38 protein-coding genes (1 of these 38 running past the window's edge) are annotated in these 57,671 nt (G+C 40.8%); 31 read left to right on the top strand and 7 right to left on the bottom strand.

The features are described from left to right. Positions 1–131: 131 nt before the first annotated feature. From LKD48_RS08860 to LKD48_RS08900, 9 genes are all read left to right on the top strand, one after another. A complete protein-coding gene (locus LKD48_RS08860) occupies positions 132–1,526 on the top strand; it encodes an MATE family efflux transporter (RefSeq protein WP_308731807.1) in 1,395 nt (464 codons plus the stop codon). A gap of 65 nt (positions 1,527–1,591) precedes the next feature. Beyond that, positions 1,592–2,653, top strand: a complete 1,062-nt coding sequence (locus LKD48_RS08865) for a LacI family DNA-binding transcriptional regulator (protein WP_308731808.1) — start codon at positions 1,592–1,594, stop codon at positions 2,651–2,653. Positions 2,654–2,981: 328 nt separating this feature from the next. Then, the gene (locus LKD48_RS08870; RefSeq protein ID WP_262536363.1) at positions 2,982–3,890 is read left to right on the top strand and encodes an ABC transporter permease; all 909 of its coding nucleotides are present in this window, start codon (positions 2,982–2,984) and stop codon (positions 3,888–3,890) included. A gap of 22 nt (positions 3,891–3,912) precedes the next feature. Continuing rightward, complete coding sequence (locus LKD48_RS08875) at positions 3,913–4,845, top strand: carbohydrate ABC transporter permease (RefSeq protein WP_262536293.1); 933 nt, start codon at positions 3,913–3,915, stop codon at positions 4,843–4,845. A gap of 85 nt (positions 4,846–4,930) precedes the next feature. After that, positions 4,931–6,634, top strand: coding sequence for an extracellular solute-binding protein (locus tag LKD48_RS08880; RefSeq protein WP_308731809.1), 1,704 nt, complete (start codon positions 4,931–4,933; stop codon positions 6,632–6,634). A 157-nt stretch (positions 6,635–6,791) separates the two neighbouring features. Then, positions 6,792–8,291 carry an alpha-N-arabinofuranosidase gene (locus tag LKD48_RS08885; RefSeq protein ID WP_308731810.1) on the top strand — a complete coding sequence of 500 codons (1,500 nt, stop codon included), beginning with the start codon at positions 6,792–6,794 and terminating at the stop codon, positions 8,289–8,291. A 50-nt stretch (positions 8,292–8,341) separates the two neighbouring features. Continuing rightward, positions 8,342–9,739 (top strand): family 43 glycosylhydrolase, encoded by a 1,398-nt coding sequence (locus LKD48_RS08890; protein WP_308731811.1) that lies wholly within the window; start codon positions 8,342–8,344, stop codon positions 9,737–9,739. A 56-nt stretch (positions 9,740–9,795) separates the two neighbouring features. After that, positions 9,796–11,295 carry a carboxylesterase/lipase family protein gene (locus LKD48_RS08895; protein WP_308731812.1) on the top strand — a complete coding sequence of 500 codons (1,500 nt, stop codon included), beginning with the start codon at positions 9,796–9,798 and terminating at the stop codon, positions 11,293–11,295. A 292-nt stretch (positions 11,296–11,587) separates the two neighbouring features. Then, positions 11,588–13,978, top strand: a complete 2,391-nt coding sequence (locus tag LKD48_RS08900; RefSeq protein WP_308731813.1) for a glycoside hydrolase family 31 protein — start codon at positions 11,588–11,590, stop codon at positions 13,976–13,978. Positions 13,979–14,082: 104 nt separating this feature from the next. On the opposite strand, the gene LKD48_RS08905 is transcribed toward LKD48_RS08900, so the two are convergent. Beyond that, entirely contained in the window at positions 14,083–15,534 is a 1,452-nt protein-coding gene (locus LKD48_RS08905; protein WP_308731814.1) for a response regulator transcription factor, read from the bottom strand. A gap of 54 nt (positions 15,535–15,588) precedes the next feature. After that, the gene (locus LKD48_RS08910) at positions 15,589–17,304 is read right to left on the bottom strand and encodes a sensor histidine kinase (protein ID WP_308731815.1); all 1,716 of its coding nucleotides are present in this window, start codon (positions 17,302–17,304) and stop codon (positions 15,589–15,591) included. A gap of 323 nt (positions 17,305–17,627) precedes the next feature. Between LKD48_RS08910 and LKD48_RS08915 the strand changes: the two genes are divergently transcribed. The 7 genes from LKD48_RS08915 (at position 17,628) to LKD48_RS08945 (ending at position 25,117) form a co-directional block, all read left to right on the top strand. Beyond that, a complete protein-coding gene (locus tag LKD48_RS08915; RefSeq protein WP_118616007.1) occupies positions 17,628–18,581 on the top strand; it encodes an ABC transporter permease in 954 nt (317 codons plus the stop codon). A gap of 16 nt (positions 18,582–18,597) precedes the next feature. Then, positions 18,598–19,482: a carbohydrate ABC transporter permease gene (locus tag LKD48_RS08920; RefSeq protein ID WP_308731816.1), complete on the top strand. Its 885-nt coding sequence runs from the start codon at positions 18,598–18,600 to the stop codon at positions 19,480–19,482. Between the two features lie 27 nt (positions 19,483–19,509). Continuing rightward, entirely contained in the window at positions 19,510–21,030 is a 1,521-nt protein-coding gene (locus LKD48_RS08925; RefSeq protein WP_308731817.1) for an extracellular solute-binding protein, read from the top strand. Between the two features lie 256 nt (positions 21,031–21,286). Further along, on the top strand, positions 21,287–21,628 hold the full coding sequence (locus tag LKD48_RS08930) for a glutathione S-transferase C-terminal domain-containing protein (protein WP_308731818.1): 342 nt from the start codon (positions 21,287–21,289) through the stop codon (positions 21,626–21,628). Between the two features lie 176 nt (positions 21,629–21,804). Continuing rightward, entirely contained in the window at positions 21,805–22,758 is a 954-nt protein-coding gene (locus LKD48_RS08935) for a mechanosensitive ion channel family protein (protein WP_227101723.1), read from the top strand. 101 nt (positions 22,759–22,859) lie between these two features. Beyond that, entirely contained in the window at positions 22,860–23,195 is a 336-nt protein-coding gene (locus LKD48_RS08940) for a PadR family transcriptional regulator (protein WP_066563810.1), read from the top strand. A gap of 74 nt (positions 23,196–23,269) precedes the next feature. Then, the gene (locus LKD48_RS08945; protein ID WP_308731819.1) at positions 23,270–25,117 is read left to right on the top strand and encodes a permease prefix domain 1-containing protein; all 1,848 of its coding nucleotides are present in this window, start codon (positions 23,270–23,272) and stop codon (positions 25,115–25,117) included. Positions 25,118–25,202: 85 nt separating this feature from the next. Here LKD48_RS08945 and pdxT read toward each other — a convergent pair whose 3' ends face one another. Both pdxT and pdxS read right to left on the bottom strand, forming a co-directional pair. Beyond that, the gene (gene pdxT / locus LKD48_RS08950; RefSeq protein WP_308731820.1) at positions 25,203–25,811 is read right to left on the bottom strand and encodes a pyridoxal 5'-phosphate synthase glutaminase subunit PdxT; all 609 of its coding nucleotides are present in this window, start codon (positions 25,809–25,811) and stop codon (positions 25,203–25,205) included. Then, a complete protein-coding gene (gene pdxS / locus LKD48_RS08955; protein ID WP_308731821.1) occupies positions 25,811–26,710 on the bottom strand; it encodes a pyridoxal 5'-phosphate synthase lyase subunit PdxS in 900 nt (299 codons plus the stop codon). Before pdxS ends, pdxT begins: the two co-directional genes overlap by 1 nt. A gap of 124 nt (positions 26,711–26,834) precedes the next feature. On the opposite strand from pdxS, the gene pdxR reads away from it, so the two are divergent. After that, entirely contained in the window at positions 26,835–28,319 is a 1,485-nt protein-coding gene (pdxR, locus tag LKD48_RS08960; RefSeq protein ID WP_308731834.1) for a MocR-like pyridoxine biosynthesis transcription factor PdxR, read from the top strand. A 110-nt stretch (positions 28,320–28,429) separates the two neighbouring features. Here pdxR and LKD48_RS08965 read toward each other — a convergent pair whose 3' ends face one another. Continuing rightward, positions 28,430–30,877 carry an alpha-L-arabinofuranosidase family protein gene (locus tag LKD48_RS08965; RefSeq protein WP_308731822.1) on the bottom strand — a complete coding sequence of 816 codons (2,448 nt, stop codon included), beginning with the start codon at positions 30,875–30,877 and terminating at the stop codon, positions 28,430–28,432. Between the two features lie 180 nt (positions 30,878–31,057). Between LKD48_RS08965 and LKD48_RS08970 the strand changes: the two genes are divergently transcribed. From LKD48_RS08970 to LKD48_RS09000, 7 genes are all read left to right on the top strand, one after another. Further along, the gene (locus LKD48_RS08970) at positions 31,058–33,016 is read left to right on the top strand and encodes a right-handed parallel beta-helix repeat-containing protein (RefSeq protein ID WP_308731823.1); all 1,959 of its coding nucleotides are present in this window, start codon (positions 31,058–31,060) and stop codon (positions 33,014–33,016) included. 112 nt (positions 33,017–33,128) lie between these two features. Next, a complete protein-coding gene (gene feoB, locus LKD48_RS08975; RefSeq protein ID WP_308731824.1) occupies positions 33,129–35,501 on the top strand; it encodes a ferrous iron transport protein B in 2,373 nt (790 codons plus the stop codon). Positions 35,502–35,628: 127 nt separating this feature from the next. After that, positions 35,629–36,033 (top strand): hypothetical protein, encoded by a 405-nt coding sequence (locus LKD48_RS08980; protein WP_066563832.1) that lies wholly within the window; start codon positions 35,629–35,631, stop codon positions 36,031–36,033. Beyond that, positions 35,996–36,169, top strand: a complete 174-nt coding sequence (locus LKD48_RS08985; RefSeq protein WP_156501023.1) for a diguanylate cyclase — start codon at positions 35,996–35,998, stop codon at positions 36,167–36,169. Before LKD48_RS08980 ends, LKD48_RS08985 begins: the two co-directional genes overlap by 38 nt. A gap of 156 nt (positions 36,170–36,325) precedes the next feature. Further along, on the top strand, positions 36,326–38,461 hold the full coding sequence (locus LKD48_RS08990; protein WP_066563834.1) for a TIM-barrel domain-containing protein: 2,136 nt from the start codon (positions 36,326–36,328) through the stop codon (positions 38,459–38,461). A 162-nt stretch (positions 38,462–38,623) separates the two neighbouring features. After that, entirely contained in the window at positions 38,624–39,589 is a 966-nt protein-coding gene (locus LKD48_RS08995; RefSeq protein ID WP_066563836.1) for an ABC transporter permease, read from the top strand. 18 nt (positions 39,590–39,607) lie between these two features. Continuing rightward, positions 39,608–40,543, top strand: coding sequence for a carbohydrate ABC transporter permease (locus tag LKD48_RS09000; RefSeq protein ID WP_066563839.1), 936 nt, complete (start codon positions 39,608–39,610; stop codon positions 40,541–40,543). Positions 40,544–40,674: 131 nt separating this feature from the next. Here LKD48_RS09000 and LKD48_RS09005 read toward each other — a convergent pair whose 3' ends face one another. Then, positions 40,675–42,978: a helix-turn-helix domain-containing protein gene (locus LKD48_RS09005; protein WP_066563842.1), complete on the bottom strand. Its 2,304-nt coding sequence runs from the start codon at positions 42,976–42,978 to the stop codon at positions 40,675–40,677. 356 nt (positions 42,979–43,334) lie between these two features. On the opposite strand from LKD48_RS09005, the gene LKD48_RS09010 reads away from it, so the two are divergent. The 6 genes from LKD48_RS09010 to LKD48_RS09035 all read left to right on the top strand — a co-directional run bounded on the left by LKD48_RS09010 (position 43,335) and on the right by LKD48_RS09035 (position 56,075). Next, positions 43,335–44,963, top strand: a complete 1,629-nt coding sequence (locus LKD48_RS09010; protein WP_308731825.1) for an extracellular solute-binding protein — start codon at positions 43,335–43,337, stop codon at positions 44,961–44,963. 90 nt (positions 44,964–45,053) lie between these two features. Then, a complete protein-coding gene (locus tag LKD48_RS09015) occupies positions 45,054–48,650 on the top strand; it encodes a COG1470 family protein (protein WP_308731826.1) in 3,597 nt (1,198 codons plus the stop codon). Further along, positions 48,647–50,296 carry a glycoside hydrolase family 43 protein gene (locus LKD48_RS09020; RefSeq protein WP_066563856.1) on the top strand — a complete coding sequence of 550 codons (1,650 nt, stop codon included), beginning with the start codon at positions 48,647–48,649 and terminating at the stop codon, positions 50,294–50,296. Before LKD48_RS09015 ends, LKD48_RS09020 begins: the two co-directional genes overlap by 4 nt. A gap of 80 nt (positions 50,297–50,376) precedes the next feature. Beyond that, entirely contained in the window at positions 50,377–51,702 is a 1,326-nt protein-coding gene (locus tag LKD48_RS09025) for a glycoside hydrolase family 28 protein (protein ID WP_308731827.1), read from the top strand. 16 nt (positions 51,703–51,718) lie between these two features. After that, a complete protein-coding gene (locus LKD48_RS09030) occupies positions 51,719–54,769 on the top strand; it encodes a heparinase II/III family protein (RefSeq protein WP_308731828.1) in 3,051 nt (1,016 codons plus the stop codon). Positions 54,770–54,857: 88 nt separating this feature from the next. Next, on the top strand, positions 54,858–56,075 hold the full coding sequence (locus LKD48_RS09035; protein ID WP_331466829.1) for a glycoside hydrolase family 88 protein: 1,218 nt from the start codon (positions 54,858–54,860) through the stop codon (positions 56,073–56,075). A 131-nt stretch (positions 56,076–56,206) separates the two neighbouring features. Here LKD48_RS09035 and LKD48_RS09040 read toward each other — a convergent pair whose 3' ends face one another. Next, positions 56,207–56,866, bottom strand: coding sequence for a YesL family protein (locus LKD48_RS09040; RefSeq protein ID WP_227102277.1), 660 nt, complete (start codon positions 56,864–56,866; stop codon positions 56,207–56,209). 256 nt (positions 56,867–57,122) lie between these two features. On the opposite strand from LKD48_RS09040, the gene LKD48_RS09045 reads away from it, so the two are divergent. Further along, positions 57,123–57,671: the 5' portion of a carbon-nitrogen hydrolase family protein gene (locus LKD48_RS09045; protein ID WP_308731829.1), read on the top strand. 309 nt of this gene lie beyond the right edge of the window; the window shows 549 of its 858 coding nt (coding positions 1–549); its start codon is at positions 57,123–57,125; the stop codon falls past the right edge of the window.

The raw sequence follows: 57,671 nt of genomic DNA on the forward strand, positions 1-57,671 counted from the left end.
TATGGCGAGGTAACCACATGAGCAAAATAGAAGCATCGAAGATGCGATTTTGCGAATGGGGTTCTGAATAGTTACAAAAAATGTTAAAAAGAAAAAGCGACAGTTTGGGGAAGAAAAAAAGGAGAAAAATTATGGAAGAGAAAACAAAACCACAGGCAAGAACGCGGGATTTGGGAAAGGGAAGCATACCAAAACTTCTTGCACAGCTTGCGATTCCGGTTGTTGTCGCACAGATTGTCAATTTGCTTTACAACATTGTAGACAGAATTTATATCGGACATATTCCGGGAATAGGTGCGGCAGCGCTTACTGGTGTTGGCTTGTTTGCACCAATTTTAATGCTGATAAACGCGTTTGCTATGCTGTCTGGTTCAGGCGGAGCACCAAGAGCAGCAATATTCATGGGAAAGAAGGACAATGAAACGGCAGAGAAGATCATGGCAAACTGCTTTTCATTGATTTTAATTTTTGCAGTTGGACTTACCATTTTATTTTCTATTTTTGCACCAAAGCTTCTTATTTTATTTGGAGCTAGTGATGCGACGCTGCCGTATGCAGTTGAGTACGCGCGAATTTATATTTTTGGAAGTATTTTTGTGCTGATTGTTCTTGGAATGAATCTTTTTATCACAACACAGGGCTTTTCTAAAATCAGCATGATGACTACTTTGATTGGTGCAGTCATTAACGTTATACTTGACCCGATTTTTATTTTTGTGTTTGATATGGGGGTGCGCGGTGCAGCAATAGCAACTGTTTTAAGTCAGGCAGTTGGTGCCATCTGGGTGCTTCGTTTTTTGACAGGAGAGAAGACAATCCTGAAATTAAAGCTGTCTAATATGAAGCTAGACCCGAAGGTGTTTGGACCGTGTCTTGCACTTGGTATTTCAAGCTTTGTAATGATTTCCACAGAGAGCCTTTTGTCGATCAGTTTTACATCAAGTCTTGCTCGTTATGGCGGTGATGTGGCAGTTGGTGCGATGACTATTATCACAAGTGTGAATCAGCTTATTACGATGCCTCTTCAGGGTATCTGTCAGGGAGGTCAGCCAATCATAAGCTATAATTTCGGAGCCGGAAACAAGGATCGCGTAAAGAAGGCCTTCTTTACTCAGTTTTTTGTGTGCGCTGCATTTACTATTGCCGGATGGCTAGTCATGATGATTGTACCACAGCTGTTTGCAGGTTTATTTACATCAGATACGAACCTAGTAGATTACACTTCATGGGCACTTCACATTTATATGGCGGGTATATTCTCAATTGGTTTTCAAGTGAGTTGTCAGCAAAGCTTTATGGCACTTGGCCAGGCGAAGGTAAGTCTGCTTTTGGCCTGCTTAAGAAAAATTGTGCTGTTGATTCCGCTTATATTTATTTTGCCGTGCTTCTTGGCAGACAAGGTATTTGCTGTCTTTTTAGCAGAGCCAATCAGCGATATTTTGGCAGCAACTGTAACGACAATTACATTCTTAACACGCTTTGATAAGATTCTTGAAGTAGGTGTGCAGGTAAAAAAAGGTGATTGATAAAATTTCGCTCCTGTGTTAACATAAAGAAACAACAGGGAAAACAAAAGCGGGAGGAAATCGTAATGGTTACTTTAAAGGAAATTGCGCAGCACTGCGGTGTTTCAGTTACAACGGTGTCAAATATTGTAAATAATAGTCCCAAAAAGGTCAGGGATGAGACACGTAAAAAAGTAATGGAAGCGATCGAGGAACTTGGGTATCATCCAAATTACTTCGCGCAGGGGCTGCGCAGACAGCGCACTCAGACAATTGGTGTTATCACTGAGGATCTCGCGCAGTTTACGACGCCGGAGATTGTCGAAGGCATTATGAAATATTGTGAGGAAAAAAAGTATCGTGTCCTTCTGCAGAATCTTAGGCTGTATTCAAGATGGCAAGATAAATGGTACAATGATGAAACGTTAATCCATAGTGTATTAGATCCAGCTATGAAGGAGCTTGTAAGCATTAAGGCAGATGGACTGATATATATAGCAGGTCATGAGCGAGAGATACATCTGTTTGAAGAAAAAACAGACATGCCGCTTGTACTAGCTTATTGCTGCTCAGATGAAAGTATGACTTCTGTTGAGATCGACGATGAGGAAGGCGGCTATCAGATGGTGAGCTACATTTTAGCACAAGGATACAGAAAGCTTGGAGTGATAAGCGGACGTGCTGACAATATTCATGCAAAACGCCGTTTGCTTGGCTGTCAGCGAGCACTGTTTGAAGCAGGTATTCCGTATAATCCGTCATGGGTTCTTGATGCAAATTGGGAGCCTGAAAAGGCATATACGATGACAGCTAAGTTAGTGAATGCTGGGGTAGATGCGATTTTTTGTATGTCAGACTGGATGGCAGGCGGTGTGTATAACTGTATTCATGATATGGGACTTGAAGTGGGAAAGGATATTGCTGTTACTGGATTTGATAATGAGAAGGTTGCAAATTGGTACATTCCCAAGATGACAAGCAGCCGCCTTCCTCTTCTTGAGGTTGGAACAGAATCGGCAAGACTGTTGTTTGAAAAGATAGAAAAGCAGGACAGTGATGATAATGGAGCTGATAGTGATACGGTAAAGCACATTAAAATTCCATGTGAGATAAAAATACGCGAGTCAGTTCCAAAGCGAAATGAGTAAGAATAAAAACGGTAAACAAATTAGAGGAGCAGTCGGTAAGGCTGCTTCTTTTTTTTGCATGATTTTGTAAATTGGGATCGGAATAGTTAGTATTTTGCAAAATGTAAAAGAGTAACGTTAAACAAACAGTAGAATGGTAAAGCAACACAAAAAAACAGGCTGAATACATAAAAAATATAAAAATAAATATGCAAAATAGACAAATATAAAAATAAAATCAAATTAGGTATTGACAAAATGCCTGCAAAGTGACATAATGAGATTAACAAAAGAAAAACGTTACACCAAATAAAAAAGAAAGGTAGTGGAGCAGTTGGAAAAGAAAAAGATGACGAAAAAAAAATGGAAGTCCATACGGTTGTTTTTGTATGTAGCACCTTTCATTGCATTGGTAATTATATTTAGTTACTATCCGTTATACGGATGGATTTACGCATTTTATGATTATCGTCCGCCAAAGCCATTTTCTGAGGCGCAGTTTGTTGGCTTAAAATGGTTTAAGTCACTGGTTGAGAACGATGTTAAGATCAAGCAGATTGTTCAGGTATTAAAAAATACATTTGCGATGAGTGCGTTAACACTTGGTACATCATGGCTTCCAATGCTGTTTGCTGTATTTTTAAATGAGATTCGATGCGTGAAGTTTCGTAAGTTTGTCCAGACTGTTACAACGCTTCCAAACTTCGTCAGCTGGGTTCTTGTATATTCAGTTGCATTCAGCTTGTTTAACAGTACAGGTATGGCAAATACACTGTTAATGAAGCTTGGATTTACAACAGAGCCAATTTTGTTTTTACAGTCCACAAAGCATGTTTGGTTTACTCAGTGGCTGTGGCTGACTTGGAAGAATCTTGGCTGGGCGGCAATTATGTACATAGCAGCAATTTCTGGTATTGATGATGAGCTGTTTCAGGCAGCAAAGGTTGACGGTGCAAACCGTATGCAACTGATTCGTCATATTACAATTCCAAGTTTGATTCCGACTTATTTTGTTTTGCTGATGATTAACATTGCAAACTTCTTAAACAACGGAATGGAGCAGTATTACGTATTTCAGAACGCATTTAACAAACAGTACATTCAGGTACTTGATCTTTACGTATATAATACCGCAATGGGAAGCGGAAGCTATTCCGTATCTGTTGCAATTAGTATGTTAAAGAGTGTAGTCAGTGTAATTCTTCTTGTAGGTGCAAATACCTTCTCGAAGAAGGTACGTGGCGAGAGCTTTATCTAACTTGGATCGGAGGGCAGCTTAGATGAAAAAGGAACAAGTTCATCAACATAAGACAAAGATGAAGGAAAGCTTCGGCGACCGTATGGTCGGTGTTATCTGTTACATCATATTCAGCCTGTGCGCGCTAGTCTGTATATATCCGTTTTACTACATCTTTATCAATACAATCAGTGCAAATGATTTAAGCGCCAGAGGCGTGATTCTTTTCTGGCCGAGAGGAATTCATTTTCAGAATTATGTGAGCGCACTAAAGATTGACGGTTTATTTCAGGCAGCAAAAATTTCTCTTGGAAGAACAGTAATCGGAACATTTTGTACTGTAGGTGCATCAGCATTCTTAGGTTATATGTTTACTCAGGAAGATATGTGGCACAAAAAGTTCTGGTACAGACTTTTAGTTGCAACGATGTACTTTAATGCAGGAATTATCCCATGGTTTTTGACAATGAAAAATATGCATCTTACAAATAACTTCCTTGGTTATATTTTGCCGGCAATTGTTTCTCCATTTAACATTATCCTGACAAAGACGTTTGTGGAGTCTGTTCCAAAGGAACTTCAGGAGGCAGCAGAGATTGATGGTGCAGGAACTATAAAAGTATTTTTGAAGATTATGATTCCTGTTATTAAGCCGATTATGGCAACAGTTGCTATTTTCTCAGCAGTTAATCAGTGGAATGCATTTCAGGATACACTTCTTTTAATGACAGATACGAAGCTGTATCCGCTGCAGTTTATTTTGTATCAGTATTTGAATCAGGCAAGTTCCTTAAAGGCACTGGCAAACAGTTCTGCAAGCTCAGGCGCTATGGCAGCTGCTTCCGCAACAGCACAGACAGCGACGAGTGTGCGTATGACTGTTACGATTTTGGTTGTTGCACCAATCATGTTTGTATACCCGATTTTCCAGCGATATTTTGTAAAGGGTATTATGGTAGGAGCAGTTAAGGGCTAAAGGGTCAAAAGGAAAAATTAAAGTAATAGGAAATAAAGAAAGATTAAAGTAAAAATCAAAGAAAATCAAAAAGGAGGATTTTACTATGAAAAAGAAAAATGTAGCAAGCATGGCAATGGCAGCGATGATGGCAGCAGGCGCACTTCCAATGAATGCGTGGGCAGCACCAGAAGTGAATCATGATGAACCCCTGACAATCGAAGTTTACGATGTGGCAGCAAACTATCAGGGTATGCAGACTGGATGGTACGCAAAGGAAATCAAGGATCGTTTCAACATCGAGTTAAACATCGTTGCGCCGCAGGTATCTGGTGATGCAGCATCTCTTTACCAGACACGATGTGCATCTGGTGATCTGGGTGATATTATTATTCTGGATAATGCAGATATGCAGGATTGTGTTGATGTAGGTCTGATCGCAGATATCAGCGAGGATCTTCCAAATTATGAGAATCTCATGAAATATGAAGAGCAGATTAGTCTGTTTAATGATTCGATAAATGAAGTAATCGGAACGGAAGGCGTTTATGCAATTCCGGCAGAGATGAACTCCAATGGACCGACTGAGTACAAGGAAGATACTGTAGCTGTAATGCCAAGACTTGAGTGGGATCATTATGTAGAAGTTGGCGCACCAGAGATGAAAAATCTTGACGATCTGTTAGATACCTTAAAGAAGATTCAGGATGCTTATCCGACAAATGAGGCTGGAGATAAGACATATGCACTGAGCTTATGGCCAGATTGGGATGGCACAAGTATTGAGAATGTAAATCAGCTTACAAAGTGGTATGGTCAGGAAGTAAATGGTTCTATTTTACTGGGAACAGATAATTCCATCACACCATTAACTGATAAAGACGGCGCTTACTATAAGATGTTAAAGTTCTTATATAAGGCAAATCAGATGGGACTGGTTGACCCAGATTCCGCTACACAGGACTGGAATGCAGCATGTGACAAGATGCGTCAGGGAAGAGTTCATCTGTTCTGGTACAACTGGCAGTATGGTTTCTGGAATTCACCAGCTAAGGGCGAGGCTCGTCAGAATTATCGTGGTATTCCGCTAGAAGATCTGAATATTTATCAGGCATCAGATACCTACTATGGCGATGGCCGTGCATGGGCAGTTGGTTCTAACGTGTCAGATGAAGATAAGGCGCGTATCCTTGAATTTATGGATTGGCTTTGCTCACCAGAAGGTCTGACTATGCAGCATATTGGTCAGGAAGGCTTTATTTATACTGTAAATGATGATGGTACATATACACTGACAGATGCTGGTATGACAAGATTTGCAGATGATCCTCAGGTACCAGAAGAACTTGGCGGCGGTTCCTGGACTGATGGAAATAACCAGATAAATCAGTGGCTTGTTGCAAGTATTGAGATGAATCCAGAAACAGGAGAGACATTTGGAAGTGATTACTGGGCATCCTTCCTTGAAAAAAATAACACAGCAACAAACAAAGAGTGGAGTGAGAAGTTTGGTTCTGAAACTGAAGTTTCATATCTGGAGGAAAATGGAATGCTTAATATTGTTCCGAATGTAAACCTTGTACTTCCAATTGATACAACCGATATCGCGCTGATCAGAAGTCAGTGTGGCGATCAGGTCAAGGCAACATCCTGGCAGGCAATCTTTGCATCAGATGATGCTGAATTTGATCAGATGTGGGATGAAATGTGTGTTACACTTGAAGGTCTTGGATGGGACCAGCTTGTTGAGTTTGATACAGATAAGTATCAGGCAGTAGTAGATGCAAGAGAGGCAGCAGTAGCAGAGTAAATGAAAATGAGTTGTTCTGGGCTGCATATATAAAGTGATCTGAGGTCAAAGGGGAAAAAGAAAAAAGGAAAAGACAGACACAGCATGGATGATCTGGCGGGGAAAGGCAAAACTGCTATTCTCCGCCATTTCTATAAGAAAAGGAGAAAAAAATAATATGAAGCTTTATATTAACGAAAAAAATAGAAAAGGTCATATTGAGCCGGAGATTTACGGGCATTTCAGTGAGCATTTAGGCCGCTGTATTTATGAGGGAATTTATGTGGGAGAGGATTCGCCAATTCCAAATAAAAATGGTATGAGAACAGATGTGGTTGAGGCTTTAAAGAAAATTAAGGTTCCTGTACTTCGCTGGCCGGGCGGCTGTTTTGCTGATGAGTATCATTGGATGGATGGTGTTGGTCCTAAGGAAAGCAGAAAGCAAATGATCAATACCAACTGGGGCGGTGTGACTGAGGATAATAGCTTTGGAACACATGAATATTTTGAACTGTGCGATCAGCTTGGCTGCAAAACATATGTCAACGGAAATGTTGGAAGCGGCAGTGTGCGTGAGATGAGCGAGTGGGTTGAATATATGACATTAGATGGTGTGTCACCGATGGCAGATCTCAGAAAGAAAAATGGCAGAGAAAAGCCGTGGAGAGTGGACTATTTTGGTGTTGGAAATGAAAACTGGGGATGCGGCGGAAATATGACACCTGCTTACTATGCTGATCTTTATCGCCGTTATCAGACATATGTGAGAACATATGACAGCAATGCACCGATCTTTCGTATCTGTGGCGGTGCGAATGCTGATGATTATAAGTGGACAGAGGTGGTGCTTCGCGAATGTTTTGCAGAGCCGGCACCAAAAGAAGTACATGGCATGATGGATGGTCTGTCTGTTCATTATTATTGCGGCGCAGAAAAGGGACCACATAAGGGAAGTGCGACAGACTTTTCAGAAGATGATTACTGGTACACAATGAATCGTGCGCTCGGCATGGATGAGTTGATTTACAGACATGGTGCAATTATGGATCAGTATGACCCAGATAAAAAAATCGGTATGATGGTGGATGAATGGGGCTGCTGGCATGATGTAGAGCCGGGAACAAATCCGGGATTTTTGTTCCAACAAAGCACAATGAGAGATGCACTTGTAGCAGGAGCTACATTTAATATTTTCAATCGCCATTGTGATCGTGTGAAGATGGGATGTATCGCACAGATTGTAAACGTGCTTCAGTCAGTTATTTTAACAGATGGACCAGAAATGATTCTTACACCGACCTACCATGTGTTCCATATGTATCGTTTCCATCAGGGAGCCGAGCTTCTTGAGAGTTGCCTGTCTGAGACAAAGAAGGTAGGAAATGATAAGTATCAGATGGATAACATTCAGCAGTCAGTATCACAGGATAAAGATGGCGTAATTACTATAACACTTGTCAATACATCACTTGATGGTGAGGAGACTATCGAAGCTGTTTTGATGGAGGAGACACCTAAAAAGGCAGAGGGCTTTATTCTTCACGGCGGATTAAATGATTACAACGAGTTTGGAAAAGAACCGGTTTTATATGAGAAGCCGCTTGATGTGCAGCTGACACAGCGCGGTGTGAAGTTTGTGGTACCGGCATGCTCAGTAGTGACGGTGCGTGTATATTAAGATAACGCCAATTTGCAAGAAATAAAATTAAGAAAGGTTGGTATTACAGTATGAAAAAACAGGCATTTAATCCGTATCTTCCGTCATGGGAATATATTCCAGATGGAGAACCTTATGTATTTAATGGACGTGTGTATGTTTACGGATCGCACGATTTTTACAATGGATATGTATTTTGTATGGGTGATTATGTATGCTGGTCTGCTCCAGTAGATGATTTGGGAAATTGGCGATATGAGGGCGTGATTTATAAAAAGACACAGGATCCGGAAAATCCAGATGGAACGATGTGTCTATACGCACCTGATGTCACAGTTGGACCAGATGGAAGATATTATTTATTCTACGTGCTTGATAAGCTTCCGGTTGTATCAGTTGCAGTTTGTGATACACCAGCAGGAAAATATGAATTTTTAGGATATGTTCATTATTCAGATGGCACGCGTCTTGGTGAAAAAGAAACGGATGAGCCACAGTTTGATCCAGGTGTAATCACAGAGAAAGATCAGACTTATCTGTACACAGGTTTTTGCGGAATTGGGGATAAGTCGAGAAGCGGCGCGATGGTGACAATCCTTGATAAAGATATGCTGACTGTGAAGACAGCACCGAAAATTATTGTGCCGGGAAGTGAGTACAGCAAGGATACGCCATATGAGGGTCACGCATTTTTTGAGGCTCCGTCTATTAGAAAGAGAGGCGACACATATTACTTTATTTATTCGTCTGAGGTTATGCATGAGCTTTGCTATGCGACGAGCAAGGAGCCTACGGGCGGCTTTAAGTATGGCGGCGTGATTGTAAGTAACTGTGACCTTCATATTGATACATATAAGCCGGCAGATATGCCAACTGCATATGGTGCAAACAATCATGGAAGTATGGTCCAGATTGGAGATGACTGGTATATTTTCTATCACAGACATACAAATGGTACGTGGTACAGCAGACAGGGATGCGCAGAGCGCCTGACATTTGGTGAAGATGGCAGTATTTTCCAGGCAGAGATTACTTCATGTGGATTAAATGGCGGACCACTAGTTGGAGAGGGTTATTATCCAGCGTATTTGGCATGCAATTTATTTACAAATGAGCCTTCTATTTATGTAGATGAACGTTTTCCTAAGATCATGCAGGATGGAAGAGATGGTGATGAGGATCCGGCATATCTTGGTGCAATTGTGGATGGTACAACAGTTGGCTTCAAATATTTTGATATGAAGAACATTCATCAAATTTCGATTGATGTTCGTGGTTATATAAAGGGAAGCTTTGAAGTAAAAACTGCATGGGATGGCAAAGTGCTAGCACAGATTCCAGTAGAGTACACGAATGTATGGAAACATTATAGTACACCAGTTGAAATGCCAGATGGTGTGCAGGCACTTTATTTTACATTTAAGGGAGAAGGAAAGGGTTCACTGAAGGGCTTTTATCTGGAGCACTAGTACTTTCTGTGAAAGAGCGTTATAATCATCATAGCGTTTTAGAGAGGAGAAGATCAATGATTCGACAAACAAAAACAGAAAATGGTCTGGTGCGCGGTATTGAGGCAACCGATCCGCGTATCACAGCTTTTCGCGGTGTTCCGTTTGCTGCACCGCCTACAGGGAAGAATCGCTGGCGCGCACCTCAGCCGTGTGAGAATTGGGAAGGAATAAAGGATTGTGCACGCTTTGCACCGATTTCTGTGCAGGATACGCCAGGCATAGGTGATTCTCTATACAATAGAGAGTGGCATGTTGACCAGGATGTGCCTATGGATGAGGATTGTCTGTATCTAAATATCTGGACAGGAGCAAAAAGCGTGGATGATAGACGTCCAGTTCTTGTTTGGTATTTTGGAGGCGGCTATCAATGGGGCTATACAAGGGAGATGGAGTTTGACGGGGAGCGCCTTGCAAGACAGGGAGTTGTTGTTGTCACCGTCAATTATCGTGTGAATGTATTTGGCTTTTTGTCACATCCTCAGTTGACAAAAGAGCAGCCAGAAGCACCGTCCAATTTCGGAAGCCTTGATCAGAAGGCAGGTCTTGAGTGGGTTGTCAGAAATATTGCTAATTTCGGAGGTGATCCAAATAAGATTACAATTGCCGGGCAGTCGGCAGGCGGTGCAAGTGTAATGTCGCAGCTCGCATGTGAAGAAAATGAAGGAAAAATTTCCGGTGCGCTTGTGATGAGCGGTATGATTGGAAGTCCTTATGAAAAGACACGTTTTGGCACACCGACACCTTTAGCTACGGCAGAGCAGATTGGAAAAGACTTTTTTGAATTTCTTGGCGTAAAAACCTTGGAGGAAGCAAGAGCACTTGATGCATTTGAGATTCGTGATAAGTATTCTGATTTTGCTAAGGATCATCCGCGTATGTATACTGTGCGTGACGGTGTATTCTGCAAGGAAGACCCATACAAAAAGATGCTTGAAGGAAGAAGCCTTTTAGTGCCTCTTATGGCAGGAAACACATCAGATGAGTTCTTAAATCATATTGAAGCTAAGGACGACGAACAGCTTTTGAAAAAGGTAGAAGAACTTTTTAAAGATAAGGCAGATCAGTTTTTGTCATTTGAAGAAAATAAAAAGCAGACACCAGAGGGATTTTCGCCTGTCAGTGGAATTGAGTACAGCGTAAAGCGAGCATTTTTATCAAGAAAAGCTACAGGCTGTAATCAAAACAGCTATTATTATCGTTTTGATGCTGATATTCCAGGATGGGACAATGCAGGCACATTCCACTCGTGTGATTTATGGTTCTTCTTTGAGACACTTGCCAAATGTTGGCGACCATTTGACGGTCATCACTATGATCTGGCGCGTCAGATCAGCAGCTATTTTGTCAACTTTATAAAAACTGGCAATCCAAATGGAAATGATTATAATGAAAATAAGCTTCCAGAGTGGAAGCCATACTGTGATTCAGATCGCTATGAAATGAATTTTACAAAAGATGGCGCAGCAGGTGGAAGTACAGAGACTGAAAGAATGCGCTTTTTGCTAGAGAGATAAGCCAAATTTTAAGTCGCATAGGTTCCATTTTGGGTGCGAACATGGATCGTATTTTTCTCAATTGGGGAGCGGCTGCTGATTTCAATTATAACAGAAGTTTGCTCTCCAAATCCATATCCATATACTCGATAGTAACTTTTTTGCTACAAATAAAAATCAAAATATTCCATAGAACAATTAAAATAGGACATTGTAAAAAGATTCAGTTTATGTAAAAATGGAAACAGCAGTGACAAAGTTTAATACGGGAAAATTAAAAAATTCTCTGCAAAAACAAAAAAGAGGTGACAATATGCTAGTAGCAAAACATAGGGCGAGTACACAAATTACGGATGTTAAGAGAACTGACAAATCGGTTGTTCTAAGATCTAAAGCCGAGCAGATTCAGTTTATTCCCATATCTGAGAGTGCAGTGAGAGTGATTTGCACAAAGGCAGATACACAGAAAAAGGAACAAGAATTGACACAAGGAGATTCCATTAAGAGGAGCAATCAGATGAATTCTGTCCAGTGGGAGTTGAAGGAGGATAGTGAAAGCATAAGCGTAATCCTTTCAAATCTTACAATCAGAATCGATCGTCAGGCGGCTTCCATTTCGTATTACAAACCCAATGGGGAACTCCTTTTAAAGGAACGAGATAAGAACAGTAGAACGATGGAGGCTTTTCAGTCTTACCGTGTTGTGCGGGCTGGAAAAATTGAGCAAGTTCAGACAGCAGATGGCTTGAAACGTTTTGTGAAAGATGCTGTGCGTGAGCCAGATCAGACATTGTATCACACAAGAATGCATTTTGACTGGCAGCAAGATGAGGCACTATATGGTCTTGGTCAACATGAGGAGGGAATTCTTAATCTTCGTGGTCATATGGTATATCTCCATCAGGCAAATCGAAAGATTGCGATTCCGCTTTTGATGTCAAGTTTTGGCTATGGCATTTTGATGAACACATCTGGAAACATGGTTTTTAGTGATACAGAGAACGGTTCCTATATGTATACTGAGTCAGATCCGAAGTTGGATTTCTATTTTATCAACGGAGATGGGATGGATGGCGTTGTGGGAGGATATCGCAAGTTGACAGGAAAGGCTTCTATGCTTCCAAGGTGGGCATTTGGCTATCTTCAGTCACAAGAGCGTTATGAGACACAGGAGGAAATCTGTCAGGTCGCTGCAGAATACCGCAGACGTGGAATTGGATTAGATGGCATTGTGCTTGATTGGTGTTCCTGGGAGGACGACATGTGGGGACAAAAAAGCTTTGATGCGAGTCGTTTCCCTGATCCAGCAGGCATGATTCAGACGCTTCATGATGAGGATGTTCACTTTATGATTTCAATCTGGCCAAATATGGATGAAAAGTGCGAAAATTATAAAGAAATGAAAGAGAAGGGCTTTCTTCTTCCGTTTTCCAATATCTATGATGCAAGAAATGAACAGGCTCGCAAATGCTATTGGGAGCAGGTGAAAAGAGGCTTGTATCGGTATGGAGTGGATGCTTGGTGGTGTGATTCAAGCGAACCGTTTACACCAGAGTGGAGTCATGTGGAGCGTCAGGAGCCTGCAAGTCAGTATGAGGAATACAAAAAGACAGCAGGTGAGTTTCTAGGAGAAGCGCATACAAACGACTATGCTTTGTACCATGCAAGGGCAATTTATGAAGGGCAGAGAGCAGAGCAGAAAAAGGATGGATCCAATAAGCGAGTCTTTAATCTAACGAGAAGTGCATGGACGGGGCAGCAGCAGTATGGCACGGTTATGTGGTCTGGAGACACCTCTGCGAGTTGGAAGACATTTCGCAATCAGATCTCAGCAGGGCTTAATTTCTGTGCAAGTGGACTTCCGTACTGGACGGCAGACATTGGTGCTTTCTTTGTGAAGGATGGCGATTCTTGGTATTGGGACGGGAAGTACGACGATACAACGAATGATCCGGCTTATCTGGAATTGTATACACGCTGGTACCAGTGGTGTTGTTTTCTTCCAATATTTAGAGGACATGGAACGGATTGCAGAAGAGAGCTTTGGAAATTTGATGGAGAGGGAGGTATGTTTTATCAGGCATTACTTCGGATGAATGCGCTTCGCTATAAACTTCTTCCTTATATATATTCAACTGCTGGAAAAGTATGGCTGTATGATTCATCAATGATTCGCATGCTTGCATTTGACTTTCCAAAGGATCAGCAAGCACTTCATATTTCGAATCAATATTTGTTTGGAGAGAGTCTGATGGTGTGTCCAGTGACAAGGCCAATGTATTACCAAAAGAACGAAAATGGTACTAAAAAGATACTAAATCCGTATTGCTATCGTGCTGTTTATCTTCCAGAGGGATGTGGTTGGTATAATTTCTGGACGAACAAGTATTATGAGGGCGGTCAGTGGATTGAGGAAGAGGCACCGATCGAGAAAATTCCTCTTTTTGTAAAGGAAGGAAGTATTCTTCCAATTGCAAAGCCAGCGCAGAGTGTAGAAGAGGTTGTGGCATCGAATGAGCTTACTTTTTTTGTATATAATGGAAAGGATTGCTCATATGAATTCTATAGTGATGATGGTGATGGCTATGAATATGAAAATGGATCCTATAAGCTGGAAACATACAAATGGAATCAGAGGGAACAGAAATTGATTGGTCCAGAAGGAACTTTCTTAAAAAAAGAGAACCTTCGAATAATTGGATGAGAATAATTAAATGCAAACAAGGACTTGTAAGTAATGTTAGATAAATGAACACCTTGATGGTTGCGATGAATAAAGCAATCGTCTAGGTGTTCTACTTTTCAATTTTATTTTTCGGACATTGTTTGTTGCCATTGCCGTGGACTAACGCCAAATTTTGAACGAAAAATCTTATGAAAATAGGTTGTAGAGTTATAGCCAGTTTGAAGTGCAATTTCTTCCATAGTAAGATCAGGACGATGGCATAGAAGCTCGCACGCTTGTTCCATTCTAACATTTGTAAGATACTGAACAATGGTGGATCCAGTTTCTTTTTTGAAAATATAGCTAAGATAGCTGGCATTGATCGTTAAGATTTCGGCAAGCTTATCAAGGGAAATATCTTGCTGATAGTGGAGTTTAATATATCTGCAAGCAGCGGCTACCTTGGAAGAACAGCTTTCTTGTTCCGTTTGAGAGAATGAATTGTGCCAGAAATCTAACAGCTTTTTTACAAATTGAATTAGTGATTTTTGCGTAATTGTGTTATCTGATGGCGTCGGATACTGCCTATGGATTCGATCAATAGGAAGATTGATATCGGATACAAAGGTGTATGCAGAAAAAATTTCTGTAAAAATAAGAGGATAATACAAATTAGCTGGAAGCGCATTGTAAAGTTCTTGAATGTAATCTTCAATATTTTCCTCAAAGGTGATAACACGAATTGCAGGAAGTAGTGTGCGCTTGGCAATGATTTGTAAGAGGGGTGAGTAGTCTTCTGTTTTGCTGGCAGGAGATTGAGATAGTATCATTTCACATAGAGCTTCCTGATAGTGAACCGCGATCGAGTTGATTGCATTTGCTTTTCCAGCGGTGGAAAGAAAATAAGAGTGTCCCCACGGGATGGTCTTAAAAATAGTTTCTAAAATAGTATATACTTCTTCCGAGTGAATTTTTTTTGAGTAATTCAGCAGAAAAAGAGTTCGTGAATTAAGAGAAAATGTGTAAATTGTATCAAAGTATCGTGTTAGTTGTTGCTTTAGTTGAAGTGGGTCTGTATGGGTATTGTTGATCGCACATAAGCAAAACGCAGAATTGGGAAAAATATATTCTAAATCTTTTGCGGGAACAACGTCATCAGAGTAGCTGTTTCCGTTTAGCAAAAGAAGTTGAATACGCATAAGTACATGTGAAATATTTCTTTCTTTCTCAACTTCGAGTTCCTTTAAACGATGAATTAAAAGAGATTTATCAATTGGTTTGAGTAAATAATCATCTACATGCAGGTGCAGAGCCTGTTTGAGATAGGACTGTTCATCATATCCACTGCATATGATGAATCTGCAGTGTGGGAAATTTTGCTGAGCTTGTTTGATAAGCTCAAAACCATTAGACTCAGGCATATTAATATCAGTGATGATGACATCAGGGCGAAATGAGGTTAATTTATTTAAAGCATCTTCTACATCCATAGCGGTTACAATTTTTACGGATGTCTCTGTCTGCTCAGAAAGAATAATTTCTAGTCCCTTTAAAACAAGATATTCATCGTCGACAAGTAAAACATTTAATGCCATAGTTTCCTCCTTTTTGTAGTAATAGAAGCTTTTAGTTTCACTTTTTAAGGTGAATCAGCGATGGATTCGGATGCTACAAGTAGTTTCTTTTCCAGGTTCACTTTCAATGGAAAAGTAATAGCCGTCTCCATAAAAGATTTTTAGACGATCACTCGTGTTAAAAATGCTGCGACCGTTATTCTCGCTCGTCATTGTGGCTCGTTCTTTTGGATGAGCCAATAGATATTGAAGCTGCTTTAAGCGTTCAGGTGAAATGCCCGGACCTGTATTTTTTACTGTAATGGTCATATCAAGATCATTGCGTACAATAATAATATGAATATGAATAAAATCCTTGCATTTACTGACGTTGTGTGAAAAAACATTTTCTATCATATTAAAAATAGAAAATTTTGGACAACGCCATTTGTCAGTCAAATCGGGAATATCCCAAGTGACATCAAAGCGGTTTCCAAGGCGTTTTTCTTGAATGGATAGATATTGACGGATAACATCCAATTCTCGCTCAATAGGAACCAAATATTCTCTAGATAGAGAATAGCGCATTAAATTCGCAAAGGAAAAGGCAATATCCGAAATCAACTCTTGGTGGTTGATCTCAGCAATCATGCGAATGCTTTCCAAAGTCCCGTAGAAGAAATGAGGATTTAGCTGAGATTGCAGAGACTCAATTTGCGCATTTTTTAATTGAATTTCGCTATTTAAAAGACTGTCCGAGAGTTCATTAATATGCTGTACCATCTGATTAAATGAAATTGCAAGATCACCAGTTTCATCGGAGGTAATTTCACCAGTATACGGAGTTAATCGAGGCTTATCCTGCTGTTTCATATGATCACTAAGTTTGACAATGTTATGCATAGCTCGAAATAGAATAAGAAAAACAGCAATGCTTGCAAAAATGAGCAGAAATCCAGCAAATAGTAGACTTAATATAAATGGTTTGTAGGAAAATAGTGTTTCACTTTCCGGAGCTACTTTCATAATATAAAAACTTCCATTGTAGAGAGAAAAAATACTGACGACGTTATGATCTTTTTCATTTAAGGAGATCATTGGTGTGTCCAGGTGAGTGGAAGAATCAATATATTGATGTAAATTAGTAGAGGGTTTTCCTTGCTCGGTCTGATAAATTAAACATTGATTTAGATAAACATAAATATGAGAGTCTGGAAAACGGTTGGCATACTGTTCAAATATCTGCGTGTCAAAGGCAATGCGCAGGATACCACAATATTTCTTCATAGGAGGGTTTGAGAAACCAATATAAAATACAGGAGACGGAAGACCATCAGTGTATTCTATACGCCATGTACCATTTAACAGAAGTGGATCAGGGTTTTCGAAAAAAGGCTGGGCACTCAATGGATAAAATTCCTTTAGAAGGTTGGCAGCAATTTCGTTTTCTGTATAAATGGAGATATCGCGAATATTTGGATTGTGAAGTCGAATATTGCTGAGCAAAGAATAAATTTGTGTATTATAGGCACGAACTACTTTTGAATTTGAAGTATAGATGCCGTGAAGTAGTAGTCTTAGCTCGTAATCAGACTGAAGCTGTGAAGAATATTGCTGAACAATATCCAGTTCATTTTCCAACGAATTTTGTTCCATTAAAAGCGAAGTGAAACGGTCGGTGGTGTATTCTTTAATGCGCTGGTCAGAAAAGTAATGGTATATCATAAAGCTTAAAAGAACAATAGGAATGAAGACCGCAAGAAAGTAGCAGCAAATAACACGTGGCAATAGTTTTTTCTGCTTTTGTAACATAAAAAGACCCTCCTTTGGAGATTTATTAGGGATCGTGTTTGAATATTATTATAGTATAAATAAAAATAAAATGAAAGTAAGGCAAAAAAAATCATATGTGAAAATATTTTGGATTGTTAACTTTTTTTGGAAAGAATTATTGGAAAAGATGAAAGTAAAAATTAAAAAATGAAAGAAAACGTAGATAAATATAAAATTAGTTGATTTGCTATCGTAGGTAAAGAAAAAATAAAAAGAAAAACAAAAAAATCTTCTCTATTCAGGAAAAAAAAGAGGCTATAATAAAAGAAAAAAGAGAAATTAAAAAATAAGGGAGGAAAAAAATGACACGTTCAGAGAGTTGGAAAAAGAAGTTTGTGAAATTTAGGCGTCAGAAGGAACTTCAGTTTTTTGCATTAGCTGGAGTTGCATATTTGATTATATTTTCTATTATTCCAATGTTTGGAATCATTCTTGCTTTCAAATCTTATAAGATTACAGCAGGAATATCGGGAATTTTTACTAGCGAATGGGTCGGATTGAAGTATTTCAAAGAATTCTTTTCAGATTATCGATTCTGGGAATTGCTGAGAAATACGATTGTTTTGAGCTCGCTAAAAATGATTTTTGCATTTCCAGTACCAATTATTTTAGCGATTCTTATTTCTGAATGTAGAAATGAGAAATTTAAGCGTGTGATTCAAACTGCAAGCTATTTGCCTAATTTTGTATCGTGGGTTCTTGTTTATGGAATCAGCACAGCGCTTTTGTCACAGGGAAAAGGTGCTATTAATCAATTGTTAGTACATATGGGAATTATTGATAGTGGGATTCCATTTTTAACAGATCCGAATATGTTCTGGGGAACATCAGTGGTACTATCTATTTGGAAAAGTTCGGGATGGTGGGCGATTATCTTTTTGGCAGCGATATCGGGCATTGACAAAACACTTTATGAAGCAGCAAGTATTGATGGAGCAGGGCGATTAAAAAGAATATGGCATATTACACTTCCAGGAATTAAGGGATCCATTATAACAGTGTTAATCTTATCAATAGGGAGCTTTCTTGGAGGAGGAATGGTAGGTTCCAATTTTGAACAGTCATTTTTGATGGGAAATACTGTAAATAATGCTAAGTCCGAAATTATTCAAACATATGCGTTTAAAATGGGAATGGCGCAGGGGCGTTTTTCCTATGCAACAGCTGTGGATCTAGTTCAATCAATGACTTCTATTGTTTTAATTCTCATCAGCAATACAATAGTAAAGAAAATAACGGGAGATGGACTGTTCTAATAGGAGGACAAGGCATATGAAGAAAAAATTAACAGAGGACAAAATTGTAGATATTGTCGTGTATATTTTATTGACAATCGTAGGAATCATAACAGTGTATCCATTTTATTATACTATTATTTGTTCATTAAATGATGGAATGGATTTGATGAAAGGCGGTGTTTATCTATTTCCAAGAAAATTTACATTGGCAAATTATCAGCTGTTTTTAAGTGATGCAGAGTGGACACATGCATTTAGTGTATCGGTTGCAAAGACCATTATAGGAACTCTATTATGTGTAGCCTTTACAAGTATGTTTAGTTATGCATTATCTAGAAAAAATTTGATGTTTAAAAATGTTTACCGTTTTTTGGTGGTTTTTACGATGTATTTTTCAGGTGGATTGATACCATATTATATTCTTCTGAAAGAATTACATTTACTAAATACATTCTTCGTGTATATCATTCCAGGAATGATAAATGGATTTTTTGTTATGACAGGAATTAATTTTTTTAGCTCTATTCCAGAATCAATATTGGAATCAGCGAGAATGGATGGTGCGTCAGAACTTCGCGTCTTGTCAAAAATAGTTCTTCCAGTATCAAAACCGTTTCTTGCAACGTTGGCACTTTTTAGTGCAGTAGGACAGTGGAACAGTTGGTTGGATTCAGCTTATTATGTACGTGATAATAATTTAAGAACATTATCTTATAAGATGATGACAACGATCAATCAGACATTAGCGACTACTGCAAACACAGATGCAGCAGGGCAGATGTCGCAGGCAAATACAGCAACTACATTTACAGTTCAGGCAACTGCTATGGTGGTTTCAATGCTTCCAATCATGTGTGTATATCCATTTTTGCAGAAATATTTTGTGCAAGGAATGATGATTGGTGCGGTAAAGGAATAAAACCTAAAATAAAAGGAGGACAAAGAAATGAAGAGAAAGATGACAGCATTAGCAATGACAGCAGTGATGGCGGTACCGCTTGCAGGACAAGTGACGGTGAAAGCAGAAGAAACGCCAAAATTAACAATTTTTGTGGATGAAACGTGGTGGCCATATGAAAAATGGGAAGGTGCGGTTCCAGAAGAGTTTGCCTCAAGAGTAGGTGCAGATATTGAGGTGATTCGTGCAGCTGATGGCAATCAATTGGCATTAATGGTATCAGGTGGAGATATGCCAGATATTATTTGTTCAAATCGTTACCAGTATTTGGCAGATGAATCAGTTTGCTATCCATTGGATGAGTTAATTGACGAGTATCCTCAGTATACATTTGAGCCAGATGAAACATATCGTTTTGTAAATACGGCAGTTGATGGCCATTTTTATACAATAGGTTGTGGTTTTTCACCAGATTATGAGTATGCAAAATGGGATAAGATTTTGGTAGAAGGACCAGGATTCATGTATAGACAGGACATTGCGGATGAGTTGGAATTAAAGTTTGAAACACTTGATGACTTGGACAATGCATTTGCAGCAGTCAAAGAAGCGTATCCAGATATGACAACATGTGCTTTTAATTGCGCTCATAAATTTAATTGGTTGCTTCAACAGATGGGATTGGCAGGAAGTGGATATGTAGAAGCAGACGATGGAACACTTCAGTGGTGGTTAGAGCAGGATGGACTACTGGACTACTATAAGAAAGTAAATGAGTGGTATAGAAATGGATATATTTCAGCAGAAAATTTTGCATATCAGTCTGAAGATGAGACCAAAGAGGTATGTGTAGGCGGAAAAGCATTTGCAAATTTTGGCTATGATAATCATGCTGATAATTATAATACTGCAATTGCTACAAATGGAGATGATTTTACATTTAGTTTGGTAACTAATGAATTGAGTGATGATTGTAAGCAGTTCAATACTGGATGTGGTGGTCGTGGATTGTATATTACAAAATCTTGTAAGAATGTGGAAGCTGCATATAAAACCTTGGCATATGCGTACAGTGATGAAGGAATGAAACTCCTGATGTGGGGAATTGAAGGCGAGGACTATACATTAGATGGGGATGGATATCCTGTTTTCAACTATGATTTTCAGGGAGATAATAGCGTGCTGCAACCAAGAGGATTAAAATATTGGGGATGGTTGGTACACAATAACATCGTTACGAGTATTGCAGAGGCAAATTCAGACTCTCAGACAGCAGAGGATAGGAAAAATTTGAGTTCACATACAGTTGTAAATCCAGTCATTGGAATGATTCGTTTTGAAACAGATTCAGATGAAGCAAATATTCAGGCAAAATTAAATGAAATGTGTTCGAATCAGCAAACGAATATTTTTATGGCCGACTCAGAAGAAGCGTGTGAAGCTGCATTTAATGAGATGTTAGATGTAGCAAAGCAGATTGGTATGGAAAAGTTGGATGAGTATGGAAATGCTTCTTATCCAGAATTAAAGGCAGAGTACGAAAAGGTAACAGAATCCGTGGCAAAATAAGGGAATAGAATAAGTTAAAAAGTAAGCTAAGAGGACGGTGGCTCATTTACTGTCCCTGTGGCTTGGAAGTAAAAAAGAACACTTGGATTTGGAAATCAAATTAATTTTAAAGCGTCAGGAAAATTGTATTAAAACAATTTCTCTGACGCTTCTTCCTTTGTTGATATAGAAATTACTTATTGCAGACAAAACATAAACAAAGCGTAAAAATGTTAGAGAAACTGACAGTCAGGCATAAGCCGAGGAGGAAAACACAATGAGTGAATGCTGCAGTTTTGCACCAGAGGAAGCAAAGAAGGAAGAATATACTGTATATACAGATGAACTTGCAAAAGAGGTTGGAGTTGATCCAAGACCAAATGAAACATTAGTAGAGATTGATGAGTTTAACGACTGGCTGTTTCCACACATCAACAACAGTCACTATCGCATGGCATTTTGTCAGTCACTGGAGGCATATGATGAAGCTTATGAAGATTTTTATGAATCACTTGACAAATTGGATAAATGTCTGGAAACAAACCGATTTTTATTCGGAGATTACATTACCGACAGCGATGTACGAGCATACGTCACACTGGCTCGCTCACTTCCATAGATGCCCCAGTCTGGATGATCGGAGTGCTGTTTATTATAGAGTCGCTCAGCATAGTTGTAGTCTGCAATCTTTAATATGTCAGCACTTTTTCTTCAACATATAAGTTTAATTAAGGATGTTGGCATTTTGGTGAAGTATATGATATATTTTTGTTAGCAGCAGGAAAGGAGAAAACAATGAAAAGTTTTAATTGGTTCAACGATTTAAGCTCAATTTTAACTCAGGATTTAGCAACTGCAGCAGTTGAGGAAACAGAGCCTGAAAGTATGGAATTTCTGGCGAATGAGCTTGGCGATAAGGTGGAAAAGCTAAGCCAGATTTCATGGAAAGAAATGTTTGAGAGGTATGTGCCGGTTGTATGTGACTATTTGCTTCGCATTGCATTAGTATTAGTGATCTTTTTTGGCGGCAGAAAGCTGATTAAAAAGATAGTAAGCTTATGCGATCAGGCATTAAAACGTCATGGCATGGAGGTGACTGTGCGCCGCTTCTTTTGCAACGTGATCAATGCACTTGGTTATATTTGCATGTTGGGCATATTGCTTCAGACGGTAGGACTGACGGCAACATCGCTGACTGCACTTGTAGCATCTGCTGGTGTTGCAGTTGGTCTTGCGCTTCAGGGAAGCCTTTCTAACTTTGCAGGAGGCGTGTTGATTTTACTGATGAAGCCGTTTGTCATTGGTGACTACATTGTGCAGGGAAATACAGAAGGCACAGTAAAGGAAATCGGTCTGGTATATACAGAATTAATTACAGCAGATAATCGTCTTATTGTGATTCCAAATGGTACGCTGATAGACAGTAGTATTGTCAATGTAACAGCAACGGGAAAGAGGCGTCTTGAGTTATCTGTGGGAATCGGATATAAGTCCGATTTAAAAAAGGCAAAGGAAGTACTGATCCGTCTGGGAGAAAATGATCCTGCAAGAGATCCGGAAAATCCCGTCAATGTATTTGTGTCAGAGCTTGCCGAAAGCTCCGTAAATTTAGGACTTCATGTGTGGGTTTCATCATCAGAATATTGGAATGCAAAGTGGCGCCTAACAGAAAATATTAAGATGGCATTTGATGAGGAAGGAATTGAAATACCGTTTAAGCAGGTTGAGATTTCAGTAACGAAAATGTAATAAAGTGAAAAAAACTTGACAGCAACCATATACCATGATAATCTATACATAGATATACTAGGTATTGGCTGCGAAGTTTATTCAAGAAGGAAAGGAGTATTATGAGCGTTAATAAAGAATTGGTAAAGGGAAGCACATCTATGTTAGTACTTGGTGTGCTTGAGGAGAAGGAAATGTATGGCTATCAGATCATTAAAGAATTGGAGCAGCGTTCTGAAACAGTTTTTTCCCTGAAAGAAGGAACACTTTATCCGATTCTTCATGTGCTGGAGCAGGATGGCTTTCTGGAAGCATATTGGGAGGATACGAGCTCAGCGAGAAAGCGCCGCTTCTATAGGATTACAAAAAAAGGGAGAAAAGAGCTGGACAGACAGAAAGAGGAATGGAAGGAATATGCAGGAGCAGTAGGAAAGGTGCTGCAGCTGCAAAATGCGTAATATGCGAAAAAGTGGCATGGCGCTTTGATGAATATTTCTGATCTAAAGTATATGAGGAAAGGGAAGGTAATTTTATGAGTGGTATGGGGATGAATGGTGCTAATCAGACAGATAATGGACATATAGAAAAGATGAATGCCTTTCTTGACCGGGTAACAGAGGAAATTGTTGGCTTGAGAGAAAAAAAGATGGTTCGTGAGGAGATGGAAGATCACATTGAGGACGAGGCATTTGAGCTCATGGACGAGGGAATGAATGAGAGCGCAGCTTATGTAGAGGCGGTGAGTCGCATGGGTGATGCAAATGAGCTTGCGCATGAACTTATGCTTGTGCATCCATACGATTCCAACAATGGTTTTAATAAGATGCTTACCGTCCTTTGGATTGGAATTTTCTTAATCTGGCTGCCAGATGTCAATAACATGCGACCAGATGCGATCAGTTGGATAGGAACATATATTATGATATTTTCCTTATATCGCATGAGAACAATCAGCAAGTCATTTCGCAAGGCGTTTTATGCATCATATGGATTGGGCTTACTGATGCCGATTACTGTCTTGGCACAGACACAGCCGTATGCAATTTTGCAGACAATCTTGCGAGTGGGAAACATGATTGCTTCCGGAATTGTTCTTATGATGATGGCAAATTATTTAGATGCAGCAGTAGAAACAGAATTAAATAAAGACGATGGCAGTATTGCCTGGGTGCTTAAGGTCTATATTTGCGCAGAGACCCTTCTGATATTGATTCTTAACGCGATTCATGGATTTCCAAAGGAAAGTGTCAATATAAATGTAAATGGTACGTGGGGCTTTCTTATTATAATTGGAGTGATTGCACTTAAAATTTGTGATATTTTGTTTATTATCAAAACATGGAAGATCAAGCGTATTTTGCAGGAGGAATCTTACGCTGGAATTGAGCCATTTTCATGGAAAAAAATTTGGGGTTATTTAATTCCACTCGTGGGCATGACACTTTTACCAGCGCTTGTCAGTATAGCAATTTCCATCTGGCCAGTACATGGCAAATATATGATGAATCTGCCAGAAAAAGAATTTTCACAGCTTTCAAATGAGGAGGCGAAGGAGCAACTTTTATCCATACTTCCAGAAGATGAGAAGACAGAGCTAGAATCATACGACATTTTTTATTTTGACAGACGAGGAGAAGGAAACTGGGAAATAAGCGAAGAAAATCCAAAGATGTGGCTGCTTCGCGGCAAACGTGTGGTGCCGGATATTGCAAGGGGACAGCAGGAACGCGTAGCTACATTTACCGTTTGGGAAAATCCAAAGGTTGGCTTTAAGGCGGCCAGTGGATTTTGGATTGCCGGACGATATGATATGGGCGATGATATAAAAAAAACTTGCCATCAATCATTTTTCGCCTATGAAAAAGATGGAATGTTGTATGAATTTGAGCCAAGCCGCGTGTGGGAGATGTCACAAAAAACCATTGCCGAATATGCATTAAACCATGGTGCAGACCGTGTATACTGTTATCAGGCGCTGACGGTGTGCTATCTAGTTGACTACAATGTTCAGGTTGGCTATGAGGCGGCAATTCAGCATTCACCGATTCGCATTCCGTATGATGATTTTGTTGTAAAAGAGGATAGCAGAAGCGGCGGATATGCGATCACTGAAATGGTCACACCGAACAACCAAATTAGCCTGTTAGACTATGGAACTGTGAGAACACAATCGAATTCTGTGTGGGAAAAAATCGGTGGAATTGCTCATTTTGCTGGAGAGGAAGGACCAGAGCGCCATAATTTTTATCAGTATAATTCGTATGGTGATTGGTTTGAGGATTTGTATCAAAACGGTGAGTGGGATACATATGATGATGACAATTGGCCGGATGTCAGTGAATCAAGTGCCCAGTGGCAGGATTATGAGACGGGAGTGTAACCTATATATAATATGATGCTGGAGCCAGAGAATGTTGTCTCTGACTCCTTATTGGTTTATAACAGGCACTTGAAAGTTCGTGACTTCAGTCAGGAGTTCTTGCTTTCACGCAGTTAAGAAACGCCTGATGAATGCGTGTGTCTGGATCCAATTCCGGATGAAATGCAAATGCAAACTGATTCTTGTAGCGTACTCCCACGATACGGTTATTCACAACGGCAAGGATTTGACCATTACCAGAAGCAAGTGCATCCTTATCCATTTCTACAACGTATGGTGCGCGGATAAAGGTCATCGGGACAGCACCTATGCCTGCGACATCTGCTTTTGCATGAAAACTTGATAATTGTCTTCCGTAAGCATTTCTTCTGACGCGGACAGGCAGTGTGCCAAAATATGAATCTGGTTGCCCATCAATTTGTCCATCAATAACAGAGGCTAAAAGAATCATTCCTGCGCAGGTTGCAAGGACTGGAAGACCGTCCTCGATCTGCTTTTTTATTGTGTCAAACATGCCAAGCTCACGAAGGAGCTTTCCCTGAACGGTACTCTCTCCGCCTGGAAGAATCAACCCGTCATAATGCTTTTTTAAATCCTCTGCCTGACGCAGTTCTATGCAGTCTGCACCGAGAGAGCGAATCATTTTTTCATGCTCTGCAAAGGCACCCTGCAGAGCGAGAACTGCAATTATCATTATTTACCTCTTTCTGCCATTAAAAGTGCGATTTCCTGTTCATTGATTCCGACCATAGCCTCACCTAAATCAGCGGAAAGCTCAGCGATCATCTTTGCATCTGTATAATTGGTGACAGCCTTTACGATTGCGGCGGCACGCTTTGCAGGATTGCCAGACTTAAAGATACCAGAGCCAACGAACACACCCTCAGCGCCAAGCTGCATCATAAGAGCAGCATCGGCCGGAGTTGCGACACCGCCAGCAGCAAAGTTGACAACTGGAAGGCGACCATTTTGGTGAACATACAAAACAAGATCATAAGGAACCTGCAGCACCTTTGCAGCCTCAAACAATTCATCCTCGCGCATAGAGGTCAGCTTTTGAATCTCGCTGTTCATCTTTCTCATATGGCGAACAGCCTGCACGATATCACCAGTTCCAGGCTCACCCTTAGTACGAATCATAGAAGCACCCTCATTGATACGGCGAAGTGCCTCGCCCAAATCCTTAGCACCGCAGACAAACGGAACACGGAAATTTCTCTTATTTATATGGTATACATCATCAGCCGGTGAAAGAACCTCACTCTCATCAATGTAGTCGATGTCGATTGCCTCGAGAACCTGCGCCTCAACAAAATGACCGATACGGCATTTAGCCATAACAGGGATGGAAACAGCTTCCTGAATGCCGCGAATCATCTTCGGGTCGCTCATACGGGAAACACCGCCAGCTGCGCGGATATCAGCCGGGATACGCTCAAGTGCCATAACAGCACAAGCACCAGCAGCCTCCGCAATGCGTGCCTGTTCCGGTGTCGTAACATCCATAATAACGCCGCCCTTTAGCATCTGGGCTAGCTCCTTATTTAATTTATAACGTTCAGTTGCAGTAACGGAAGTATTTGTTGTATCCATAGTGAGATTCTCCTTTTCCAAAGCTTTACTTTTGCTTTGCCTTGCATTATACTGACAAAGTGGATATAAGAAAATCCCCAAAATAAATATATTCAGTAAGGTCAGATTGGAGAAAAAAGATCAGATGTTGACATATAATTTAACCGCGACAGGGTCAGATTCACTTTATGAATCACTATATAAATGCATCAAAAACGACATTTTACAAGGGAAATTGTGCGCTGGTGAGAAGCTGCCATCAAAACGCAGTTTTGCGAAAAATCTGGGTATAAGTGTAATTACCGTGGAGAATGCCTACGGTCAGCTTTCAGATGAAGGTTATATTTATTCGATGCCAAAACGCGGCTTTTATGTGTCAGATATTGATATGGTGGCGGCACGAGGCATTAACATGAAGGGTATTAGCAAAAGTGCAGACAGAAATATTTCTGGTGATAATTATATTTATGGTATGGAATCATTTAACGAGGCAGCTTCATCGTTAGCCAAGTCTTCTTACTTTGCTGACTTTTCAAGTAATCAGACTGACAGTGAGATTTTTCCATTTTCAATCTGGTCAAAAACAGTTAGAAGTGTATTAAATGATAATCAAATTCAGCTGATGATCAACTCACCGTGCGCAGGCATTTTGCCTCTTAGAAATGCCATAGCCCACTACTTAAGGGATTTTCGAGGTATGCAGGTGTTTTCACATCAGATTATCATTGGTGCCGGAACGGAATATCTCTACGGCCTTTTGATTCAACTTCTTGGAAAAAATTTGATATATGGCGTGGAAAATCCAGGTTATCATAAGATTGGTAAAATCTGCAAGAGCATGGGCGTGACCTATCGCCATGTCGATATGGATGAGTCTGGTGTGTCTATTCACGAATTAGAGGAAAAGAAAATTGATATCATTCACACCTCGCCGTCACATCATTTTCCAACAGGAATAGTAATGCCAGTCAGCCGCCGCTATGAGCTACTCGGCTGGGCTGCGAAAAAAAAGCAGCATTATATAATAGAAGATGATTATGACAGTGAGCTTCGATTAAGCGGAAAGCCATTTCCGACATTGCAAAGCATTGATGTTTCAGGAAAGGTTATCTATATGAACACCTTTACAAAAACACTTGCATCCACGGTGCGCATCAGTTATATGGTGCTGCCTGAGGATTTGGCAAAGCGTTTTTATAGTGAACTATCCTTTTATTCATGTACCGTATCCAATTTCGAGCAGTACACATTGGCACAATTTATGGAAAATGGAAGTTTTGAAAAGCATATAAATAGACTGAGAAATTATTATCAGAACAAGCGAGATGCGATCCTAAAAGAGCTAAAAAGCGGTTCAATCGGAAAATATATCACGATACAAGAGGAAGAAGCAGGAGTGCATTTTCTTATGCATATCCAGTCGGACTGCACAGAGGCAGAGATTGTCGAAAAGGCAAAGGCAGGCGGAGTAAAGCTAGATCCGCTGTCGCGCTACTACATAAAGAACACAGAAAAGCATGAACAAAACGGACAGGAGAATCCGTATGAGAATACTTATGTAATGAATTATTCTTCCGTTAATATGGAAAACATAAAGAAAGTCGTGCAGGTGCTGAGTCAACTAGGGTGACAGGTGCGGTGGCTTGGAAGTAAAAAAAACACTTAGATTTGCAGACTATTCGATTTATTATACTCATAAGAAAGTAACTTATGAGTATAATAATCGGAGGTAAGCATTGCTTATTTTTTCTTTAATTTTAACACATTGACGGAAAGACCTGGGGCAGTAAAGGTAAAACATCTGCCAGCACCAGTTAACATTGTTGTTGTATCATGAACTTGGTCTGGATTGTCAAGGGAGTTTTCAAAATCAGCTTTTCCAGTGAGCTGCGAAACCTCATACTCTGATTTTACATCACAATCTATTGAAATGCAGACTGGATCATCTGTCTCGGAGAAGTTGACAATTTTTATTATTACACTATCGTCAGTATCAGTCGTGACAGAACACATAGATTGATAATGCGGCAGTTCAACAGTATCGATAAGTTTACCATTTAGATATAGACTGACTGCAGTTTTTGTAAGCTCATAGTGAAACTCATTATATTCTCCATAGCGAAGTGAAATTTGTTTTGGCTCTGAATATTGCGTAAGGGAAATGCCGCCGCGATAGAGAGCAGCAGTATTGCCTTCAACAATCCAGCGCAGAGGCTCTAGATTAAAAAGCATCCATGGATCCTTTGGATTCGGATCAGTTCGGTCATAATAGCTGAATGGCTTTGGTGAACACAACATACCAACGCCGATTCGTTTTCCTTTTTCAGCCAAAATTTGAACAGTAAAGCTGCCTTCGCGGCTTTCTACATCATTACCTAGAGCAATGCCAGGTAAAATTTGACTTCGAATTGACTGATTAGTAAATTCATCGGCATCATTTTCCTGTAAAACATATGAATCATTGTCCTGTATGGCTTTTCCATGCAGGCTTTTTGTTGGAAAAACAGGTATACTATTGAAAACAGCATTTTTCCAGGTTAATCCACAATCACCGTTGATGACAGGAAGACCATGCATGGATAGATAAATTTTTTCGCAGGATTCTTTGGAGGAAACTACCATGTCACCGCGATTCGCACCAAATAGTTTGAAACAATAGTAGCTTGGAATAACATAGCTTCTGCTATTATCAAACATTATGAGATTTGGATACCAGGATTGGTAATGAACGTGAGAAAATAGTGGAGCATAAGAACAAAGCTTTACAACATCTTGATTTCGTTCAAAACCAACCATAAACATAGCTTCTGAGATTGCAGCGCGCAGCTGTCCCTCATAAGTTTGGTTTACTGCAAATTCACCGACAAAAATGTTGGGATTCTTGCGGCTGTAGTCATCATAAATATCAATATTTTCTGCAAAAAATTCAGGCATATTGTAATAATGATCATCTACAATATCTGTTTTTATTGTTTCGCTTCTTGTGTTGGAGACAATAATGATCTGAGGATAGCGTTCAAGCACAGCTTCTCGAATGCGATTAAAGCAAGCCTCATATTCAGGACCACTATTTTCATTGCCAATCTCTAGATATTTAAGGGAAAACGGTTCTGGATGACCCATTTTTGCACGCAGACTGCCCCAATGTGTTTGGCTTGAACCAAGTGCATATTCTAAGGCATTTAAGGTATCGTTGATAGCAAACTGCATTTGAGCTTCGTTGAAATAATAAGGACCGCGTCCCTGACAAGTCATACCACAGTTGCACACATAAAGAGCAGAAAGCTTTAAATCCTCACATAACTGCAGATACTCATGGAATCCCAGACCATTTGTAGTTCGATAGTGCCAAAGAAGCCAGTGGCTTGGACGTTCCCAAACGGGACCGACAGTATTACAGAAAAACATAGCTGTTTCAAGTGTAAAGCCTTCTACGATGCAGCCGCCTGGAAAACGCAAGAATGAAGGATGCATTTGTTCAAGCTTTTCTGCAAGATCCTTGCGAAGTCCGTGACCGTGAAATGTTTCTGCAGGCATAAGAGAACAAAAGCCAAGGTAAAGGGTTCCTTTTTCCTGACATTGAATGGAGAAAGTAGCATTTCTTGCTGTTTCAGTGGCCAGAAATTGTGCATCATAGCGTTTCCAATTAGCATCGTTTATGATGATATCGCTGCTGCAGGATGTTTGATTATTTATTTGAATGGATACCGTCAGATGCAGTGTTTGTTCTGATTTTGCAAACAGATAGAAATTATATGTATCTCCTTTTTCTTGATTAATGCCATTATATCCGATGTTATAGATTTTGCCATTTTCCTCAAAATCAACTTGAAGAGAAACGCGCCGATTATCATTGAGTGTATTATCTTTATTAAGCTGCATGTCTGCATTTTCGGAATACCAGGCAGGAATTGTGGTTGGTGCAATTTTTTGTGATGCGATCCAGTCATTCATTCCCTCGCCATTGTTGAACTCATCAATCCATCCTGTTGGAGAAGTAAATGTTTTGCCATTATCGTTTGTGATACAGCCATCGGGAAGCAGAGAATCCTCAAAGGAACGATTACGAAGCATCTCTGGATACAAGCCGCCGTCACCAGCATGGCTGATATCTTCAAAAAATAAGCCGTATAGATCTGGAGCAACAGGAAAACGTTTTTCCTGCGTTGAAATAGTAAGTTGACTCATGATAAAACCTCCTTATATATTTGTGTTACAGTCTATATAAACAGTAACATAGTTACATAGTAATACAACAAAAGTATAAAATAATACATTCTAAAATGATAAAAATAGTAGTACTATATGCTATAGTTTAACGTTTTTCTTACAATAAATCAAGTACAAAATATCAAAAAGGAGGAAAAAATGAAAAAAGATATTATGTCAGTACTTCCAGATGGAAGTGAATTTGTCAGCTGGGAAATGCCGTGTAGTTATGATACGGTGATTCATGTAAATCCAGCGCATAAGATGAGTGCAGACAATAATGATGGAAGCAGTGAGGCACCACTAAAAACAATTTCAGAGGCTGCAAGGCGTGCTGTGGCAGGTACAAAGGTTGTTATTCATCAGGGTACTTATCGCGAATGTGTTCGTCCTCAGGCTGGAGGAGAGGGACCAGAAAAAATGGTTTTATATGAAGCTGCAGGGGATGGAGATGTTGTTATAAAAGCTTCGGAAGAAGTGACTGAGTTTGAAAAAAGTACGGGCTGGATAATGGGAGAAATAGAAGGTGAGGAAAAAACTCCGATAATTTGGTGTCATCATTTAAACCCAGAGCAATTTAAAGGATATAATCCGTTTTGCGCAGTTAATATTTTGCATGACAGGTTATTTATTGAGTATGATAAAACAGATATGACACCATATTTAAATCGAAGAGGCATGGTATTTTGTGATGGAAAACCACTTGTACAGGTAGCACTTTATCGTCAGATGACAGAACAGCCAGGAAGCTATTGGGTAGAAGCAAATGGTCAGACGATACATTTTCGACTGGAAAATGATGAAGACCCGAGAATGCATACGATTGAACTTACATGCCGAGAGCAATGTTTTGCACCTGAGATTCCATTTCTTTCATATATTCATGTTAAAGGAATCACGTGTGCACATGCAGCGATGGGAGCACCAGTTCCGCAACGTGGAGCTCTTTCATGCATGCGCGGTCATCATTGGATTATTGAGAACTGCACAATTGACTGGTCAAATGCAGTTGGAATTGATATTGGAAATGAATGCTGGCATCATGATATTTTACCGGATCAACAAATCGGATATACAATTATTAGAGGATGTCATATCAAGGATGTTGGTGTTTGCGGAATTGCAGGATTATTTGCAGAGCATGTGCTTATAGAGGACAATTTAATCGAAGGAACAGGATGGCAGAAAATGGAATTGTCCTGGGAAGCTGCGGGTATAAAACTGCATAACAGTGTGGGAAGTCTGTTTCGTCGTAATATTTTTAAACGAACATATCGTGCCGATCATTTGTGGCTTGATTGTGGAAATGAAAATAACCGCATTACACAAAATTTGTTTTTAGATGGTATTGAGCAAAGAGAGGCAGTTTTTATTGAGTGCAGCAGAGATGAGACAAACTTGATTGATAACAATATTTTCTGGAACATAGAGGGCAGGTTTGACCAGGAAAAAATCCCGAAGGAGCCTGGTTCAAGTGGCTGGTATAAGCTGCGTGAACACGATGTGGTAAATGGATATGGTGTGTATGGTGAAGGAACTGATCATCTGTATCTTTCTAATAATTTCTTTGGAAAGTGCAGAGGTTCTGGATATTTTGCAAAGCCAGTTTCATTTCGCATGGAGCAGGATATGATGCGAGGCGGAACGGGACGTGATACTAGAATTTTTAACAATTTTTTCTATGAATGTGGTCAGTCTGCAATTACATTTCCTACACAGCATAATGAGGCAGAAAATAACTGTTATGCAAATCAGCCTTCTGGATATTTGCGTGTAATGTATCCAGAACCAGAGGTATGCTTGGATTTAAAAACATGGAAGGAATTTTATGGTTTTGATCAAAATGGACAGACTGCCTGGGTTTGTGTTAAGGTAGATACTGAGGCATATACCATTACATTTGATGAGGCAGCTAAAAAGCCGGTCTTTTTCCATGGACAGGAAAAGAGAATAAATCTGATAGACAACGCAGAGAAGTTAAAGCCAGTATCAACAAATACACTCACAGCAGGAGATTTCTTTGGGGAAGCTAGAGGAGAACAAAGTTTTCCAGGACCATTTACATCAATAGAAAACAAAAAGGTTTATTCTATTGACCCAAGAAAAAAGATTTATTAAACTATAAATGAAAAATATTTTCAATAACTATTTTCAAATCCATCGTGAATTGTTATAATGGCTTCTGAAAAAGACATCAAAGTCGATATATTCACAAAGGAAGTGACATAATATGACACTTAAGGATCTTGAAATAGGAAAGACAGCGGTTGTCACCGTTGTTGGAGGAGAAGGTGCGCTGAGGCAGCATTTTCTTGATATGGGTGTGATTCCCGGAGTTTCGGTGACGGTGGTTAAGCTGGCGCCGATGGGCGATCCGATGGAGCTTAGAATCCACGGATATGAGCTGACTCTTCGTCTGGCAGATGCAGAGAAGATTTTAATTGATGAATCTTCTGTGACAAAGTCGGATGACAAAAGGGAAAAGAACACAAAAAATATTTCCAAAGAGAATGCTGTGACAGAGCATCCTGGTCTTGGTGAAGGCGGACGTTTCCACCAAAAGGCAGATGAGCATCCAGTTCCTAAGGGAACAGTATTGACATTTGCGCTTGCAGGAAATCAAAACTGCGGAAAGACAACACTTTTTAATCAGCTGACTGGTTCAAACCAGCACGTTGGAAATTTTCCAGGCGTGACAGTTGACAGCAAAAATGGTCAGATTCGAAATCATCCTGATACGCTTGTGACAGATCTGCCCGGCATTTACTCAATGTCTCCCTACAGCAGTGAGGAGATTGTGACAAGAGAGTTTATTATTAAGCAAAAGCCTACCGGCATTATAAATATCGTGGATGCCACAAATATTGAGCGAAATCTGTATCTGACAATGCAGCTTTTGGAGCTTGATGTGCCTATGGTGCTTGCACTCAATATGATGGATGAGATGCGCGGAAATGGCGGATCTGTACGCATCAATAAATTGGAGTCTATGCTTGGTATTCCAGTTGTCCCAATTTCAGCAGCAAAAAATGAGGGTATTACAGAGCTTATAAACCATGCAATTCATGTGGCGCAATATCAGGAAAAGCCAAGCCGACAGGATTTTTGCGATGAAAACAGTCATAACGGAGCAGTTCATCGATGCCTTCATGCAATAATGCATCTGATCGAAGATCATGCTGTTAGGGCAGGTATTCCGGTGCGTTTTGCGGCAAGTAAGCTTGTTGAAGGCGATCAGCTTGTTGAGCAGGCATTAAACTTAGAGCAAAACGAGAAGGAAATGATTGAGCATATCATTGTGCAGATGGAAGAAGAGCGTGGACTTGACCGCGCGGCATCCATCGCAGACATACGTTTTTCATTTATTCAAAAGCTGTGTGATCAGACAGTGATTAAGCCAGGTGAAAGCAAAGAGCATGAAAGAAGCCGGAAAATCGATGCAGTATTGACTGGACGTTATACGGCACTTCCAATGTTTGCTGCAATCATGGCACTTGTATTCTGGCTGACATTTGGTGTGATCGGCGCAGGACTTCAAAATGTGATGGAGATTGGAATTGACTGGCTGACGCAAAAGACAGATGCTGTGATGACGCTATGGCAGGTCAATGATGTGCTTCATTCTCTTGTAATTGATGGTATATTTAATGGTGTCGGAAGTGTACTTAGCTTTCTTCCTATTATTGTTACACTGTTTTTATTCTTATCATTGCTTGAGGATAGTGGTTATATGGCACGAGTTGCCTTTGTCATGGACAAGCCGCTTCGTAAGATTGGCCTTTCCGGACGAAGCATTGTGCCAATGTTGGTTGGATTTGGATGTACAGTGCCTGGTGTAATGGCGACAAGAACACTGCCGTCAGCGCGCGACCGTAAGATGACGATTATGCTTACACCATTTATGAGCTGTACGGCTAAGCTTCCTATCTATGGATTTTTTACATCGGTATTTTTTCCAAAGCAAAGCGGTTTTATCATGATTGGTCTTTACTTTTTAGGTATAGCAATGGGTATTTTAACAGCTGTTATTTCCAGAAAGACTATGTTTCATGGAGAGGCTGTTCCATTTGTAATGGAGCTGCCAAATTATCGTCTTCCAGGAGCAAAAAATGTACTCCAGCTGATGTGGGATAAAGCAAAAGATTTCCTTCAAAGAGCATTTACTGTAATCTTTATGGCATCTCTTGTAATCTGGTTCTTGCAGACATTTGGATTGCATTTAAGCATGGTAGCAGATTCAAAAGACAGCATTTTAGCTGCAGTGGCAGGTGCAATCGCACCAATCTTTGCACCGCTTGGTTTTGGTGACTGGCGTATCTGTACATCTTTAATTGCAGGATTTATGGCAAAGGAAAGCGTTGTTTCTACACTTTCAGTATTGTTTGGAAGTACAAAGACATTGTTGGAAGTACTCTCGCCGCTGTCAGCAGCATCTCTTCTTGTATTTTGTCTTCTGTACACACCATGTATTGCAGCAATCTCTTCCATTAAAAGAGAGCTAGGAACAAAATGGGCAGTAGGCATTGTGCTATTCCAGTGTGCTGTAGCATGGGTGGTAGCATTTGTAGTTCATTTGATCGGAATGGCAATTTTGGCGTTATAATAAAGGGCAGTCGAAAGACTGCCTTTTTTACGTTGAAAATCCCTGTACGCTGTGATTAAAACAGAGGGCAGGAAATTGTTCAGTATGAGTATGATGTTCCAAAATCGCAGAATGAAAAAAATGGATAATGATGTTAAAAACACATTGGGTTGATTTTGAAATCTTTGCCGATGATGTAAGTCTTTATCGCACAGAAGGAAAGCGAACAGGTTTTGTCCATTTATTCGAGGTTCCAACAGGAAAGAAGCTGACGGTTCAATTTTTTCATGTCTCAGAAAAAGCAGCAGATGCAATTGAGCAGTCAGATTTTCAAATAGGAAATCGAAGCGGTATATATCGTATGATTTTGGTCAAAAATATTCATGCTGGTATATTTGCTGTGTTTGCAGCAGTGTCGGGATTTACAGCCATATTTGCAGGCTTTTATATGCGTAAGGCATGGACAAGGCAGATATGCGAAAGTTTGATATGTCTTGGTGCTTTTAAAAGAATGTATGCAGCGCGTGAAAGAAGCACTTGCAGCGGCAGATAAAAAGACTGATATTCCGATTTCAGCAGCGATGGGATATGCATGGAGTGATGATCCTGACAAGGATACAGAAAAACTGCTGCAAAGTGCAGATGCTAAGATGTATGAAAATAAGCAGATGATGAAGAGGCTCTTTTGAAAGAATTGTCATTTTGCAAAAATGTTTTTGAGTATGATATTGTAAAAATTAAGCAAGTGTAAATAATCAAAGTATTTTTCAAGTCCGCTTGATGTTAGAATGATGGTATCAGGCGGACTTTTGCTTACGCTATTAATACGGAAGGAATGGAAAAATATGGAGACAAGTAGAAAGCAAGAAACAGGATTAAAAGAAGAACAGAAATGGGAACGGATCGCATTAGGCGTCTGGAAGGTGCGTTTTGGAACACCATCTGCGTACACTCCAACTGCGCACAGAAGTAATGAAATCAAGACGGAAGCGCTGTCAGTGCTTTCGGCAGAGCAGGGCGCAGAGCCACAACTTCCGTTTGGCACAGATGATGTTAATATCAAGCAGACAACACGTGGAATCGTGGTGACACTTCCGATGAATACAAGTGAGGATATCTTTGGATTTGGCTTGCAGCTTCAGAGCGTCAATGCAGCGGGAAGAAAACGCTATATAAAGGTAAATTCAGATCCGAAGATGGATACTGGAGAAAGTCATGCACCTGTGCCGTTCTATGTGTCAACTGCCGGATATGGTCTATTTGTGGATACATATCGCTATGCTACATTTTATATGGGAACTAGTGCCGAAAAGGGTGCCTCTGCAATGAAAAAAGAAGTGAATCAGCCGCACAAAGAATTTAGTGAGTCAGCATTGTATGCATTTAAGCGAGCAGAGGAAGAGCGAAAGGTAATCATTGAAATTCCGTCAGAAAGCGGCATTGATCTGTATTTTTTTGCAGGTGATATTAAGACGGCAGTTCAGCGTTATAACCTGTTTTCAGGTGGTGGTTGTAAGGTTCCCATGTGGGGGCTTGGCATGTGGTACCGCGTGTATGGCGGTAGCGATCAGGAGCATGTGAAAAAATTGGCATCACAGTTTCGAGATGAGAAGATGCCGATTGATGTGATTGGATTAGAGCCTGGCTGGCATTCTCATTCATATTCCTGTACCTATGAGTGGAGCAATCTTTTCCCAGAGCCGCAAGACTTGATTGATGAGCTGACGCAGAGCAATTACCACATTAATTTGTGGGAGCATGCATTTGTTTACCCGGCAGCAAAAATTTATGACAAACTAGTTCCATACAGCGGCGATTATGAGGTGTGGAACGGTCTTGTGCCAGATTTTTCAATGGAAGAGACTTGTGAGATCTTTGGTGACTGGCATGAAAAAGAGCTGATTGACAAGGAAATTACCGGATTTAAGCTCGATGAGTGTGATAATTCAGATTATAATCCGTCCTGTTGGTCCTTCCCAGACAGCACCGAGTTTCCAGGAGGAATGGATGGTGAGCAGATGCACAATGCAATAGGACTTCTTTATCAGCATATGCTTGAAAAAGTATTTCATAAGAAAAATATTCGTACATTCTCGCAGGTTCGTTCCTCTGGTGCACTTGCGGCACCAATGCCATTTGTGCTGTATTCTGATCTATATAGTCACAAGGAATTTATTCGTGGTATGGTAACGTCATCGTTCTCAGGACTTTTGTGGGCGCCGGAAGTGCGTGACTGTGCAAATGGTCATGATCTGCTTCGCCGTGTGCAGACCGTTTGCTTCTCAGATCATGCATTGTTAAATTGTTGGCGAATCCCAAATGCACCGTGGAAGCAGGTAGACATTCAGAAGAATTTAAACAACGAGCTAATGGAGGAAGCCCAATATTATACAGACGAATGTCGAAAGCTGTTTGAGCTTCGTATGTCGCTTGTGCCATATCTGTACAGCGCATTTGAGGAGTATCAAAAAACAGGACTTCCGCCAGTGAGTGCCGTAGTAATGGAATATCCGCAGGATGAGGCAGCGAGAAATCTGGATGATGAATATTTCTTCGGAAAGGATCTTCTTGTATGCCCGCTGACACTTGAGGATGGAACTAGCCGTGAGGTTTATCTTCCAGAAGGTAATTGGTACAATTTCTTCACAGGAGAAAAGATCGAAGGTGGAAGACGTCTTGTGTTGGAAGCTGACTGGAATGAGATGCTTGTTTTTGCGCGTGACGGTGCACTGGTTCCGGTAGCAGAGCCTGTGATATGTGTCACAGAGGATACTGTATTTAATATCACAGTAAAGAGCTTTGGAACAAATAAAACAGGAAGCTGTGTGCTGTATGAGGATGATTTTGTATCATTTAATTATGAATCTTTGGTTGCAAAGAAGCAGATTAACGTCACTGTCGGTGACAATGGTAAATTTATCGTATCTGGTGCGAAAACAAGTACAAAATATCACTTTTTGAACTGTATCGTAAAAGATTGAACTGTAAAGTAAGATATTTATAAACATCTGCGCCTTGTAAAACAGGCGCAGAATTTGTTATGAAATCTAACGGATTGTAAAAGGCGGTAGCTTTTGGGATTTTTTTTCAGCAAAGAGTGCGCTACAATGCAGACAAGAAAACAAAAAGAGAGGTGGAGCTTTATGAAAGCAAAAACAAAAACAAACCCTCGCAGTAAAAAGGGGGATGGTATCATCAAAAATCTTCTGTATGATATCCGCTACAATCCATATCTGTGTCTGTTGGCACTACCGGCAGTCATCTGGTTCTGCGTATTTTCTTACGCACCATTAGTGTATTTGATAGCTTCCTTTAAGAAGTACTCAGCCGTTAAGGGACTGTGGGGAAGTGATTGGGTTGGCTTTAAGAACTTTAAGGCATTCTTTGGTTCCAAGAACTTCTATACGGTAACGTTTAATACCTTATATTTAAATGCACTTTTTATTATCAGTTCCATGCTGGTATCAATTTTGATTGCAATTGCACTTTCTGAGGTATCAGGAAAGTGGTTTAAGAAGATTACACAGTCAGTTGTCATTCTGCCGCACTTTATTTCATGGACAGTCGTTGCACTTCTCTGTGAGGCACTTTTAAAGACAAACAATGGTTTTATTAATAACATCTTAGCAACACTTGGATTTGAGAGAATCAACTTCTATCAGAATGCAGATGTATGGCCGGCACTTCTTACATTCTTAAAAGTATGGCAGGGTGCAGGTTATGGCTCTATTGTGTATCTGGCAACTATCACAGGTCTTGATCAGGAGATGTATGAGGCTGCCAGAGTGGATGGTGCAACAAGAGGTAAATGTATCCGTTACTTGACACTTCCTTTGTTAAAGTCAACTGCAGTCATGCTGTTTATCATGAGCATCGGAAAAATCTTCAATGGTGATTTCGGTATGATATACAACTTGGTATTAAATAATACCATGCTGTACCGTACAACAGATGTAATTGATACATATGTATACCGTATGTTAGTTGAGTCAAGTAACATCGGACAGTCTTCTGCGGTATCCTTGTATCAGTCTATTATGGGTCTTGTGATCGTTCTTGGAACAAATGCATTAACGAAGAAGTTAGACCCAGATTCTGCATTATTCTGATGAGGGAGGGAAAGTAAAATGGCAAAGAAAGAAAAACAAAAGAAGCAATATGATGCGAAAAAGCATATTCAAATGACAGGAAGCGACCGTGTGATGAATGGAGGCTTTTATCTGTTTATCACAGTGTTCTCGATCATTTGTCTGATTCCGTTTTTGTTAGTTTTAGGTTCCTCATTTACTGCAGAGCGTGCATTGACACAGAATGGTTACAATATCTGGCCGTCTGAGTTTTCGCTGGATGCGTACAAGCTTGTATTCGTCAGTGGCGATATCCCGCAGGCATACCTTATAACTGTTGGAACAACGATTGTCGGAACTTTTTTCTCAATGGTATTTACATGTGGTGCGGCATATGCGATGTCTGTAAAGAATTTTAAATCAAGAGGCGTGCTGGCACTGTTTATCTACTTTACTATGCTGTTTAACGGCGGTTTAGTAGCAAATTACCTTCTGACAACAAAGTTTTTACATTTGCAGAATAACATTCTTGTTTTGCTGCTTCCTAGCTTTTGTAATGCATGGAACATTCTTCTGATGAGAAATTTCTTCAGCGGAATTCCAGCTTCTCTTGCAGAGTCTGCAAAGATTGATGGTGCAAACGATATCACAATTTTGATTAAGATTATAATTCCGATTTCCCTTCCGGGAATCGCTACGATTGGTTTATTCTACGCACTGACATACTGGAATGAGTGGTATAAGTGTCTTCTGTATATCGACTCCAGCCACAGCCAGTACTACACCTTACAGTATTTGATTCAGCAGATCTTACGTCAGGTAAACTATGCAGCAAACCAACCGGCAGAGGCAGTAGGTCTTAATTCGCTTACACTTCCGACTTATGCATATCGTATGGCAACCATAATCGTTGCAATTGGACCAATTATCCTGCTGTATCCATTCTTACAGAAGTATTTTGTACAGGGTCTGACAGTTGGTTCCGTAAAGGGCTAAGAGAGAATAATAAGCAGAAATGCAATGTAATTGTAATAAAAAGGATAAGAATTGAAAGCATAAAAAAGAGCATCCGTCAGGGTGCTCTTTTTGCGTGATGGAAAAGCTTCAAGTAATTTAAAATAGTTGAATTACTGCTCATTCTGCTTCTTTTCTTTTCGGTACTCATTTGGCGTGGTGCCCATATGCTTTTTAAAGAATGTGAAGAAATAGTTCTTTGTTGAAAATCCAAGTTGATCGCTGATATCTTGAAGACTTGTGTTTGTGTCTGCAAGAAGATGGCAGATCAGTTCAAGTTTTTTTTGAATGATGTAGTTTGAAAGTGAATCGCCAGTGTTTTCCTTGAAAATGCTTCTAAGATAGTTGACGGATAGATGAACCTCGCCTGCTAAGAAGACAACGGAAAGATTTGGGTTAGACAAATTGGAATCAACTAGCTCTAAAATTGTATGAATAAGCTCTGGCTTTTCGCTGCTGTGACTCTTAATCTCCGCCAACTCTTCAATGTCTTGTTTTCCACGATTTAGAAGATAATTTTGAATCGTGTTGATGTCAAGCTGAGTTAAAATGGCGATCTCCCAGGGGAGCGTCTGAACCATCAGATCATTTGCATTTTCAAAACGTTGCATTGCAACCTCAAACTGAAGAATAGAGCGAATCGTCTGATCAAGATGAAATTGCCTAATTACATTGAACAAGTCAGTCAGTGCATTTGAGAATGCGTCAAAATCTGTATTTTTTAGAGCTGCGATTGCGGCAGAATCCAGTTCATATGGATAATGCTCGGCTGCTGGCGATGGCAGAGAGAGTTCATCAGCAAAGTGGATGGAGCCATCTCCAGTAAGGAAACGTCGATTCAATGCATCCTGCGCGCTGCGATGGGAGAATGACAATTCATCTAGGTCTCTTACACGCTCACTGACACCGATTGACAATGTAATTTGGAAGGTACTCTGCATAAATTCCTGTCCTTCAAGTAAAATGCTTCGCAGTGTCTCATTTGTTGCATCATCGTGATTGACAAAATAGATAACGCTTGGGAAGAACATATCCATATTTATAAAGAGAACCTTAGATTCCATTAGCTCATTAAAAACATTGCTTATGGAGTAGCGAAGAAGACCAATTCCGCCTGAATCCTCCTTTTGGCTGGAGGAAAAGTCGATGCTTATGACAACGATCTGGCTGTATGCGTGGCAGAAATACTGGTTTAGTGCTTCGTATTCCTGCGGATAAATCTGGTTTGCATTGATTCCGTTTGTCATAAGGCGCTTTAAGGTAATGCGATCCTTTTCCTTTAGCCAGTTGTTGCTCATCGCCTGAAGGTGTGCATTTGCTGTAGTAATATTTTGGTAAATGCCTGACAAATACGTAAAGTCATCCATGCCTGCAGTTTGTACAGTTGTTTCAGTAAGTGCAGAGCTGTTTGTGATCGTTTCCTTGAACAGGCGAAAGGGTTTGTAGACGATCACGCTAACACCGAAAGTAACTAGCATGCCGAGTACGATGAAACATACACCATAAAGTAGCACAACCCAGATCAGATGATTTGATGTGTAGAGTGCATTTTGATTGAATACAGAGTAATATGTCAAATCCATGCCGCTGTTATGTAAATAGACAACTCGACTTTTTAGTAGTCCAGAGCCTTCCAAGAAATGATCCGTTTTTGAAACACGCTCGGTGATTTTTTTGTAGGTATCATCATCATTTACATTTGTACCCCACAGCTCTGGGTCAGATGAAATAAGCACATCGCCATCACCACAGACCTCAAGGATGTTGATATAATCGCTTGACTCAAGCTGAATCATTTCCTCATAAGCATCACAGTCAATGTTTACAACAATTGCACCTAGCTTTGAAGTATGGATAATCAGTGAAAATACGCGCTGAGAGGCAAATTTAGGACCGCGGGACACCCATCTAGGCAGACCATAATAGAAGGCGATGTTCGGAGTATGTTCCTGCAAAAAGGTGAAAAGCTCCTGATCGTAGTGCGTTTCAATTGGGCTACGGTTATAGGCATCAAGTACAGTTCCAGTTCGAAAGTTAATGAAGTAAAGTGAATGAATCAGTGAACTTGTCTGCTTCATCTGATCATAAATTTTTCGCCCCTGTAATCCTGTTGTTTGCGTATAATCAGTGGAATACAAAAGCGCTGACATATCGGCATCTTCCATAATTTTAAAGCAGCTGCTGGCGATATCCTGCAGTACAGATTGATTTAGCTGGTAGGCACGGTTGATGCTTCGCTCCTGCATATCAGATAGTGTATGTCTGTAGTCATCATTTACATAGTATGTGATTAACGCAGAAAAGAGCAAAAACAAAGCGGCCGATACTAGTGCGTATGTGTGAAAAAGCTGTTTAAAATAAGAGTGCTTTTTTAGCTCTTGCCGGTATAGCGTGAGAGGGGAGTGATGTTGTTTCATAAAAAACCATACCTTTCCGTTCTATGTGTAGTTTTTTGCCGAACTTAATTATTGTAATTGTATCATTGGTACAAAAGTTTGACAAGCATTTGCATCTTAAAAAATGAACTTCAATTTTCAACACTGGGAAAAATAGTTAAAAAATCAACTCATAGTGCATTTTTATACTTTTTATACGATTTAGCATTCATTCTATATGATAAATGAGGGAGAGCAACAGTAAATAGTATAAATGCTACTGAAAAGCACAGTCTGTTAGTTTGTAGTGTTGAAAATCCAAAATTTTTAGCTAAAATGGAGCCATACCCAAACAGGGAGCCCCAAGAGGGAACAAACCAGAAAGGCGGATTATAAGAATGAAGAAGATGACAGGAAAAATGGCAATGGCGATGGCAGGTCTGATGGCGTTTGGTACAATGGGCACAGGCGTAACTGCAATGGCAGCAGAAGATGGAGACGTGGTAACAATCAAGTTTATGCATAAGGGACCAAAGCCAGACAACTGGGATGCTGTATATGCAAAGTACGAAGAAGAGTACATGGATGAGGTTGGCGTAGCACTGGACATCACATGGGTTGAGCATGCTGATTATAAGGATAAGTTAAACCTTGAGATTACAAGTGGAAATGACTGGGATCTTGTTTTTGACGCATCATGGGTTCAGTTAAAGAATCTGGCACCAGAAGGCTATTATGCAGACCTTTCTTCCTATTTTAACAATCCAGATGAGTATCCAGGACTGGCAAAGGCATTCTCAGAAGAAGTAATGGAAGCAAATATTTGGTTCGATAAGATGTGTTACATTCCACTGTTTGAGACCTATGGAAATGGTATTCCAGTCGTATGGTACAGAAAAGACTGGGCAAAGGATTGGGGTGTAGGAACAGACGGTCAGATCAACAGCTATGATGAGATGGAGCAGTACTGGCAGGCAGCAAAAGATGCAGGTGTTATTCCTTACGGTGCAACTCAGGCAAGAGGTTTCTTCCAGCAGCTTTCTGTTCGAGGTGAAGCACAGGAAGGATCTGCACAGGCTGGACTTCAGTCATTCTCATCTGCAGGCTTGACCATTTGGACTTATGTAAAAGATGGCGAGCTGGTAAGCTATGCAGTAGAAGGCTCCGGCGATGAGAACTTTAAGGATTTCCCAGAGGGATGGAATCATGATTTTGGTGCTGACCGTTATGAAAAGTTTGCCAATTGGCAGGATGCAGGTTATATTGATCCGGATTCCCTGAGTGTAACTGATTGTGGTACACCGTTTGAGGCTGGTCTGAATGCATCTATCGTTGGTACACTGGATGATTACGTAGCAGATATGAAATACGTAGACTCCTGGAAGGCAGCAGAAGATGATGATGCAGAACTGGGTTACTTTGTATACGTAGATTCGATCCGTGATAAGGAAGAGGGAGCGATTCCAACTGACCGTTCAGGTAATAATGGTCTGGCTATTCCAACAACCTCCACAAAGATTGATGCAACGATGAAGTTCCTTGACTGGATGTTTGGCTCTCAGGAAGCACACGATCTGATTCAGTATGGTATTGAAGGAACAGATTTTGCGTATGGCGAGGAAGAAGGAACAGTAGATGTTCTGAGTGATTACAATTCTCAGTTTGGTGGATATGGCATGACTTGGAATCCGACCTATGCGCTTCTTGGAACATACTATGATGATGAGACACTTGCTTACAGACGTTATGAACTGGAAGATTCCACATTTGTAACCATGCCTGTAACTGGTTTCCACTTTGATACCTCTGATGTTGATTTAGCTACCTCTGTTGCACAGTGTAAGGCTGTTACCGATATGGTTGCAACTGTTAAGCTGCATGGTATCCGCGTAGATGGCTATGGTAACTCCTACGATACAATTAAAGAGATGTTGAAGGCAAATGTTGACGAGGCTATGGAGAATGGCGGACAGGAAGTTGTTGATGCACTTGTTGAGCAGCTGACTGCGTATCTGGCAAGCAAGTAAAACAAAATTTAAAATCGAAATAAGTAACGCGAAGGCGGGCGGTGTGTGAAAGAAATACCGCCCGCTTTTTACATAGGGAGGACAGGCAGAATGATCTTGGATGATAATGGCTTTTTTTACCGAGGGCTTTTTCAGTATAATAAAAATACAAAAGATTACTTTCACAATCCAGTACTGGCAGTGTGCCTGACATATGAGGCAGAGAAACTGCCGTTATTTGTCACCGTTGAAATGACGCTGGAAAAGCTAATCGGCAATGCAAGTGTACATCGCACTCTTGTTACGGCACAGGTGTGCATGACAAAGAGCAGACAGTGGTTTTATTTAAGAAAAGAAGATTTTTCCTTGCCGCTTTCGCGGTCGCGTGAGTATCGTTTTGTAAGGCAGATTCGAATCTATGCAAAGCAGGATGGGCAGCAAACTATAGCAGAGGAATGCGCAAGTATCTTGTTTGATGAGTCTAAAGCAGCTATAAATATTTCCGACGAGAAGAAATGTAACAATGTGCTTTTTGTCGAGGCGCTTTCCTTCCAGAAATCTGATGGCGTCAGTATCAGCACTCCAGTGTGTTCAAAGTGGACAAAGCCAGGCGAAACAATTGAGTATTCGGTTACGATAGAAAATGAGTGCAGGACACCTGTTATGGTTCATCTGTCAGCAGAGGATGATGGCTGGAAAGAGTTAAAGCCACAGATTTCAGATTCAGACTGTGGTTGGCTGCATCTGGAAGCATCAGAAAGCAAAAATGTGACAGTAACTATTTCTATGACTGATACGTTGGCACCAGGCGGCTGCGAAAAATTTCCGATTCATGCGAAGTGGAAAGTAATTGAAAACACAGACGAAAAAAATGAGGGAGACAGCACAATTACACTTTATGCAATGCGAAAATTGCCGCATCCATGCGTTATTTTCGATGATGATCTATTAAATGAAATTCGGCAGAAAATCAGTCGTGCAGATTGGGCAAAGGCAGCATATGAAAAGGCATATAAGGCATCAGAGGAATGGTCGTATCCATCAATTGATTTTAACAAAGACTATTTGTTTGACACTTCTCATGCGCATCATGCAAGAGACTGTGCAATTATATATCAGATCAGCGGCGAGATTCGTTTTGCACAAAAAACAGCAGCATTTTTAAGAGAGTGGAGTGCACCAGATGGATATCGCAGACTTCCACGTGCCGGTAATCAGGAGCTTGTGCATGATGGAGAGTTTTTTAAAAGTGCAGCTTGTGCATATGATTTGATCTATGACTGGGATGGTTGGACAGAAAAAGATCGAGAGAATATCGAGCAGACAATGCGTTTTTATATGGAATATATTGATGCAGAGATTTGCAGCGGTGAGGCATCAAACTGGCTGCTTGCTGAGATTGCAGGAGCTGTTTACAGTGCAGCTGCATTAGGTGATAAGGAGCGTATGGAGCGTTTCTTATATGGACCGGGAGGTGCTGCCGACGAACTAGCAAAGGGTGTGCTTGATGATGGTTGGTGGTATGAGGCTTCCATCGGCTATAATTTGATGTGTGCAGGACTTATGTCAGAAATATCGGTGGTAGCATTACACTTTGGCATGAATTTTAAGGATATTAAGGTTACACCAGCTTACCGAAGAACAAACTGCGTGGCAGAGGCGCGCTTAGATGGTCTGTCTAATGATATCTGGGGTGAAAATACAAAAAACTACAGAAGCATTGAGATGCTTTGGGACAGCCTGATTCCGTTCTATGATTATCGAGGAGTTGTCATGGGAATCAATGACTCTGCCGAACAAAAAAGCAACGCACAGACAAAGGCATTTTATAAGCTTGATTATGAATTGGCTTATCGCTTGTACAAGAAGCCAGAGTATGCTTATATGATTTCAAGACTTGGCGATGATGAGCGAAATGTACTGTTTGGAGAAGAGGTGCGTCCTGCATATGAGTTAGATGAACTTCCATATGAAAAGAGCTGCTATGCGCAGAATGCAGGATCTGTTGTGCTTCGTTCTCATAAAAAGGATCGTCCAATCCGTGAGCAGATTCAGGTGGGTCTTAAATATGGCTCTCACGGCGGTGCACATGGTCACTATGACAGAGCAAGCATGAATGGACTGATGCGCTATGGTCGCTCATTAACCAATCCGGAGAATATCTGGTACAGCTATCATACATTCATGTATAAATTTTATTGTCAGACGTCGATCACTCACAATATGGTCACGGTCGATCTCAAGCAGCAGGAAGCCGCACCGCCAAAGCAGCTTTTGTTTTATACAGGTGATGCAATGCAGGCATTTGGTGTAGAGAATAACAGCAGATGGAGCTATCCGCCGTATGGCGGCTGGCCGGTAGGCAAGCAAAAGACAATTGAAGAACGCCAGTGGATGGAGGGTAGGAGTTTTCCAATTCCAGAAAAGCATCCAGAGTATGCAGTGCGAAGTGGCTTCACAGAGCCTGTTATTACAAGACGAGTAACTGTCCTTACAGATGATTATGTTGTTAACTTTGATTATGCAAAGAGCAGTCAGCCAGAGATCAATCATGATTTCCAGTGCATTTACCATCTGCAGGGTCTTACAAAAGTGGATGATGTACTGTCGATTGAGCGTCATACTGCGCAGTTGTCCGATGATCCGCTTGGAAGTGCACAATTTATCACAGACTGTGATTGGTATGAGAAAAATAATGAAGTAAACAAAGGCAGCCAAGCAGTCGATGGAATAAAAGACAAAGCTGCGATAAAATTCCAGTTTCATACTGAATATGCAGAAAAGAAAAATAATTTCTGGCGATACGACTGGAAGTGGCAGAATCGCACCGCATATAACGAGTACGGAATACTTGATACCGATCTGTATTTTGTTCCGATGAAGCAAGATGATAGTATGCAGTTTGCCGTTGCCTGCCCACCAGAATTTGCTCTTGTAAATAAGCGTTTGTACTGGAAGGTATGCGCAGTAATGGAGAAAGATAAGGCATCTGGTGAACAGGAAGTTGTTCTCGCAGAGGGAAAATTTGGTGCATGGATTCTTGGAAAAGAGACTGTTGATGTTGCACTTGACGGCGTGAAAAAGTTGTATTTAAAGGTATTTACCGAGGATGGCCGTCAGGGCGATTTGTACGAGTATGAATCACTTAAAACCATTTTCTGGGGGAATCCGGTGATTGAGACAAAAAATAAAAAGAAGCTTGATATGTCTGAATTGGTATATGTTTGTGAAAATACCGATGAGGGATGCGGTGTCGGAAAAGACTATGAGGGCGGTCGTGTGACCATACAGGCAGAGGAGTTTGATAAAGCTATTCCAGCAGAGCCGAGAGACAAACGCAAGTGGGGCATCATCACGCTTGATCTGGAAGGACTGAATGCAAAACGCTTTCATGCAGTAATCGGTGGTGATTATCCGGTTGGTGACGAAAGTGAAAAGAGACGTACCGTCTTCCAACAGCAGACGGGAAATAATGCATGCTTTGCAAGTGTCATTGAGCCACATGAAGGCGATGCGATGGTACAGTCTGTGCAGTATGCAGGACCGTGGAGCATCAAAGTAACACTTGTAGATGGCAGAGAGCAGATCGTTTCTGTAAAGGGAATTGAAAATACGCAGGAAAGTGACACAACGAAGAATAGTGTCCGAATCTTGTTAGAAGAATATCAGAAAGGAATACTCATAAGAAGTGAGGAGACAGCCAGATGAAAGTAAAAAATCCGATCTTAAGAGGTTTTTATCCAGACCCGTCCATTGTTCGGGTGGGGGATGATTATTACATAGCAAACTCAACTTTTGAGTGGTGGCCGGGCGTAAGCCTCCACCATTCAAGAGATCTTGTGCACTGGGAAAAGCTGCCGTCACCATTAAATCGCCAGTCACAGCTAGACCTGCGCGGTGTTGGTGCCTCACAGGGCATATGGGCACCATGTCTTACCTATGACAATGGAACATTTTATTTGGTTTATACCGTGGTAAAATCTTTTTATTGCAACATGTACGATACTGCCAATTTTCTTGTGACTGCCACTGACATTCTTGGTCCATGGTCAGAGCCAATTGCACTCAACAATTTTGGATTTGATCCATCGCTGTTTCACGATGACGATGGAAGAAAATATATGGTCAGCATGGTGACTGATCATCGCGTGCCGAAAAAATATGTAGGGCGTCTTGTATTGCAGGAGTATGATGACGAGCAAAAGAAGATGGTAGGACCTGTCAGGGAAATTTTCTGCGCAGATAAAGTATATCTGGAAGGTCCGCATATTTTCAAGCGAAAGGATTGGTATTATCTGTTTGCAGCAGATACTGGAACCGGAGAATTGCACGGACAGTCGATTCTTCGCTCCAAAAATGTCTGGGGATCATATGAGTGGTATGAGGGAAATTCTATTTTGACAGCAAGAGAGCATCCAGATTTCCTGCTTCAAAAATCTGGACACTGCGATCTTGTTGAGACACAAAACGGTGAGTGGTATGCAGTTCATCTGTGTGGTCGTGCACTTGAGAATAGAAATCCAATGGATGCACCGCGCTTTGCAGGGGCAAGACGTTACACACTAGGAAGAGAAACGTGTATACAGAAAATGAAATGGACAAAGGACGACTGGCTGGTGTTGGCAAATGGAACAACGCTTCCTGATTTGGAGACAGAGGTGCCGGATGAACTAGCTGACAAGGCTCAGGCAGAGCAGAAAAATCAGCAGAAGCAGCACGATCAGCAAGAATTTGGTGATGGCATGTTTGATGATTTTGATGATCCGTCAGGTCTGTCGGTGGTCTATCAGACACTTCGCCAACCGCTAACACCGGGCTATTGGTCACTCACCGAGCGTTCTGGCTATTTACGTCTTCGTGGACAGGAAGGTCTTTCCTCAAAATTTAATCAGAGTCTGATCGCAAGAAGATGGGAAGAGTTTTGCTTCGAGACTGCGACATGCGTGGAGTTTGAGCCAGAGGTGTTTAAGCAGATGGCAGGACTGATTTTGATGTACGATCAGGACAACTATTTTTATCTGCATGTCACATTTGATGAGGATGAGGGAAAATGTATCACACTGTTAACTGCAGAGAATAAAAAATATGAATATCCTGCTGGTTTTGTGCCGATTGAATCAGGAAAACCAGTCTATTTAAAGGCAGCCGTTGACTACGACAAGGCGCAGTTTTTCTATGCGGTAGGTAATCAAAATTATCAGGCGATTGGTCCAGTGCTCGATGCAAGCATTTTGTCAGACGAGGCATGCAACGAAGGATGGTTTACAGGAGCAATGGCAGGAATTTGTTGTCAGGATCTAACTGGATTTGGAAAAGCCGCAGATTTTGATTGGTTCTCATATAAAAATGTGTAATTGATCAGAACTTTACAAAAATGATTTTGCAAATGAAATTCTGAAATCTTACAATACTATTGAACTTGAGGAAAAATAAAATGGCAGTTTATAGAGCAAAGGAATTTGGCGCAAAAGCAGATGGCGTCACAAAAGATACCGCAGCGATTCAGCGTGCGATTGATATCTGTGCGCAAAATGGCGGCGGACGTGTGCTGCTTGAGGATGGCACATTTTTAAGCGGAACCTTATATTTAAAGAGCTATGTCTATCTGGAAATTGCAGAGTCGGCACTGTTAAAGGCAAGCCCAGAGATTTTTGATTATGGGACAGACACGCATCACAATCGCTACCGCAATGAGACCGAATTGGATCGTTGCTTTTTGTTCGCACAAGATGCAGAGGATTTTGGTCTGATTGGATATGGAATGATTGATGGTAACGCGGAAAGCTTTCCAAATGCAGGGGATAAATATCGTCCGATGATGTTACGCCTTCTGAACTGTAAGCAGTTTCATCTGGAGCATCTGCGTTTGATGAATGCCGCAGCGTGGACAACGTGTTTTCTTGACAGCGAGTATATCTGGGTACATGGTGTGGATATCCGAAATGAAAAACGCTACAATGGTGACGGACTTGATTTTGACGGCTGCCGTCATGTGTGGATATCTGATTGTCACATAAAAGGAACTGATGATAATTTATGCCTGCAGTCAAGTGGCCAGACAACAGAGGATATTCATATCACAAACTGCGCATTTACATCCGTGTGCGCAGGCATTCGCATCGGTTTAAAGTCTATTGGTGATATTCAAAATGTCGTGATCAGCAATTGCACGATGCATGGAATTTATCGCGAGGGAATTAAGATTGAGTGTACCGAGGGCGGTGTGATTTGTGATATTTTGATCGAAAATGTTACGATGCGAAATGTGCGAAGACCACTATATTTCTTGCTGAATCAGCGCTTCGAGCCAGATGATCTGGGAAGTTCTGTGGAGCTTACTGCGATGCCAAAGGTGGGAAAGATCGAACGCATTCGCGTCAGTGGAATTACCGCAGTGGACGAGGCATGCATGAGCGAAAAGCAGTATCGCTTTACCGATGACATCATGGGTGAGCCAAAGTTTAATGGCATTCGCGTTGACGCAGCAAAGGATCATGCAATTCGCGATCTGATACTTCGAGATGTGTTTTATCACAGCATTGGCGGCGTGAAGGCATCGGAGATTCCAACTGAGTATCCAGAACAGACTGAGAATTATTGGCCAGACTGGAGCCGGTGTGCATTTGTGGATATCCGAAGAGTGGATGGACTGACGTTGGATCACGTGGTATGCGATTGTGAAAATGAGGATGAGCGTGTGCCATTTCTTATTGAGGAGTGCAGTCATGTGAGCGGAACAATCGAGGTCAGAGACAAGTGAGGAGGCAGATCGAAAGATGATAGAAAATGAGTTGAGGCAGCTGATCAGCAAGGCGAAAGCGTGTCTTACGGACTTGTGTCCTTATACAACGCACGTTGCGCAGCTTGCATTGGAGGATATGATACAGCAGGCAGAGGCAGCAGTAGCTCAAGATGAAAATGACAAAAATGACGAAAGTGGAGTATTACCGTTCACAACGAAACGCGAGTTTGGCAATTGGCATTGGAACAAAGAGGATGCTTGCCAGTTTGCAAAGAAGCGTTATACGATGGCATCCGTCTGGTTTGAGCCGGGAAAGGTTTACAGTACATATGGATTAGAGGATGCGCTGGCATGGTTTCAAACGCAGGATTTGCGAAAGTCGCTTGTTGCTTCTGAGATTGATGAAAACAGTTATGTGAATCAGTCTGGAAAGTTTGAGCTGTCTATGGCAGAGACTTGCGAATATTATGAAAAAATATGCCGTGAATTTCTGTCTAATGTCACCTATGGAGATTCAATCGGCCAGTATAGCAAATCAGCGGGAGAGGCGCTTTTACAGGCATTAAATCAACTGACAAAAATCAGAGAAGAAAACGAGAAAAATATTGCTGATAACAGTGTCAATATGGATGATATAACCGCAAATCCAAATGATACAACCGCAATTGCGAAGGCTCTGGCAGCTTGCCTGAATGCATTGTGGGACCTTCGCACCTCACGCGTGCTTCGCAGCAAAATTGGTTTAGAATCTGGCGGAAACCTTCTTCTTAGTGCAGCTCAGATGGAGGAAATTCGCCATAAAATCGAGTCCGATCCTCTCACGAAGGGTCAGTACGAGCAGATAAAAGCGCTTGCTGACAGCGCGTCTCTTGAACAAAGAAAATCAGCGTACAGCGCACTCTTTGCCACAAGTGATAATTATGAGCAGTTAAACCGCGAATTTGTCATTGAGACAAGCGCAGGCAATCGCCCAAGTTTTGCAGTTCCAAAGGGAACCGTGTCAGCATCGTTTGCACTTCGACTGCCTCGCGAGGACAATGAGCGCGATGGCCTTGGTAACATTCAGGTTTGGAATATTGGCTTAAAGGCTTCAGAGGGAGAGAATATCTATCTTGATATTGAGACAGCAAATAGTTTGGAAGTGAATGAACGTGAGACAGCAGTTTGCAAAGTAACACTGTGCAATAAAACATCCGATCACGAGGCCGTGTGGACATATGACAAAGAGATTTTGCTGCGAGACGACGCGATTTACACGGTAATGTTTGATGCAAAGCAGGATGGAAAGTTAAAAAAGGGTATGCAGATTGAGCTGACATTCTTTGACAAAGAGGGAAATAAGCTTGGCACACGCGAGGAAAACTTTAATCGCAAGTCATGGCTTTATGTGAAAAAATACAATCTGTACACTCAGTGTGATGCAATTTGTTACTGGTATACAAAAGATACGTCATATGCAGAAAAGTCAAAGATTGAGATGCTTCATTTCTTAGATGATTTCTGTCAGGGTGCGCATTACTGGCTGCGTTACAACGAGCGTCCGGAGGGAAGCGATGCTTACGGCGGAGTGCAGGGAGGAAGAATCCTATTTACAATAGCTGTAGCATATTCGATGATTCGTGACAGTGGAGTATGGAATAAGGAAGAAAAGGATCGTTTTTATGGTCTTGTTTCCTATATGCTGCGTTATCTGGCAGATCTTCGTGACCGTACACTTCTGACAAAGGAGCGGGCACAGCGTGGAAGCAGCAACTGGCAGACCGATATGCACATCGGAAGCGCAGCCATTATGATGGCAATTCCTGATTTTCCAAATCGAAAGCTTTGGATGTATAATTCCGAGGCAGTGCTTAGGGCGCAGTTAGATTATAAATTAAATGCAGATGGCTCATGGCCGGAATCACCTCGTTACCATTTTGCTTCGCTGGAGCATTTTTCATTGTATGCAAGACTGTGGGAGCGTGAGTCTGGAGAAAATTGGTTTATCTCAAGGAATGCTAATATGCCGGGACTTATTGATATGTTTCGTTATCCACTGTACACACAGACACCGCCATATGCATATTTTAATGACAGCATTGCCACACCGCCGTTTGGCGATCATAAGCTTGGAAATGGAACCGAGTTTGCGTTATATGGTTTGTACTGTGATCAGGTGGCACAGTATGATCGTGACACCGCTCAGAAAATGTACGCGACATGGTGTCGTGCAAATAAGCCAGTGAAGGGTTTTTGGGGTGAATCGGTAACATTAGAGAATCTGATGTATTCGTCTACGCTGCAGGGTGAGGCAAATACACCAGCCAGTCTTGAACTTACCTCCTGTGCAGCATTTCCAAATTCGGGAATCTATGTATTCCGTGATCATTTTGGCACGTCGCAGGAGAATTATCTGGCTGTGATGTCAAGCCAGAAAAGGATTGGACATGGCCATAAGGATCAGGGCGCATTCATTTATTATTATCATTGTATTCCAGTTATAATGGATTCTGGAATTGAAGGTTATTTTGAGGCAAGCACACCATGGCATATCTGCTCCTATTCACATGCTGTTATGCAGTTTGAGGCACCACCACATGGACCGATTAAAAAGACATCAGGCTTTATAAATCTGAGCGCAGGTACATACAGCCTTGAGCGCGGATGGAATGACGGCCCAGATTGCAGCAAAGTAACACAGCTTTGCCTTGATGATAAAAATGATAGCTGCGAAAGCATCTCTATGGAAATTAAAAATCAAAAGGGGTGCGGTGTGCAGCATCGCAATATCACGATTGACCATAGTGCAGAGACAGTTACAGTACAGGATACCGTTACGGATTTTTCAGACAATGTTTTGTTTAATCTTCCGATTCTGGCAAAATCAGCAGTACAAAATGAAAATGAAATTTTGGCAGACGGATATTATGGTGTGAAAATTAAGATTACAATTCACTCAAATACAGAGTCTGTTGTGATCGAGTCAGGACGCGCAACACCGATGGCACCGGGAGCAAATGATCACACCGATCTTTTGTATCTTCGCATAAAGGCAAAGGCAGAGGATGGAGTTGCCATCACGATTGCGCCATATGAAGCAAATTAGTTTGCTCAAATGTTAGTCAAAAGAAAAAATAACAAAGGCAAGACAAGAAAGAACAATAAAGAAATGAAAAGAAAGAGAGGATTGGAACATGACACAGACAACACAAGTTACAGGAAAGCATGTACAAAATGCACAGGGGGTAGGAGCCTTAGAACCACAGGTGCAGCAGTGGATTGATCAGGTCTATGAAAAGATTGAAACAAAAATGCAGTGGGTCAGCGAAAAGTCAAAGGATAAGATCCCATATCTGACAATCAATGGAACACATGATGATCGAAGTGATCTGTCAAAAGAGTGGAGAGCAGATGATGGCCTAAACTGGTGGACGAATGGTTTCTGGGGCGGTATTTTGTGGATGATGTATCAGGCTTCCGGACGCGAGCGCTACGCTGAAATTGCGCGAATCTCCGAGGAAAAGATGGATACTTGCTTTGATGGTTATTACGGCTTACATCATGATGTTGGTTTTATGTGGAGACCAACTGCGGCAGCAGATTATGATCTGACACACAACAAAGAGTCAAGAAAGCGTGCGCTTCATGCAGCAAATCTTTTAGCAGGACGTTTTAATCCAGTTGGTCAGTACATTCGTGCATGGAATGATATTCCGGGATCAGATGACGATACAAGAGGCTGGGCAATTATTGACTGTATGCTTAATTTATCTCTCCTTTACTGGGCATCTGAGGAGACTGGAGATTCTCGTTTTCGTCAGATTGCAATGCTCCATGCCGATACGGCACAGAAATATTTTGTACGCCCAGATGGATCCGTAAATCACATCATAGAGTTTAATCCAGAGACTGGCGAATTTGTTCGAGCTTACGGTGGTCAGGGGTACTGCGAGGGATCAGCGTGGACACGTGGTCAAGGCTGGGCGGTATATGGATTTATGATTAGCTATATTCATACTGGTAAGCAGGAATATCTTGACACCGCAAAGCGTATTGCGCACTATATTATGGCAAATATTCCGGACAATGGCATCATTCCAGTTGATTTCAGACAGCCGAAGGAGCCGGCATGGGAGGATTCCAGCGGAGCATGCGTCATTGCAAACGGACTGATTGAGCTTGCAAAGCATGTGCCGGAATTAGAAAAAGATATGTACATAAGAGCGGCAGTTAAAATCTTAAAGGCAATTGATCAGACAAGAGCAAACTGGGGAACAGATTGTGATTCAATCGTATTAAACTGCACGGGCGCTTATCATAGTCCAGATCACCATTTTACAATGGTGTATGCAGATTTCTATTTCATCGAGGCTGTATTAAAGCTTAGAGGAAATGATTACTTCATGTGGTAATAAAATAGACATGTAATATATTACAAAAAGATCTCTGAATTCCCCAAAATCAAGATTGAGATAGGAATCCAGAGATCTTTTTTTGTTTGATGACATTTTTTCTAGTGGTGTTTTAAGTTAATTGTCATTTCTCATTTTGTATCATTCATTACAGCTACGCTGCCCGGCGTAAACTCATGGTCAGGAAGATACTGGCGGAAAATTCTGTTAAAAATATAAGACTGTAAAAATGCAATTAACGGAAATCCGAATATAACAAGTGGATAAAACTTTAATACCATCAAAGCGCTGCCGCCAAATAAAAGAATAACAAGGCAGATGCTCCAGTGAATATTTTTGAGTGATATAAAAAGGCTGCAGCGAAGCAGTTCCATGATTCGCATATCGAACTGGGACAATAGCGGAAAGAAATAAATAGAGATCAGCGCAAAAATCACAAATAGGCTTAAAAACAGGTGTGAAGCAATGCGAAGCAGATCATTTGGGCTGCCAGAAAGAGTCCACCAGTTAAAACAGATCATGCCAAAGAAGGCAAGCACGATCAGCCATACACCAGTCGCCTGCAAGAAGTTTTCTTTAAATGAGTGAAAGAAATCTCTTGCAATATAACCTTCGTCATCTCGTGCCATGCGCATAGCAGTGTAGTAAACTGCAGTTGTGGAAGCACCAATCGTTACGATGGGGAGACTACAGATCAGCCACAAGAAATTGAGCCATGCCAGATACATGATTTTTGTCAGAAAATTTGCAATCTTATTATCTGGATTAAAAATGTTAAATAGGTTTTTCATAGTGAAATCGTTCCTTTCTATTTGGTATTTGGACTTTGCTTTATTTCTAGTTTTGTTTGGGATTGTCTTCGTTTCTTGTTTTTGGTTCGCATTCCCATTTATAGTTCACTTACTTTGTTTTCTAGTATAAAGAAAGTAGAGAGAAAAACAAGACAAAAAGTTGATGAAAGTATGAATCTGTAAAAAACAAACTGTAAAACTTACAATATCTGTGATAAAACAAATAAAAACTATAAAAACAGAAAGGTGGCAGAACATGAAAATCGCATTGATTCAAACAAAGCAAAATGAACTTTACAATTTTCCGGGGACACGGACTTTTGATACAGAAGAGGTATTGCAGCTGCGACATGAATACATGGAAGAAGTATTTCGCATGGCAGAAGAAGCGGCAAAAGAGGGAGCTAACCTGATTGCGACAACAGAAGTAGTAAATTACAGTGGTCATTTTTCAAAAATAAAAGTGCCATATGCTGATTTGTATCAGGAGATGGGTCAGGCGCAGGAAGAGACATCAAATGAGAAAAATAATAAATTCGATTATGACGTGACAACAAATGAGGAGACTCGATTTGCAGCAATTGCATCCCGGTATGGTGTAATGATTCTTGCCGGACTGGCGCGAAAGGAAAACGGAAAACTCTATAATAGTACTGTTTTCTGGGGCAGAGATGGACGCATAAAAGACGTGTATCATAAGATTCATCTGGCAGGAGATGAATCTGAAATTTTTACACCGGGGCAGACGCTTCACACCATTGATACAGAATTTGGTCATGTTGGAAATGCTGTCTGCTGGGATATG

Origin of the sequence: Anthropogastromicrobium aceti (assembly GCF_020687335.1) — a bacterium.
GTDB classification, from domain to species: domain Bacteria; phylum Bacillota; class Clostridia; order Lachnospirales; family Lachnospiraceae; genus Anthropogastromicrobium; species Anthropogastromicrobium aceti.

Bases quoted from the DNA above. Each gene is read 5' to 3' on its own strand.
- LKD48_RS08860 (WP_308731807.1), top strand. From the start codon at position 132: ATGGAAGAGAAAACAAAACCACAGGCAAGAACGCGGGATTTGGGAAAG.
- LKD48_RS08865 (WP_308731808.1), top strand. From the start codon at position 1,592: ATGGTTACTTTAAAGGAAATTGCGCAGCACTGCGGTGTTTCAGTTACA.
- LKD48_RS08870 (WP_262536363.1), top strand. From the start codon at position 2,982: ATGACGAAAAAAAAATGGAAGTCCATACGGTTGTTTTTGTATGTAGCA.
- LKD48_RS08875 (WP_262536293.1), top strand. From the start codon at position 3,913: ATGAAAAAGGAACAAGTTCATCAACATAAGACAAAGATGAAGGAAAGC.
- LKD48_RS08880 (WP_308731809.1), top strand. From the start codon at position 4,931: ATGAAAAAGAAAAATGTAGCAAGCATGGCAATGGCAGCGATGATGGCA.
- LKD48_RS08885 (WP_308731810.1), top strand. From the start codon at position 6,792: ATGAAGCTTTATATTAACGAAAAAAATAGAAAAGGTCATATTGAGCCG.
- LKD48_RS08890 (WP_308731811.1), top strand. From the start codon at position 8,342: ATGAAAAAACAGGCATTTAATCCGTATCTTCCGTCATGGGAATATATT.
- LKD48_RS08895 (WP_308731812.1), top strand. From the start codon at position 9,796: ATGATTCGACAAACAAAAACAGAAAATGGTCTGGTGCGCGGTATTGAG.
- LKD48_RS08900 (WP_308731813.1), top strand. From the start codon at position 11,588: ATGCTAGTAGCAAAACATAGGGCGAGTACACAAATTACGGATGTTAAG.
- LKD48_RS08905 (WP_308731814.1), bottom strand. From the start codon at position 15,534: ATGGCATTAAATGTTTTACTTGTCGACGATGAATATCTTGTTTTAAAG.
- LKD48_RS08910 (WP_308731815.1), bottom strand. From the start codon at position 17,304: ATGTTACAAAAGCAGAAAAAACTATTGCCACGTGTTATTTGCTGCTAC.
- LKD48_RS08915 (WP_118616007.1), top strand. From the start codon at position 17,628: ATGACACGTTCAGAGAGTTGGAAAAAGAAGTTTGTGAAATTTAGGCGT.
- LKD48_RS08920 (WP_308731816.1), top strand. From the start codon at position 18,598: ATGAAGAAAAAATTAACAGAGGACAAAATTGTAGATATTGTCGTGTAT.
- LKD48_RS08925 (WP_308731817.1), top strand. From the start codon at position 19,510: ATGAAGAGAAAGATGACAGCATTAGCAATGACAGCAGTGATGGCGGTA.
- LKD48_RS08930 (WP_308731818.1), top strand. From the start codon at position 21,287: ATGAGTGAATGCTGCAGTTTTGCACCAGAGGAAGCAAAGAAGGAAGAA.
- LKD48_RS08935 (WP_227101723.1), top strand. From the start codon at position 21,805: ATGAAAAGTTTTAATTGGTTCAACGATTTAAGCTCAATTTTAACTCAG.
- LKD48_RS08940 (WP_066563810.1), top strand. From the start codon at position 22,860: ATGAGCGTTAATAAAGAATTGGTAAAGGGAAGCACATCTATGTTAGTA.
- LKD48_RS08945 (WP_308731819.1), top strand. From the start codon at position 23,270: ATGAGTGGTATGGGGATGAATGGTGCTAATCAGACAGATAATGGACAT.
- pdxT (WP_308731820.1), bottom strand. From the start codon at position 25,811: ATGATAATTGCAGTTCTCGCTCTGCAGGGTGCCTTTGCAGAGCATGAA.
- pdxS (WP_308731821.1), bottom strand. From the start codon at position 26,710: ATGGATACAACAAATACTTCCGTTACTGCAACTGAACGTTATAAATTA.
- pdxR (WP_308731834.1), top strand. From the start codon at position 26,835: ATGTTGACATATAATTTAACCGCGACAGGGTCAGATTCACTTTATGAA.
- LKD48_RS08965 (WP_308731822.1), bottom strand. From the start codon at position 30,877: ATGAGTCAACTTACTATTTCAACGCAGGAAAAACGTTTTCCTGTTGCT.
- LKD48_RS08970 (WP_308731823.1), top strand. From the start codon at position 31,058: ATGAAAAAAGATATTATGTCAGTACTTCCAGATGGAAGTGAATTTGTC.
- feoB (WP_308731824.1), top strand. From the start codon at position 33,129: ATGACACTTAAGGATCTTGAAATAGGAAAGACAGCGGTTGTCACCGTT.
- LKD48_RS08980 (WP_066563832.1), top strand. From the start codon at position 35,629: ATGATGTTAAAAACACATTGGGTTGATTTTGAAATCTTTGCCGATGAT.
- LKD48_RS08985 (WP_156501023.1), top strand. From the start codon at position 35,996: ATGCAGCGCGTGAAAGAAGCACTTGCAGCGGCAGATAAAAAGACTGAT.
- LKD48_RS08990 (WP_066563834.1), top strand. From the start codon at position 36,326: ATGGAGACAAGTAGAAAGCAAGAAACAGGATTAAAAGAAGAACAGAAA.
- LKD48_RS08995 (WP_066563836.1), top strand. From the start codon at position 38,624: ATGAAAGCAAAAACAAAAACAAACCCTCGCAGTAAAAAGGGGGATGGT.
- LKD48_RS09000 (WP_066563839.1), top strand. From the start codon at position 39,608: ATGGCAAAGAAAGAAAAACAAAAGAAGCAATATGATGCGAAAAAGCAT.
- LKD48_RS09005 (WP_066563842.1), bottom strand. From the start codon at position 42,978: ATGAAACAACATCACTCCCCTCTCACGCTATACCGGCAAGAGCTAAAA.
- LKD48_RS09010 (WP_308731825.1), top strand. From the start codon at position 43,335: ATGAAGAAGATGACAGGAAAAATGGCAATGGCGATGGCAGGTCTGATG.
- LKD48_RS09015 (WP_308731826.1), top strand. From the start codon at position 45,054: ATGATCTTGGATGATAATGGCTTTTTTTACCGAGGGCTTTTTCAGTAT.
- LKD48_RS09020 (WP_066563856.1), top strand. From the start codon at position 48,647: ATGAAAGTAAAAAATCCGATCTTAAGAGGTTTTTATCCAGACCCGTCC.
- LKD48_RS09025 (WP_308731827.1), top strand. From the start codon at position 50,377: ATGGCAGTTTATAGAGCAAAGGAATTTGGCGCAAAAGCAGATGGCGTC.
- LKD48_RS09030 (WP_308731828.1), top strand. From the start codon at position 51,719: ATGATAGAAAATGAGTTGAGGCAGCTGATCAGCAAGGCGAAAGCGTGT.
- LKD48_RS09035 (WP_331466829.1), top strand. From the start codon at position 54,858: ATGACACAGACAACACAAGTTACAGGAAAGCATGTACAAAATGCACAG.
- LKD48_RS09040 (WP_227102277.1), bottom strand. From the start codon at position 56,866: ATGAAAAACCTATTTAACATTTTTAATCCAGATAATAAGATTGCAAAT.